Source organism: Pseudomonas sp. TWI923, assembly GCF_039673365.1.
Taxonomy (GTDB): domain Bacteria; phylum Pseudomonadota; class Gammaproteobacteria; order Pseudomonadales; family Pseudomonadaceae; genus Aquipseudomonas; species Aquipseudomonas sichuanensis.
On sequence record NZ_JBDJLM010000039.1, the window covers coordinates 1 to 49,853 of the forward strand.

The 49,853-nt window shown below is 62.2% G+C and carries 40 protein-coding genes; 7 read left to right on the forward strand and 33 right to left on the reverse strand.

Annotation, left to right across the window (positions count from 1 at the left end):
• Window positions 1-87: 87 nt before the first annotated feature.
• The 5 genes from ABE459_RS15775 to ABE459_RS15795 form a co-directional block, all read right to left on the reverse strand.
• Complete coding sequence (locus ABE459_RS15775; RefSeq protein ID WP_323830277.1) at window positions 88-2,676, reverse strand: TonB-dependent receptor; 2,589 nt, start codon at window positions 2,674-2,676, stop codon at window positions 88-90.
• A gap of 126 nt (window positions 2,677-2,802) precedes the next feature.
• Window positions 2,803-3,765, reverse strand: coding sequence for a FecR domain-containing protein (locus ABE459_RS15780; RefSeq protein WP_323830276.1), 963 nt, complete (start codon window positions 3,763-3,765; stop codon window positions 2,803-2,805).
• Window positions 3,766-3,856: 91 nt separating this feature from the next.
• Complete coding sequence (locus tag ABE459_RS15785) at window positions 3,857-4,369, reverse strand: sigma-70 family RNA polymerase sigma factor (protein WP_110993252.1); 513 nt, start codon at window positions 4,367-4,369, stop codon at window positions 3,857-3,859.
• A gap of 155 nt (window positions 4,370-4,524) precedes the next feature.
• Entirely contained in the window at window positions 4,525-6,462 is a 1,938-nt protein-coding gene (locus ABE459_RS15790) for a methyl-accepting chemotaxis protein (RefSeq protein ID WP_323830880.1), read from the reverse strand.
• 117 nt (window positions 6,463-6,579) lie between these two features.
• Window positions 6,580-7,977: a PLP-dependent aminotransferase family protein gene (locus ABE459_RS15795; RefSeq protein WP_323830879.1), complete on the reverse strand. Its 1,398-nt coding sequence runs from the start codon at window positions 7,975-7,977 to the stop codon at window positions 6,580-6,582.
• Between the two features lie 122 nt (window positions 7,978-8,099).
• On the opposite strand from ABE459_RS15795, the gene ABE459_RS15800 reads away from it, so the two are divergent.
• Window positions 8,100-9,302 (forward strand): MFS transporter, encoded by a 1,203-nt coding sequence (locus ABE459_RS15800; RefSeq protein WP_323830878.1) that lies wholly within the window; start codon window positions 8,100-8,102, stop codon window positions 9,300-9,302.
• Window positions 9,303-9,330: 28 nt separating this feature from the next.
• On the opposite strand, the gene ABE459_RS15805 is transcribed toward ABE459_RS15800, so the two are convergent.
• Window positions 9,331-10,092, reverse strand: a complete 762-nt coding sequence (locus tag ABE459_RS15805) for an SDR family oxidoreductase (RefSeq protein ID WP_258645518.1) — start codon at window positions 10,090-10,092, stop codon at window positions 9,331-9,333.
• 178 nt (window positions 10,093-10,270) lie between these two features.
• Between ABE459_RS15805 and ABE459_RS15810 the strand changes: the two genes are divergently transcribed.
• Window positions 10,271-11,272 carry an NADP-dependent oxidoreductase gene (locus ABE459_RS15810; protein ID WP_125857835.1) on the forward strand — a complete coding sequence of 334 codons (1,002 nt, stop codon included), beginning with the start codon at window positions 10,271-10,273 and terminating at the stop codon, window positions 11,270-11,272.
• 37 nt (window positions 11,273-11,309) lie between these two features.
• On the opposite strand, the gene pyrF is transcribed toward ABE459_RS15810, so the two are convergent.
• Window positions 11,310-12,011, reverse strand: coding sequence for an orotidine-5'-phosphate decarboxylase (pyrF, locus tag ABE459_RS15815; RefSeq protein ID WP_110992544.1), 702 nt, complete (start codon window positions 12,009-12,011; stop codon window positions 11,310-11,312).
• A 183-nt stretch (window positions 12,012-12,194) separates the two neighbouring features.
• Here pyrF and ABE459_RS15820 point away from each other — a divergent pair, with 183 nt between their 5' ends.
• Window positions 12,195-12,362, forward strand: a complete 168-nt coding sequence (locus tag ABE459_RS15820) for a DUF2897 family protein (protein ID WP_110992543.1) — start codon at window positions 12,195-12,197, stop codon at window positions 12,360-12,362.
• Window positions 12,363-12,417: 55 nt separating this feature from the next.
• Here ABE459_RS15820 and ABE459_RS15825 read toward each other — a convergent pair whose 3' ends face one another.
• From ABE459_RS15825 to mtnA, 26 genes are all read right to left on the reverse strand, one after another.
• Complete coding sequence (locus ABE459_RS15825) at window positions 12,418-12,744, reverse strand: ComEA family DNA-binding protein (protein WP_323830877.1); 327 nt, start codon at window positions 12,742-12,744, stop codon at window positions 12,418-12,420.
• Between the two features lie 165 nt (window positions 12,745-12,909).
• A complete protein-coding gene (locus ABE459_RS15830) occupies window positions 12,910-14,907 on the reverse strand; it encodes a nucleoside-diphosphate sugar epimerase/dehydratase (protein ID WP_323830876.1) in 1,998 nt (665 codons plus the stop codon).
• Between the two features lie 131 nt (window positions 14,908-15,038).
• Window positions 15,039-16,214, reverse strand: a complete 1,176-nt coding sequence (locus ABE459_RS15835) for a DegT/DnrJ/EryC1/StrS aminotransferase family protein (RefSeq protein WP_323830875.1) — start codon at window positions 16,212-16,214, stop codon at window positions 15,039-15,041.
• 166 nt (window positions 16,215-16,380) lie between these two features.
• Window positions 16,381-17,016 carry an acetyltransferase gene (locus ABE459_RS15840; protein WP_323830874.1) on the reverse strand — a complete coding sequence of 212 codons (636 nt, stop codon included), beginning with the start codon at window positions 17,014-17,016 and terminating at the stop codon, window positions 16,381-16,383.
• Complete coding sequence (locus ABE459_RS15845; RefSeq protein WP_110992539.1) at window positions 17,013-17,606, reverse strand: sugar transferase; 594 nt, start codon at window positions 17,604-17,606, stop codon at window positions 17,013-17,015. Before ABE459_RS15845 ends, ABE459_RS15840 begins: the two co-directional genes overlap by 4 nt.
• Window positions 17,603-18,832 (reverse strand): glycosyltransferase family 4 protein, encoded by a 1,230-nt coding sequence (locus ABE459_RS15850; RefSeq protein ID WP_323830873.1) that lies wholly within the window; start codon window positions 18,830-18,832, stop codon window positions 17,603-17,605. The genes ABE459_RS15845 and ABE459_RS15850 overlap by 4 nt, the downstream gene beginning before the upstream one ends.
• A 16-nt stretch (window positions 18,833-18,848) precedes the next feature.
• Window positions 18,849-20,618 (reverse strand): hypothetical protein, encoded by a 1,770-nt coding sequence (locus ABE459_RS15855; protein ID WP_323830872.1) that lies wholly within the window; start codon window positions 20,616-20,618, stop codon window positions 18,849-18,851.
• Between the two features lie 240 nt (window positions 20,619-20,858).
• Complete coding sequence (locus ABE459_RS15860) at window positions 20,859-21,995, reverse strand: glycosyltransferase (protein ID WP_323830871.1); 1,137 nt, start codon at window positions 21,993-21,995, stop codon at window positions 20,859-20,861.
• Between the two features lie 53 nt (window positions 21,996-22,048).
• Entirely contained in the window at window positions 22,049-23,296 is a 1,248-nt protein-coding gene (locus tag ABE459_RS15865) for a hypothetical protein (RefSeq protein ID WP_323830870.1), read from the reverse strand.
• Window positions 23,297-25,324 (reverse strand): hypothetical protein, encoded by a 2,028-nt coding sequence (locus tag ABE459_RS15870; protein WP_157966809.1) that lies wholly within the window; start codon window positions 25,322-25,324, stop codon window positions 23,297-23,299.
• Window positions 25,308-26,462 carry a hypothetical protein gene (locus tag ABE459_RS15875; protein ID WP_323830869.1) on the reverse strand — a complete coding sequence of 385 codons (1,155 nt, stop codon included), beginning with the start codon at window positions 26,460-26,462 and terminating at the stop codon, window positions 25,308-25,310. The genes ABE459_RS15870 and ABE459_RS15875 overlap by 17 nt, the downstream gene beginning before the upstream one ends.
• Before the next feature lie 73 nt (window positions 26,463-26,535).
• On the reverse strand, window positions 26,536-27,834 hold the full coding sequence (locus ABE459_RS15880) for an oligosaccharide flippase family protein (protein ID WP_346648064.1): 1,299 nt from the start codon (window positions 27,832-27,834) through the stop codon (window positions 26,536-26,538).
• A gap of 2 nt (window positions 27,835-27,836) precedes the next feature.
• Window positions 27,837-28,916: a DegT/DnrJ/EryC1/StrS family aminotransferase gene (locus ABE459_RS15885; protein WP_323830868.1), complete on the reverse strand. Its 1,080-nt coding sequence runs from the start codon at window positions 28,914-28,916 to the stop codon at window positions 27,837-27,839.
• A complete protein-coding gene (gene wbpD / locus ABE459_RS15890; RefSeq protein ID WP_323830867.1) occupies window positions 28,909-29,496 on the reverse strand; it encodes a UDP-2-acetamido-3-amino-2,3-dideoxy-D-glucuronate N-acetyltransferase in 588 nt (195 codons plus the stop codon). The genes ABE459_RS15885 and wbpD overlap by 8 nt, the downstream gene beginning before the upstream one ends.
• A gap of 2 nt (window positions 29,497-29,498) precedes the next feature.
• Entirely contained in the window at window positions 29,499-30,449 is a 951-nt protein-coding gene (locus tag ABE459_RS15895) for a Gfo/Idh/MocA family oxidoreductase (protein WP_323830866.1), read from the reverse strand.
• 68 nt (window positions 30,450-30,517) lie between these two features.
• Window positions 30,518-31,831, reverse strand: coding sequence for a UDP-N-acetyl-D-glucosamine 6-dehydrogenase (gene wbpA, locus ABE459_RS15900; RefSeq protein WP_323830865.1), 1,314 nt, complete (start codon window positions 31,829-31,831; stop codon window positions 30,518-30,520).
• Window positions 31,832-32,270: 439 nt separating this feature from the next.
• On the reverse strand, window positions 32,271-33,701 hold the full coding sequence (locus ABE459_RS15905) for an MBL fold metallo-hydrolase (RefSeq protein WP_323830864.1): 1,431 nt from the start codon (window positions 33,699-33,701) through the stop codon (window positions 32,271-32,273).
• Between the two features lie 101 nt (window positions 33,702-33,802).
• Window positions 33,803-34,066 (reverse strand): lipopolysaccharide assembly protein LapA domain-containing protein, encoded by a 264-nt coding sequence (locus ABE459_RS15910; RefSeq protein ID WP_258705933.1) that lies wholly within the window; start codon window positions 34,064-34,066, stop codon window positions 33,803-33,805.
• A 17-nt stretch (window positions 34,067-34,083) separates the two neighbouring features.
• Window positions 34,084-34,380: an integration host factor subunit beta gene (gene ihfB, locus ABE459_RS15915; RefSeq protein ID WP_110992525.1), complete on the reverse strand. Its 297-nt coding sequence runs from the start codon at window positions 34,378-34,380 to the stop codon at window positions 34,084-34,086.
• Window positions 34,381-34,602: 222 nt separating this feature from the next.
• Window positions 34,603-36,279 (reverse strand): 30S ribosomal protein S1, encoded by a 1,677-nt coding sequence (gene rpsA, locus ABE459_RS15920; RefSeq protein WP_110992524.1) that lies wholly within the window; start codon window positions 36,277-36,279, stop codon window positions 34,603-34,605.
• A 123-nt stretch (window positions 36,280-36,402) separates the two neighbouring features.
• Window positions 36,403-37,089: a (d)CMP kinase gene (cmk, locus tag ABE459_RS15925; RefSeq protein WP_323830863.1), complete on the reverse strand. Its 687-nt coding sequence runs from the start codon at window positions 37,087-37,089 to the stop codon at window positions 36,403-36,405.
• On the reverse strand, window positions 37,086-39,326 hold the full coding sequence (locus ABE459_RS15930; RefSeq protein WP_258645465.1) for a bifunctional prephenate dehydrogenase/3-phosphoshikimate 1-carboxyvinyltransferase: 2,241 nt from the start codon (window positions 39,324-39,326) through the stop codon (window positions 37,086-37,088). Before ABE459_RS15930 ends, cmk begins: the two co-directional genes overlap by 4 nt.
• A 162-nt stretch (window positions 39,327-39,488) precedes the next feature.
• On the reverse strand, window positions 39,489-40,583 hold the full coding sequence (gene pheA / locus ABE459_RS15935) for a prephenate dehydratase (protein WP_125463104.1): 1,095 nt from the start codon (window positions 40,581-40,583) through the stop codon (window positions 39,489-39,491).
• Window positions 40,583-41,668: a 3-phosphoserine/phosphohydroxythreonine transaminase gene (gene serC / locus ABE459_RS15940; RefSeq protein WP_125463103.1), complete on the reverse strand. Its 1,086-nt coding sequence runs from the start codon at window positions 41,666-41,668 to the stop codon at window positions 40,583-40,585. Before serC ends, pheA begins: the two co-directional genes overlap by 1 nt.
• A gap of 231 nt (window positions 41,669-41,899) precedes the next feature.
• Window positions 41,900-44,671 carry a DNA gyrase subunit A gene (gene gyrA, locus ABE459_RS15945; RefSeq protein ID WP_125463102.1) on the reverse strand — a complete coding sequence of 924 codons (2,772 nt, stop codon included), beginning with the start codon at window positions 44,669-44,671 and terminating at the stop codon, window positions 41,900-41,902.
• A 270-nt stretch (window positions 44,672-44,941) separates the two neighbouring features.
• Window positions 44,942-46,018, reverse strand: coding sequence for an S-methyl-5-thioribose-1-phosphate isomerase (mtnA, locus tag ABE459_RS15950; protein WP_323830862.1), 1,077 nt, complete (start codon window positions 46,016-46,018; stop codon window positions 44,942-44,944).
• A gap of 111 nt (window positions 46,019-46,129) precedes the next feature.
• On the opposite strand from mtnA, the gene ABE459_RS15955 reads away from it, so the two are divergent.
• From ABE459_RS15955 to ABE459_RS15970, 4 genes are all read left to right on the forward strand, one after another.
• Window positions 46,130-47,455, forward strand: coding sequence for a TRZ/ATZ family hydrolase (locus tag ABE459_RS15955; RefSeq protein WP_323830861.1), 1,326 nt, complete (start codon window positions 46,130-46,132; stop codon window positions 47,453-47,455).
• Between the two features lie 64 nt (window positions 47,456-47,519).
• On the forward strand, window positions 47,520-48,218 hold the full coding sequence (ubiG, locus tag ABE459_RS15960; RefSeq protein WP_110992516.1) for a bifunctional 2-polyprenyl-6-hydroxyphenol methylase/3-demethylubiquinol 3-O-methyltransferase UbiG: 699 nt from the start codon (window positions 47,520-47,522) through the stop codon (window positions 48,216-48,218).
• Window positions 48,219-48,220: 2 nt separating this feature from the next.
• A complete protein-coding gene (gene mupP, locus ABE459_RS15965; protein ID WP_125463099.1) occupies window positions 48,221-48,892 on the forward strand; it encodes an N-acetylmuramic acid 6-phosphate phosphatase MupP in 672 nt (223 codons plus the stop codon).
• A gap of 125 nt (window positions 48,893-49,017) precedes the next feature.
• The gene (locus ABE459_RS15970; protein WP_323830860.1) at window positions 49,018-49,758 is read left to right on the forward strand and encodes a YciK family oxidoreductase; all 741 of its coding nucleotides are present in this window, start codon (window positions 49,018-49,020) and stop codon (window positions 49,756-49,758) included.
• Window positions 49,759-49,853: the final 95 nt, after the last annotated feature.

Below are 49,853 nucleotides of genomic sequence, written 5' to 3' on the forward strand. Positions count from 1 at the left end.
GCTCCCACAGACAAAGCGCCAAGCCCGAGGCGGGCGCTCACCTGTGGGAGCCGGCTTGCCGGCGATAGGGGCTGCACTGATTTCAGATCAGATATCCCACACCACATTGATGGCGAAGTTGCGCCCCGGCATGGTCAGGCGGTCGAGGTTGGCCGGCTGGGTCACGCTGGCTTCGCCGATCGAGTCGTAGCCGCGCACGTCATCCCACTGCCAGTACTTCTTGTCGGTGAGGTTGTACAGGCCGGCGTTGACGGTGACGTCCTCGCTCACCTTGTAGAAGCCGGTCAGGTCCAGCACGCCGTAGCCGGGGCTGCGGAACTGCTTGCTGGTGCCGTCGGGGGCGAAGAAGGTGGTGTCGTCGACGCGATCCTTCTGCTTGACCAGGGTCCAGCTGAGCAAGCCGCCGTAGCTCTGTTGCTCGTAGCCCAGGCCGAGCACGGCGGTGAGCGGGTTGACGCTGTTCAGCGGCTGGCCGTTGTCGTCGTTGCGGCCACGGGCATAGGCCACCGAGCCTTGGGTGTACAGGCCTTGCGCGGCACCGAAGTGGTCGAGGTTCAGGCGGCCCTTGAACTCGGCGCCGCGGATGGTGGCGTGCTTGATGTTGTTGGCCTGGAACTTGGCGCCCAGGTTGGACGACAGGATGGCGTCTTCGTTGATGAAGTCGCGGTACTTGTTATAGAACACCGCCACGTCGAAGTTGCCGGCGTCGAAGTTGCCGCGCAGGCCGGTCTCGTAGCTCTTGCTCTTTTCCGGCTCCAGGTCAGGGTTGGGCTGCACGCTGTAACCCAGGCCCGGGTTGTCAAAGCGGCCGTACATCGCCTTGGCGGTCGGCGTGCGGAAGCCCTCGGCGTACTGGCCGTACCAGGTGTAGTTGTCGTTGAAGGCGTAGGTGACCCCCAGCTTGGGCGAAACGCGGTGCCACTTCTTGGCCGAGTCGTCGGCATTGGCGGCACCGGTCACGCTGGTGCTCTGCACGCCGCGCAGGAATTCGTCGGTGAACTTGGGCTCCATGCGGGTGTAGTCGTAGCGGGCACCCGGCAGGAAGGTCCAGTTGTTCCAGCGGATCTCGTCCTGGGCGAACAGACTGTAAGTGTTCACGGTCGGGTCGGGGAAGTCGCTGACCGGTACCTGGCCATCACGGGCGCTGTTCTGGCCGATGGCTGTGCAGGAACCACCGACGTTCAGGCAGGTGCCGACGCCCTGGCGGATGCCGCTGATCTTCTCGTGCTTGAGGGTGGTGCCATAGGTCAGCAGGTGCTCGGTGGCGCCAATGCTGAAGGCTTTGTCCAACTGGGCGTCAAGGACCCACTGGCGGTCCTTGTAGGTGGTCTGGCGGTCTCGGAACACCTGGCGGCCGGCGGCGAAGTACAGCTCATCGGTGCGCTGGTCGGTCTTGGCGATCTGGTAGTTGAGGCTCCACTTGAGGTGGTCGGCGACCAGGCTGTCGAGGCCGAATTCATGATTGATGCCGAAGCGTTCGCGGGTGACGGTGTCGTTGCCCTGGCGCATGCGGTACGAGTTCGAGGCGCCGAAACCGGGAATGAACGGCCCGCCCACGGAGCTCAGGATGTTCTGGTCGCGGTCGTCCTTGTAGTGCTCGTAGGTCAGGCCCAGGCGGGCGTCGTCGGCGTAGTTCCAGCCCAGTTTGGCCAGCACGTTGGTGGTGCGCACGTCCTCGGGGTTGGATTCGGTGCGGGCCAGGCCGCTGCCGCCGTGCTCGCCGTAGGACTCGGTCTCGTGGCCGTTGCGCTGGCTCAGGTGCAGCAGGCCGTCGAAGTCGGCGTGGCGGCCTGCGACGGTGGCGGACGTCAGCCAGCTCTCGTCGGCGGAGCTGTAGCCGGTCTTCAGGCGCGCGCCGACATCCTTGCCGGGCTTGATGATGTCTTCAGGGTCGAGGGTGAAGTAGCTGACCGCGCCGCCGATGGCGTTGCTGCCGTACAACACCGAGGCCGGGCCGCGCAGGATCTCGACGCGCTTGACGATTTCCGGGTCGACGTAGTTGCGCTGGGTCTGGGCGTAGGGGCCGTAGAAGAAGCTGTCGGGGATCGACACGCCGTCTACCTGGGTGAGGATGCGCTCACCGTCGATGCCGCGGATGTTGTAGCCGTTCAGGCCGCTGCGCTGGCCAACGCCGCCGACCGACACGCCTGGCTCGTAGCGCACCAGGTCCTTGATGTCGTTGACGTTCTGCCGGTCCAGCTGCTCGCGGGTCTGCACGCTGACGGTGCTGGGCACCTGGCTGACTTCCTGGGCGCTACGGGTGGCGCTGACGGTCATCTGTTGCAGGGCGATGGCGCTGCCCGCCTGGCGCTCGAGCACCACGTTGGCGTTGTCGATCTTGCGATAGGCAAGGCCAGTGCCGTGCAGCAGGCGCTGCAGCGCCGCTTCCGGGGCCAGCGAGCCCTGCACCCCTGGCGAGGCCACGCCTTCGGCCAGCTCGGCGTTGAAGCCGACCTGCCAGCCGGTGACCTGGCTGAACGCATTGATCGCCGAAACCAACGGCTGCTGGGCAATGGCGAAGCGGTAGTCGCCCATGCGCGGGCTGCTCGCCTGGGAAGGCTCCACGGCCAGGGCCGGCAGGCTGCCGGCGCCACTGGCGAGCAGGGCGAGGGTCAGCAAGGACAGCTGCCCGTGGCGGCGGGAAGGGGTGAACGGGCGGGTTGGACCTGTGGACATCGAAAGCGCTCCCTGTCGCGCGAGGGGTTATAGGCGTGGACTGTTGTCGTTATCGAACGAGAATCAGTTGCATTGGCTATAACGAGACGTGCTGCCTACAGGGGTCGCGTAAAAAAACTTGTTGGCTTAGTTGAGAATCACCACGGCGGGGTATTCATGCAGCTGCGCCGAGGTGATGTGGGCGAGGGCGCGCAGGGTTTGCAGGGGCTGGTCGAGGCGGTAGTTGCCGGTGACTGCAACCTGCTCCAGCTGCGCATTGCGGCTGATGATCCAGCCTGGGTAGTAGCGCTGCACTTCGGCGATGACCTGGCCCAGCGGGCAGTTCTCGAACACCAGGCGGCCTTCGACCCAGGCCAGTTCTTTGTTCAGGTCGACGCGCTGGCGCTGACCGAAGCCCTGGGGGCCGACACTGATGCTGTCGCCAGCGCTCAGGCGGATGCGCTGGTCGCGAGCGCCCTGCAGATCGACGTCGCCGCGCTGCACGCGCACCTGCGCTTCGCCGTCCAGGTAGCGCACGGCGAAGTCGGTGTCGCGCACGTTGGCGCGCAGCGGCCCGGCCTGCACCTCCAGCGGCGGCTGGCTGCCGCCGGCGACCTGGAAGTAGGCTTCGCCCTGCAGCAAGCGGGCAACCTGGCGCCCGTCGCGCACATCGCTGGCGAAGGCCGAGTTGGTGTTGAGCAGAATCTTGGCGCCGTCGTCCAGTTGCAGGCGCTGGCGCTCGCCGACCACGGTGAGGTGGTCGGCCTGCAGGCGCACAGGCAGGTTGCCGAAGGTGAACAGCCCGACCAGCAGCACGGCGGCGGTGGCCAGCGGCTTCCAGTGGCTGCGCAGGCGCCCGCTGATGGAGCGGCGCTGGCGTTGCTGCATTTGCTCGGCGGCCTGGCGCAGTGGCGCACCGTTCCACAGCGCTTCGGCCTCGACGTAGGCTTCGGCGTTTTCCGGCTCGGCGCCCAGCCAGTGCTCGAAGGCCTGGGTGTCTTGGTCAGTGGCGCACTGCAGGCGGATCAGCCAGTCCATCGCCTCCTCGCGGGCACGGGCGCGGGCATCAGGCTCGGCAGGTGTCGGGCGAGGGGTGGGCTGATCGGTCACGAAGGATCCTTGCGGGGGCTTTTTTGCGCATGATCGGTGCAGGCCCGGCACATGGCAAGGGCTTTACGCAGGTGCGCGGCGAGTGGTCGCGTCACTGGTGCCGAGCGGCGACGCCCATGCAGATGGCCATGATCAGTTTCAGTTCCTTCTGCACGGTACTGGCCGAGACGTTCAGTTGCTCGGCGATTTCCAGGTAGCTGGCGCCATGCAGGCGGCTCTGGATGAAAATGCGCTGCTGGCGTTCGGTCAGCTGGCCGAGGCTCGTGCTCAGGTGCTTGAGCAGTTGCTCGGCGTGGGCGGCATCCTCGCTGCTGCCGGCGGGCGCGGCGACGTTGTGCAGCACTTGCTCGGGCACGTCGTCGACCAGGGTGCGTGCCTGCACCCGGCGGGCGCGCAGGTGGTCCAGGGCGAGGTTGCGCGCGGTCTGGAACACGAAGGGTTCAAGGTGCTCGATCGGCCGCTCGCCCAGGGCACGGGTGACCCGCAGGTAGGTTTCCTGCAGCAGGTCCTCGGCGGTGCTGGGGTTGCCGACCATGCGTTGCAAGGTGCGCAGCAGGCTGAGGCGCTGGGTGAGGAAGACTGAATTGAACCGGGATTGACTCACGGGGGGACCTGGCCACTGTGGGGCGAATGATAATGCTTATCATCCATGTGGCAGGTCAAGCGCTGAAATGTCACGAACAGGTAAAGATTGCGCTTTGCGCGTGGGGCGGTGGGCGTGGGAGCGGGCTTGCCCCGCGATGGGTTCACCACAGGCAATCACAGGCGGAAATGCCCCACCATCCCCTTCAGGTCATCCCCCAGCCGCGCCAGCTCGACGCTTGAGCGGGCATTGTCCTCCATCGCCAGGGCCGCCTGATCGGCGCTGCCACGGATCTGCGTGACACTGCGGCTGATCTCCTCGGCCACCGAGCTTTGCTGCTCGGCGGCCGCGGCGATCTGCTGGTTCATCTGCTGGATCAACGACACCGCCGCGGCAATGCTGCCCAGCGCACTTTCGGTCTGCAGCGCATCGGCCACCGCCAGGCGCACCAGCTCGGTACTGCCACGGATCTGCGTCACCGACTGCTGGGCATTGCCACGCAGGCTGGCCACCAGGCGCTCGATCTCTTCAGTGGACTGACGGGTACGCCGCGCCAGGGCGCGCACTTCATCGGCCACCACGGCGAAACCACGCCCCTGCTCACCGGCGCGAGCGGCCTCGATGGCGGCATTGAGCGCCAGCAGGTTGGTCTGCTCGGCGACACTCTTGATGACCTCCAGCACGTCGCCGATGGTATGGATCTCGGCACTCAGGCTGTCGATCCCGCAGCTGGCGGTCTCGGCGGCGGCGGCGAGCTGCTCGATGCGCTGCATGCTCTGGCGCACCACCTGCTGGCCGGACTCGACCTTGTCGTCGGCGGCCTGGGCCGCTTCGGCCGCCTGCTCGGCATTGCGCGCCACATCATGCACGGTGGCGGTCATCTGCTGCATGGCGGTGGCCACCTGCTCGGTCTCGTCCTTCTGGCTGCCGACTTCACGGTTGGTCTGCTCGGTCACGGCAGACAACGCCTGGGCGCTGCCGGCCAACTGCTCGATGCCCTGTTGCAGGCCGCTGACCACACCGGACAAGCCCTCGGCCATCTGCTGCATGGCCTGCAACAACTGCCCGACCTCGTCCCCCCTCGGCGTCTCGGCCTCGATGGCCAACTCACCGGCGGCGATGCGCCGGGCACGGATGATCACCCGCTTGAGCGGCGCGACCACCGCACGGGTGATCAGCCAGGCCGCCAGCACCCCGACCAGCAGCGCCAGCGCGGTGGCGGCCGCGATGGCCACGGCATTGCGCGCAAGCTCGGCCTGCATCGCCTGTTCCTGTGCGTTGTAGGCCTGGTCGACCCGCGCCGTGACCTGTTCCGCGCGGGCCTGCAACTGGGCCTTGATGCCTTGTTCCTGAGCCAGCAGGTCGGTGTATTCATTGAGTTTGTCGGAGAAGCTGGCGATATGCCCGGCCACCTCGCCCAGCACGCTCTGGTAACCGGCATCGCTCACCGTGCCCTTGAGCTGCTCGACCAGGCTGGCCGCCTCAACCGTCTGGGCAATGCGCCCCTGGCCCACCTCGCCGCCCTTGCGGCTTTGTTCCAGGCGCACCCGGGCTTCGTCCATGGCCTGCAGCATCAGCCGTGACACCTGCGCCACCTGGCCGGCCTGTTCGAGAAACTCGCCGCCCTGCTGGCCTTGAGATTGCTTGAGGGTGTAGGTGCCGTCATCGGCCAGGCCGGCCTGCAGCACATCGAGGTTGTTGGCCACGCTGGACACCGACCAGCTGGCCATGTCCAGCGCCAGCTCCTTGCCCTGTACCGCCTGGACGAACTGGTCGAACGCCTGGCCGTAGGCGCCGAGTTCGCCTTCGGTCGAGGCCAGCCCCGGCAGGCCACGGGCGCGCTCGACCAGGCCTTGCAGGCCAGCGCGCAGCGTATCGGCCTCGGTGATATCGGAGCGCAGGGCGAACGCCTGCTCGTGCTGGCGCAGGCGCAGCAGGTCGGTATTGAACTGGGCCATCTGGCGCAAGCCATCGAAGCGCTGGCCTACGCTGAACAGCGCGTATACGCCGATGGCCGCCACCAGCAGCGTCAGCAGCAGCACCAAGGCAAAGCCCAGGCCGAGCTTGCGGGCCATGCCCAGATTGGCCAGAACACCGTGCTTGGTCACCGCCATCACCGATTCCCCTCTAGCTTATCGGGCTTTTCCGAAAGGCAAGAGTGACAATCGCAGCGGCCACCTCACAAGAGCCTGGCGTCAGAATGGTGTCATTTAGCTATGAGCGTGTCGCTTTCAGGCCGCTGGAGGTCGCCCCGCGTGTCGGAGGAACGCCTGGGCGCGGACGTCCTGTCCGTAGGCGACATTGATGCGCAACCAGTCACAAGCCCGTCCCTGGGGGTCGAAGGCGCTGCCGGGCGTGAGCAGCACGGCATGCTCCAGCGCAAGGCGCTCCAGCCCGGCAAAGTCGCGCCCGGGCGAGCGGGCCCAGACGAACATGCCGCCGCAGGGTTCGCACAACACCTCCCAGCCCCACGCCTCCAGCTGCCCGAGGAGCTTGGCCATGTGCTGCCCCAGGCGCACGCGCAGGCGCTGGATGCTCTTGCGGTAGCTGCCATTGGCAAGCATCTGGCCGATCACCTGTTCGGCAAAGCGGCAGGTGCCGATGCCGCTGACCATCTTCAACTCGGCCAGGCGGGCGATCAGCGCAGGTTCCGCAACCAGGTAGCCCACCCGCAGCGAACTGCTGAGGGTTTTCGAGAAGCTGCCCAGGTAGATCACCCGCTGCTCGCTGTCGAGGGTGGCCAGGCGGGTGGCCGGGCCTTCCTGGAAGTCGGCATAGAGGTCGTCCTCGATGATCCGCAGGTCATGCTCGCGGGCCAGCTCCAGCAGGCGATAGGCGACCTTGGGGGTCAGGCTGGTGCCGGTGGGGTTCTGGTACAGGCTGTTGGTGAACAGGCAGCGTGGCCGGTGCTCGACCAGCAGCCGCTCGAGTTCGACAACGTCTGGCCCCGTTGGCGTGCGCGGCACTTCGAGCATCCGCACGCCTTGCTGGCGCAGCAGGTTGAACAGGTTGTAGTAGCCGGGGCGCTCCACCAGCACGGTGTCGCCCGGCACCAGCAGGGTGCGCACCAGCAGGTCGAGGGCATGGCTGATGCCCTGGGTGGTGAGGATGCGCTCGGGCTCGGCGTTGATGTCGAGCCGCGCCAGGCCCTTGTGCAGCTGCAGGCGCAGGCTGGCCAGGCCCAGCGGCGGGCAGTAGTCGAACAGCGCCTCGGGCTCGCCCCGGCTGACCTGGCGCACGGCCTGCGCCAGTTCCGCCTCGGCGCGCCAGGCCACCGGCAGCCAGCCGCAGCCGAGCTTGAGCAGCGCCTCATGGCCTTCGCCGAACAAGCGCCAGCTGCCATCGATGGCCTCACCCCAGGCGCTGCCGGCATCCACCTGCTGCCCCGGCTTGCGTTCGGCAACGAAAAACCCGGCACCGTGCCGCGCCACCAGCCAGCCGCTCGCCACCAGGCGGTCGTAGGCCTCGATCACGCAGGACGCGCTCACCGCCTGGGCCTTGGCCAGGGTGCGGATCGACGGCAGGCGGGCGCCGGGGCGCAGGCGTTGCTGTTCGATCCAGGCTTGCAACTGTTCGGTCAGTTGCTGGACCAGGGGCGTTGGCTGCAGGCGATCCAGATTCAGGTGCATGGCAAGTGTTCGCTGATTTCGGTCGAACAGTTAATCACAAATGCCTGGGGAGTGTGCCTTGTTGGGCAACCTCATAGCCTCGATGCTGCCGACATACACTCTACCCTTTGACGGATGACCCCATGCCCACCCGCCATGCCCCGGCCCTGCTGGCCTTCGCGCTGTGCCTGATCACCCTCGCGGTCAACCTGCAGGCACCGCTGTACATCACCTACGCCGAACTCGCCGGGCGTGGCGCCGCGGCCACCGCCGTGGCCTTCTCCGGCTATGTGCTCGGCGTGCTGCCGGTGCTGCTGGCCCTTGGCGGGCTGGCCGACCGGGTCGGGCGACGCCCGCTGATCATCGCCGCCCTGGCCCTGTCGATGCTCGCCACGTTGATCATGCTGCTGTTCCCAAGCCTGGAGGCACTGGGTGCCGCGCGCATGCTCCTGGGGCTGGGTACCGGGCTGGCATCGGCCACGGCCACCGCGTACATGGGCGAACTGATGGCGGGCAGCGACAGCGGCCGCGCCGCCAGTTGGGTCACGGCCAGCACCTCACTGGGCTTCGGCCTGGGCGCGGCGCTGACCAGCCTGTGCCTGCTGCGCGGGCCCACCCTGGCACCGGCAAGCTTTCATCTGCAACTGTTGCTCGCGGGGATCGCCGTGCTGTTGCTGTGGCGCCTGCCCGACCCACGTCCGGCGCAACAAAGCGCCATGCTGCGGCTGCCCTGCTACCCCGCCGGTAGCCTGGCCTATGGGATGGCGATCCTGCTCGCCTGGGCCTGTGTCGGCCTGGTGATCGCCCTGCTGCCGGGGATCCTGCGCCAACACGGCCTGAGTGCCTGGTCGGGGTTCTCGACCTTTTGCGTGATCAGTTGCGGGCTGCTGTTCCAGCCCATGGCCCGCCGCCTGCCAAGCGCCCAGGCCACGCTGCTCGGGTTGCTGATACTGCCTTGCAGCTATGGGTTGCTGGCCTGGGGCGCCGACAGCGGTCAACTGGCTGGCGTGCTGCTGGGCGCGATTGCCGCCAGCAGTGCCTGCTACGGCTTTATCTACTTGGGTGGCTTGGCCGCGGTGAACCAGCTCGCTGGCAGCGAGAAGACCCGGGCCAGTGCCGGGTTCTTCTTGCTGGCGTATCTGGGGTTCAGCCTGCCGGTGATCTTTACCGGCTTGCTCAGCGACAGGTTGGGGTCGCGCCTGGCGCTGAGCGTATTCGGCACGGTGTTGCTGCTGGGGTGTGCGGGGGTGGCGTGGCGGTTGTGGATAACCTTGCCGGCCCGTTCGCGGGTAAACCCGCTCCCACAGGAATCGCGCAGCTGTTTGAATGGCGAGCAAGATAATTGATCCCGCCCGCCCAGCGCTGACCGGACAATCAGATCGCCAGTGCACCGCCATCGACGGTCAGGCTGTGCCCGGTGGTGAACGCGGCGCCATCGCTGCACAGGTACAGCACCGCGCTGGCGATCTCCTCGACCTTGCCGATGCGCCCAACGGGATGCATCGCCGCGGCGAACTCAGCCTTGCGCGGGTCGGCCTCGTAGGCGCGGCGGAACATATCGGTGTCGATCACCGCCGGGCACACCGCGTTCACCCGGATGCCCTTCTTCGCATACTCGATCGCCGCCGACTTGGTCAGGCCGATCACCGCGTGCTTGGACGCGGCATAGATGCTCATCTTCGGCGCCGCCGACAGGCCCGCCACCGAGGCGGTATTGACGATCGCGCCACCGCCTTGGGCCAGCAGCAGCGGCAACTGGTACTTCATGCACAGCCACACGCCCTTGACGTTGACGCCCATGATGGCGTCGAACTCGGCCTCGCTGCCCTCGGCCAGGCGGCCCTTCTCGATCTCGATACCGGCATTGTTGAAGGCGTAATCCAGCCGGCCGTAGGCCTGCACGGTCTGCTCGTGCAACTGGCGCACATCGCTGTCGCGGGTCACGTCGCAGGCGACGAACAGGGCCTCGCCACCCGCCTCGCGGATCAGCGCCACGGTGGCTTCGCCGCCGGCCGCGTCCAGGTCGGCCACCACCACTTTCAGCCCTTGGGCAGCGAACGCCTGGGCTGTCGCCCGGCCGATACCCGCCGCACCACCGGTGACCAGGGCTACCTGGCCGGAGAACGTCATGCTCATCACTGGCTCCTGCATGGAGAAATTGAGTCGAGGCTGAGTCTAGTCAGCCCTCCTGCCGGCTGGGCAGCATCATCAGGGGCACGGTTGGACTACTATCGTTTGCGGTGATTTTGCGTGACGCAGTACATAATCACAGCCGATCATCAGCCACCTCTTACCCTGTTCAGGAGAATCCGCCATGCCCCAGACCAACCGCCGTTTCCTGCTGGCAAAGCGTCCGGTCGGCGCCGTGCGCCGCGACGACTTTACCTTCGAGCAGGTGCCAGCAGACCAACCCGGCGCGGGCCAGATCCAGGTGAAGAACCTGTACTTGTCCCTCGACCCGGCCATGCGTGGCTGGATGAATGAAGGCAAGTCGTATATCCCGCCAGTAGGCCTGGGCCAGGTGATGCGTGCCCTGGGCGTGGGCGAAGTGGTTGCCTCGCAGCACCCGGACTACAAGCCCGGTGACCACGTCAGCGGCGCCCTGGGCGTGCAGGACTATTTCACCGGCGAACCCCAGGGCCTGCACAAGATCGACCCACGGCTGGCCCCCCTGCCCCGCTATCTCTCCGCTTTGGGCATGACCGGCATGACCGCCTACTTCGCACTGCTCGACGTAGGCCAGCCCAAGGACGGCGACACTGTGGTGATCTCCGGTGCGGCAGGCGCGGTGGGCAGCATTGCCGGGCAGATCGCCAAGCTCAAAGGCTGCCGCGTGGTCGGCATCGCCGGCGGCGCGCAGAAATGCCAGTACCTGCTCGACGAACTGGGCTTCGACGGCGTCATCGACTACAAGGCCGAGGACGTGCTGGCGGGCCTGAAGCGTGAATGCCCGAAGGGCGTGGACGTCTACTTCGACAACGTCGGCGGCGATATTCTCGACGCGGTGCTGTCGCGCCTGAACTTCAAGGCGCGGGTGGTGATCTGCGGCGCCATCAGCCAGTACAACAACAAGGAAGCGGTCAAAGGTCCGGCCAACTACCTGGCACTGCTGGTCAACCGTGCGCGCATGGAAGGCTTCGTGGTGATGGACTACGTCAAGGAGTACGGCAAGGCCGCACAGGAGATGGCCGGCTGGCTGGCCAGCGGCAAGGTGAAGAGCAAGGAGGATGTGGTCGAGGGGCTGGAAACCTTCCCCGAGACGCTGCTCAAGCTGTTCAGCGGGGAGAACTTCGGCAAGCTGGTGTTGAAGGTCTGAAACCCCGGGGCTGCAAGGCAGCCCCGGCAGGCTCGAATCAGCCGCGGATTTCAGCGACCACAGCAGCCAGCGCCTGCGCCGGATCTGCCGCCTGGCTGATCGGGCGACCGATCACCAGGTAGTCGGAACCTGCATCCAGCGCCTGGCGCGGGGTCAGGATCCGGCGCTGGTCGTCCTGGGCACTGCCCGCCGGGCGGATACCCGGGGTGACCAGCTGCAGCGACGGGTGCGCTGCCTTCAGCGCCGGAGCCTCCAGCGCGGAACACACCAGGCCGTCCATCCCGGCCTTCTCGGCCAGTGCCGCCAGGCGCAATACCTGCTCCTGCGGTTCGATATCCAGGCCAATGCCCGCCAGGTCCTCACGCTCCATGCTGGTCAGCACGGTCACGCCGATCAGCAGGGGCTGTGGGCCGCTGCGCTTGGCCAGCTCTTCACGGCAGGCCGACATCATGCGCAGGCCACCGGAGCAGTGCACGTTGACCATCCACACGCCCATTTCGGCTGCAGCCTTGACCGCCATCGCCGTGGTGTTGGGGATGTCGTGGAACTTGAGGTCGAGGAACACTTCGAAACCCTTGCTGCAGAGGGTCTCGACAATCCCCGAAGCGCTGCTGGTGAACAGTTCCTTGCCGACCTTTACCCGGCACAGCGCCGGATCGAGCTGGTCAGCCAGCTTCAGGGCGGCGTCACGGGTAGGGAAATCCAGGGCGACGATCAGGGGCGTCTGGCAGGCGGACATGGGCGCGGTCTCTTGGCAAGTCGTAAACGGCGCGCATTGTAAACGAAGTGGCATGGCCTTTGGAGGCCGCGGGTCATGAGAATTGGCCTGGCAGTGGGCCACTCCTATAATTGAACCATCGCACGCTGCCATGGTTCGAATGCCATGCTGGTGCTGTCATCTTCAGTTTGCAGGAGAACACCGATGCCTTGGTATGCCTGGTTGATACTCATCGTCGCCCTTGGCTCGATCGTTGGCGGGCTGATGATGCTGCGGGATACGGCGAAAAAACTGCCGTTGACCGAGGAACAGTTGAAGAAAGTTCACGAGCGCAATGCCGAGGCGGATGCCAAGGATGCGCAAGACCGCTGAAGCACTGCCGTCATCAAGAGCCGACCAGCCGGGTGCCGATCGGCTCCAGCCAACTTTACTCGACCATCAGCTTGTCACGATTGCGCTCCAGCAGCGCTTTGCCTATGCCCTTTATCTCGAGCAGTTCGTCCACGGAGGTGAACGGCCCGTTGGCCTCACGGTAGGCGACGATGGCCTGTGCCTTGGCCTGACCGATGCCGTTCAGCGCTTTTTGCAGAGTTTGCGCATCGGCCGTGTTCAGATCTACCCGCTTGTTCGCCTGCTCGGCCGGCATCACTGCCGGCACCGGCTCGGCAGGCATGCTGTTGGGGGCAGCGCTGAGTGAAAAGGACAGGCAAGTGAAAAGCGGGAGCAGCAGATACGACAGGACAGTGTTACGCATGGGAAGTCACTCCTTGAGGCTGATTGAAAGGCAACGTTTCCTTGGTTGCCCTGCTACGGTAGATCGCCGTACCGCCCACGGCAAACCGCTCAAGGTGCGAGTATTTTTCGAGATAATTCAAAGCCTTGAAGCAAAGAAAAGCCCGGCATCAGGCCGGGCTTTTTCTTAAGGTTCCAAGCGACGCTGCTGGTAGATCCAGTCGACGATCTCGCCGTCGGGTGCATAACCGCTCACGGTTTCCCGCAGCAGTTGGCGCACTTGGGCATAGTCATCGACGTTCACTGCATCCAGCAGTTGGTCAAGACGCGCCTTGAGCACCTCCCAGGCCAGATGATCTTCATTGGCGCTCATGATCATCGGGTGCTCGGTGGCTTCCACGTTGTCACCGATCAGCAGCTCTTCGTAGAGCTTTTCACCCGGCCGCAACCCAGTGAACTCGATGGCAATGTCGCCGGTGGGGTTGCGCTCGTTGCGCACGCTCAGCCCGGACAGGTGCACCATCTTCTCGGCCAGTTCGGCAATCCTCACCGGCTCGCCCATGTCCAGCACGAACACGTCGCCGCCCTGCCCCATCGATCCTGCCTGAATCACCAACTGCGCAGCCTCGGGTATGGTCATGAAGTAGCGGGTGATCTTAGGGTGCGTCACCGTCAGCGGGCCTCCAGCCTTGATCTGCTGGCGGAACAGCGGAATGACCGAGCCGGATGAGCCCAGCACATTGCCGAAGCGCACCATGGTGAAGCGCGTGGCATTGATACGCGGGATCTTGTGCCCGTCGCCCCAGAGTACTGCCGAGCTCTCACGGCTCAAACCCTGCAAGATCATCTCGGCCAGGCGCTTGCTGCTGCCCATCACATTGGTCGGGCGCACAGCCTTGTCGGTAGAGATGAGCACGAAGTTGGAAACACCCGCCTGCAACGCCGACTGCGCCGCATGCAAGGTACCTATCACATTGTTCAGCACGCCTTCGGCAATGTTGTGTTCGACCATCGGCACATGCTTGTAGGCCGCCGCGTGATAAACGGTCTCAACATGCCAAGTCTGCATGATGTGCAACAGCTTGCTCTGGTCACGCACAGAGCCGAGGATCGGCAGCAGGCGCACGCGCAACGACTCGCGCCGGCAACGTTGTTCCAGCTCGGCAAGGATGCTGTAGAGGTTGAACTCACTATGTTCGAACAGCAGCAACGTCGTGGGGCCCAGCTCCAGGATTTGTCGACACAGCTCCGAACCGATCGAGCCGCCCGCCCCCGTCACCATGACCACCTTGCCGGTGATGCAGCGCTGCAGCAGCCCTTCCTGAGGCGGTACGGCATCACGCCCCAGCAGGTCGGCAATATCGACTTCCTGAATGTCATCGACCTTGACCCGACCACTGGCCAAGTCCATCAGCCCCGGCACACTGCGCACGTGCAGGGGGAAATCTTCCAGGTAAGTGAGGATCTCCCGGCGCCGCGCGCGGCTCGCCGAAGGGATGGCCATAAGCACTTCCTGGGCGCCGGTCACTTCGATCATGCGCTGGATGTTGCGAGACTTGTACACATGCAGGCCGGAGATCACGCGCTCGGCGATGTCCGGGTCGTCATCGATGAAGGCCACCGGGCGCATCGTGCGGCCCATGCGCAACGCCGCGACGAGCTGATTGCCCGCGGCACCGGCACCGTAGACGGCCACGCGCGGCAGGCCATCATCACGATTGGCGAAGGGCACGTGCTGCACCGTGCTGAACCAGTCGGCGAGGAAGTACTGGCGCATCAACAGGCGCAGGCCACCCAGCATGATCAGGCTCAACCACCAGTAGTTGAACACGATCGAACGCGGCACCAGCGTGGCGTGGTTGCTGTACCAGTAGACCACCAGCGCCAACGCCAGCGCAGAAAGACCGACAGCCTTGAAGATGACCATCAGCGCATCGTTGCCGAAGTAACGCAGCACCGCCCGGTACATGCCGAAGCGGATGAAGATCGGTATGGCGATCAACGGCGCGGCCACGAACAGCCAGGTATGGTCGGCCATCGCACCGCTGGCTTCTTCGAAGCCCAGGCGCACGATGAACGACATCCACAGCGCAAGCCACACCAGCAGCAGGTCTACCGCAACCTGCAAGGCACGTTTGTACCGACGTGGCAGACCCAGCAGGCCTGCTCTCAAGTTATCCATCATCAGAGTTGGTCCCGCCTCCGCTTCCCGCGGATGTGAGGTCAGTAATACGGTCTTGCCCCGCTATCGGCCCAGGCCGACAGCGGGGTGTCGTGCCGCCACCCGTGCTGCACGGGCGGCGTGCAGTGAAGCACTTACCGACTGGCTTGTTGCACAACGTCCTGCAGGGTACTGCAGGTCTTATTCATCTCGTCTTCGGTCAATGTCGGATGAACCAGGAACATCAGGCTGGTTTCACCGAGTTCCCTGGCAACCGGCAAGCCCGGCTCCGGGCGCCAACCCGTACCGTCGAAGGCTTTTTCCAGGTAGACCTCGGAGCAGGAGCCGGAAAACGCCGGAACGCCTCGCGCCACGATCTCGCCCAGGATGCGATCGCGGTCCCAGCCTTCCTTCAGTGCCGACGGTTCGACGAACACATAGCACTTGTAGGCGGCATGGAGGATACCCTCCGGCATTGCCGGCACACGCAGCGCAGGCAAGCGGGCGGCCACGTCCCAGAGCTGCTGGGCATTGGCCAGGCGCCGGGCGTGCCAGTCGGCCATGCGCCGCAACTGGATACGGCCGATCACCGCCTGCACTTCGAGCATCCGCCAGTTGGTCCCGAAACCCTCATGCAACCAGCGGAAGCCCGGGGCATGCTGACGCTCGTAAACCGCTTCCCAACTTTTGCCGTGGTCCTTGAACGACCACATCCGCGACCACAGTTCGCGGTCATTGGTGGTGACCATGCCGCCTTCGCCACCGGTGGTCATGATCTTGTCCTGGCAGAACGACCAGGCGCCCACATGACCAATCGAACCCACCGGCCGGCCTTTGTAGCGGGCACCATGGGCCTGGGCGCAGTCCTCGATCACCTTGAGGTCATGCTTGGCAGCCAGCGCCATGATCGGGTCCATGTCGCAGGGCCAGCCCGCCAGGTGCACACAAATCACTGCCTTGGTTCGCGGCGTCAGCACCGCCTCGATGGTCGCTGCGGTAATGTTCTGCGAGTCCCGGTCCACTTCGGCGAACACCGGGACCGCACCGGCATTGACGATCGAGGAGACCGAGGCCAGGAAGGTGCGCGGGGTCACTACCACTTCATCTCCGGCACCGATGTCCAGCGCCTTGAGCGCTACATCCAGTGCAACCGTACCGTTAGCGAGGGCAACGGCATGATCGGTGCCGGCCCATGCGGCAAATTCCTTTTCGAACTCGCGGCATTCCTGCCCGGTCCAGTAGTTGACCTTGTTGGAGAGGATGACCGCGCGCACGGCGTCGGCTTCTTCTTCGCTAAAGGAAGGCCATGGGGAGAAAGGAGTATTCAACACAATAGAGGCTCTTCAGTATTTGGTCGAAATGGAGGGGCAGCATGCCAATGCCACCGGATCGAATCTTGTTGTCTTCAGCCAGGCTGAAAAGGCAGAAGGCCCATGATACGTCGACAAGCAGCAGTCTTTGACCTACAGGCAGCAAGGCAAGAACGGCGAGCTAAGGCTAAGTGGCCTTCTTTTGGGGAACTGCCTGCGCAGGCACACCAACGACGGTCAACCGGTCCTGGATATCAGCCACCACTGCCGCACCCGCGCCGACAGTCACCTGGGATCCGATCCGGACAAGTTGGCGAACACTAGCACCGATGCCCACCCAGCTCAAATTCCCGACCTTGACGCCACCGGCCAGGCGAGCCCCCGGGCTGATGTGCACCGCCGCACCCAACTCACAGTCATGGTCAACACTGCAGCCGGTATTGAGAATGGCACCCAGCCCTATTCGGGCATCGGCGTTGACGACGGCACCGGCGAACACCACCGAACCGCGCTCGATCAGGGCATGGCGACTGACCGTGGCGGCCGGGTGCACCAGGCTGCACAGGCGGGCGCCGGCGTCTTCGAGCTCGCGCAGCTTGTTGTAACGAACAGGGTTATTGCCAATGGCCACCGCCACACCGTCGTACTCATGCAGGCGTTCGCGCAGCGCCGCTGTGTCACCGACCACCTGCCAGGCACCATTGGCCTTGAGCCCGGGCCAGGCATCATCGAAGAAGTCGATGGTCTTCCAACCACAGCATTCGGCCGTATCGGCCACGACCTTGCCATGACCACTGGCGCCGAGGATCGCCAGCTTGCTCACGATCGGTTCCCGGTAAACTTGGACATGGTGGCTTCGCCCGCAGCGCTGATGCCGTCGCGCACCACCACCTTCTTCAAGGTAAGGAAGATGATCTTGAAATCGAGCCAGATCGAGCGGTTGTCCACGTACCAGACATCCAGCTTGAACTTGTCCTCCCAGCTCAGGGCGTTACGGCCATTGACCTGGGCCCAGCCGCTGACCCCAGGGCGAACCTCGTGGCGACGGTACTGCTCGGGGCTGTAAAGCGGCAGGTACTCCATCAGCAACGGGCGTGGCCCGACCAGGCTCATGTCGCCCTTGAGCACATTCCACAGTTCAGGCAGTTCGTCCAGGCTGCTGGCGCGCAAAAAGCTACCGAAGGCAGTCATGCGCTGCGAGTCCGGCAAGGGATTGCCATCGGCATCGAAGGCATCGCGCATGGTGCGGAACTTCACCATCTTGAAGGGCTTGCCCCCAAGACCAGGGCGCACCTGGGAAAAGATCACCGGTGAGCCGAGCTTGCGCCGAATGCACCACGCGACAATCACGATCACCGGTGACAGTACGATCAAGCCAAACAACGACAATACGAAATCAACCAGCCGCTTCACTTGGCGTCACCTTGAAACAGTATCTGCAGATAGTCGTTGGCCAACTTGGTATAGCTACGGTTCTGCAGCAGCCATTCGCGCCCTCGCGCGCCCATCGCCGAACGCTCCTGCTCGCTCTTGGCCTTCATTTCGAGCACGGCGCCGACCACCGCATCGACGTTGTTGGCAGGCACGAACACGCCGCAGCCCGACTCGTCGATCATCGACGGATAGCCGTTGTACGACGCCACCACCGGCTTGGCCGCCAGCATGTAGTCGATGACCTTGTTCAACGACTGGCCGTAATCCCACACCTTGGAATCGTGGACCGAGAAGTACAGCAGGTCCCCCTTGGCCAGCACCGACTGCACCATGTTGCGCGGCACCTTGGGCGCGAAGACCAGGTTGGGCAGGTTGCCATACTGCTGCTGGTAGCTTTGCTTCAACGCACCGTCGCCAACGATGACGAACTCGACGTCGGCATGCTCGCGCATGGCTTGCGCCGCGGCGAAGAACACGTCCAAGGCATTGGTGATGCCGATGGTGCCGGCATGCACGACCTTGAACTTGCCACTTGAGAGGTAGCTCTCGGCATACTCCGGCGGCAGTTCGGCGACATCGCTCAGGTGTTCCTGGCTCACGCCCATCGGCACACAGAATACCGGCCGATCGCGACCAAGCTCATTGCGCACATGGGCGGCGAGATTGGGCATGGTACCGACGATGGCATCGGACTTTCGGTAAGCGAGCCGCTCCAGCCACGACAACCCCCTGACAAACAGGTTGCCGTTGCTGAAACCACCCTCTTCGACGATGGTCAGTGGCCAGATATCGCGCACCTCGAATACCAGGCGGCACTTGTACTTGAGCTTGAGCAGCAGGCCGTTGACGATGGTCAGCAACGACAGGCTGGAAATGATCACCACATCAGGGCGTTCCAGCTCGCGCTTGTTCAGCCAGAACAGGTTCCACTCGAAGTGGAACCAGCTGAGGATCCTGCGCGCGGACTTGGCCACCGAATACTTCATGGTTTTCAGCCAGACAAGCTTGACCCCGTCGGTAACCTCTACCGTAACCCGGTCGTGCAGCACCGGAAGGTCCACCAAGTTGTTGGAATCCGAGCTGACGACGACGACCTGATAACCGGCCCGCCTCATCTCATCCACCAGGAACCAGCCCCGTCCTCCGGGGCTGGTGGCGGTCTTGGGTGAAAAGTACTTGGTGACGTACCAGATCGTCTTGTTCATCGCGTCGGCCAGCCCGTCAGTCTTTGTACAGACGCGGGATGGCGTTGACGATCTTGATCACTTCGGTGAAGTCCATGCCCAGCGCGTCGAGGTACCAACGGATGTTCTGGTAACGCGGACGGTTCTCTTCACGTACCAGTTCCAGCGCGCGCTCACGGGTGATCTCGCCTTCACGCACCTGGTTGCTGCGGAAGGTATCGTGCTCGGAGAAGCCTGCAACGAGGTAATAGATGTAGTTGTACAGGCCCGCGGTACCGTCACCGATCCGCCAGGTGGTGCTGGTGTCGACTGCCACTTCCCAACCGTAATCGTTGATCAGCGTGTCATCGATGGCCTTCTCGTCCCAGCGCCAGTAATCGAAGATGTGGTAGTAGTCTTTCTTCTCGGTGAAGCTGCGGTAGTACTCGCCCGACAAGGTGTCCCACAGCGAGCTGTTGAAATAGCCTGGGCTTTTCAACATGGCCTTGAAGCGCAGGCTCTGGTACTCCATCTGCTTGCGCCAGCCGTGCATGTACACACGCTTCTCTTCGAATGCCGGTGGCACGCCGAGGAAGCCGGCCTTGAAGTGGGTGACCTCCAGCGGGTTGACGCCCCACAGGTTCAGGCTCACGCCGGTCTGCTGCTTGACCGTCTCGATATGGCGGAAGAAGTGCTTGTCGCCCGCAGTCAGGATGCTGATCATCCCCAGGTGCGGCGCCTTCAGCCAGGCCTTGAGGTTGACGGCGATGTTCCTGCGCTTCTGGGCGATGTCATCGGCGACGATGATGTTTTCCACACCCAGCTCGGCGCTCATGCGGCTGATGTTGCGCCGACCGAGGTCGGTCACCATGCCCCAGTCGTAGGTGTAGGTGACCGGGTTCATCTTCAGTTCTTTGACGATCAGGTGCAGCCCGTAGCAGCTGTCACGCCCACCGGAGAACGGCACGATGCAGTCGGTGACGCCGGCACGGCGGTAGCCTTCCACCAGGTTGAACAGCTCTTCCTTGGGCTTGGGCACATTGCGCGGGCTGTAGTTGTGGCAATAGTTGCACACGCCGTCTGCGTCGAAGTCGATGAACGGCATGGTTTCCGGAAGAATGCAGCGGGTGCAGCGACGCAGGTTCGGCTGCGGGTAGAGCAGCTGCTTTTCTTCGGAGGTGATGAACTGGAACGGCGGAATCAGGTTGTGAACGCGCTGGTTGTTGTCGGCAACGCTGATGTCGGTGGCCGCCGGCAGGTCCAGAATGATCGCTTCCTGCCTGACTTGCTTGATATCGGTGCAACCGATCTGGCTGAGCGGGAACATCTCCGAGGAGAAGCTGACGCCATCCTTGGCGGTGCCGACGTACAGGCTGCCATTGTTGGAGAACAGCAATGCCTTGCCCAAGCGCGGAATGACGATGGCGCAGGCAATCACGCCGACGCACAGGCCGAGTACCTTTTGCGCCAGGCCGTCGAGGTTGTCGCCCGACTCTTCCAGGTGCTGCTCGGTGATGGCCGCGATCACTTCGCTGTCGATTTCGAGGGCACGGGCCGGCTTGAGGTGACTCCAGACCTCGGCATCGTTGACGATGATCCCGTTGTGGATCACGCAGACGCCGCCGCGCACGACCGGCTGGTTGTCGGAAAGCCCGTTGGTGATCAGGCGGCTGTGGCCAAAGACGAACGCCGAATCGAAAGGTTTGACCTCCGAGATCAGCTTCTTGATGTCGTAGTCCGCGCGTTTGACCTGGTAGCCCGAACGATCCGCATAGATCAGGCCACTGGAGTCACGTCCACGCTGCCTGGCATGCAGGGCCAGCGTCATCAAGCTTTCTTTGTTAACTTTTTCCCTGGCGATGAAGCCAAAAATTCCACACATATCACAGCCCGTATCAATTGGTTATCCCGCTGCCGACACAGCGGGTTGTAGTCTGGGCGTAACAGCCAGCCCGATAATAGGGCCACTGCATACCGCCAATTCCTTTGCCTCACGGCGCCAGCCCTTCCCCAAACCGGCACAGATCCGCCAGGGCATCGCTCGCAAATTGCGTGCCCAACAGGAATCTCAGTGTTTAGTCGCCGACAGGCCTTGCTGGTAAAGCGCCACCAACTTCTGCTCCTGCGCCTGCCAACTCAACGGCGTCAGGTTGGCGAACTGGAACGTCGAAGGCGAGCGTTCCAACCTCAGAATGGCGTCACGGATGTCATCGGCGTGCAGTTTACAGCATTCGCCCACGCCGTACTGCGTCAGCAGAGCGCGAATATCAGGAAAATCGGACGCAAGCACCGGCACACCGGCGAAGCAATACTCGAACAGTTTGTTCGGCAAGCAGTAGTAGTCGCTGAGCGAAACATCCTGCACCAGGCACAGCCCGAAGTCTGCGGACTGGGCGATGGGCACCACCTGCGAATGCGGCACGGCGTCGTGTACATGGATGTTTGGATGCTCTGCGGCCAGGCGCTTGAGGTCCTGGCTCAACTCGCCATAGCCAAGAAACACCACGTGCGAGGAAACCTGCGGGTCCTTGAAGGCCTCGGTGAGCAGGTCGATACCCCGGCCGTGGCCAAGGATACCGACATAGATGAACACCTTGCTCTCGGCTGGGATGGCGAACTTTTTGCGCAGATAATCCTCATCCTGATGCTGCCCTTCATGGAACAGTGGGGAGTTGAGGATGACCGTGGACGGCTTCGGCCCGATGTTCTCCTGATACCACCGCTCGATCGACGGGCTGACCACGATAAGCGCATCGACGAAGCGCCACAGGAGCTTTTCCACCCGCAGCGTCAACGCACCCTGAAGCCGGGTCAGGCCGTTGCGGTCGGACTCCAGCTCATGGGCGTCGTAGACCAGCTTCGCGCCGGTCAGCCACTTGACGATGCAACCCAGTGGCAGCACCAGGGTGTCGTGGCAGTGGATGACATCCGGGCGCTCGCGAACGGCGTGCGGCAGCATCCTGCCGACCAGTTCGAACAGGGTCACGACATGCCGCAAGGTGCGGGGCAGGAAGGTCAGCTTACGCGAGCGCAGGTTAAGTGCCGTGATATTGGCTTTGAATGAAACCGCAGTCTTCTGCGCGCCTTCATCCAGCACGACACCGATGCCGCTGGCGGTATAGCCAGCCGCTACCAACGCGCCCATTTCCTTGAGGATTCGAGAATCGAATTCGATGTCCGTATGCGTCAAATGCAGAGTTTTCATGCGTTATCAGGTATCAACGTTCTAGCTTATGGGTCTGTTTTAGGATCGGCACATCACGGGGTGCCAGCGACACGCCTGGGCACGCAGCTTAACGCCGCGAACATGCAGGCCAGGCATATCGGCAAGGAGAAAACGGTATCGCCGGAGATCAGTGAGTAAGGCAGCGCAATCAAGAACAATGCGATTGGCACTGTCTGCCGCTGGCGTAAAACAAGCCAGAATGGCCAAATATAAAATGCAAGGGCGACGAGCGCGAAAACAACGCCCCCGATGACCCACTCTGAGATCACCGGCATATGTGGATAGTGGAACATGTCACAAGGCGAAAACGTACACGAGAATACCTGATGGTAGCCCCAGCCTTGTGGCAGCCAACTCACCATGGAGAGGCCGAGGCTCCAGAACTTGATGCGCGAACCGGTGCCCCCTGTACCATCCCCCATGGTGCTCAACATCACCCCAGGTGTCGAGCGATTTATCGACACCCCATTCAGGCTGACCGCGTCGCCGATGGACAATACCGTGTAGGGCAAGTCCCCATGCTGGAATCTTGCAAACGAGACAGGGTCTGACACGGCATAGATAAGCAGGGCAGAAAAAATGGCGACAATCACTGATTTGACGACCGCCGAGCGCCCTTGAACCATTACCCAAATAATCGGCAAGAACACCATGAGCACAATGAATCGGCGAGAGCTCGATAGTGCGCCTGCCGCAATCAGGAAGGGTAAAGCCCACCACAAACGCATCTTGATGCAACCCAGGGCCGCCGCCAACCAAAACAACCCCAGGTTATTGTAATTGATGCATAGCGCTGAACCGGCCGGGTAGGAGGCACAGCTCTCAAGCATGAAACCAAGCAGATAGCCTCGGTCGAGCAAGGCCGCTTTCACCAAGCCGATCAACGCGCTCACCAACGCCAGAGGAATCAGTGCCGAGAAAAACCCAGAGAGCGTGTCTTCATCAGCCAGCACGTAGATAAATAGCAGAAATGAGGCGATTAGCAGGTCCTTGACAACCTGGCCAGCAAACATCGTGTGGCTGAATACCAGGGCAACTGCGTGAAGCATCAGCAGCAACACCATTGGCAAAATCGCCAGCGGGGGTTTCTTGACCTTTTCACCGCGAATGAGCGACAGCACGATCAACAAAAACAGTGGCACCGTCAAAAGGGCGGCCCATCGCCAGGAAAAAAACTCGGCGTAAAAGGGGGCAGCCATCGCGACCCCACCCAGAAAGCCTTTCCCTAGGAGCATGTTCCGCTGAGAGAACGCACTGAATTTGTTGATCGCACTGGTCATTTAGCGATTTACCTGTTTGGCATGACTGGACGCGCCCATCACCAAGGCCCAGGGGCTATTGGATATTTCCCAAGGTGCTGTAGCTCTGTAGTAACGCTGCAAAACCGGAATCTGAATTTGCGGTGCTTTTCCTACCGCCAGTAACGAGCGAGCGGCAAATGGGAAAACGTCGCCAAACTTGACGGTTTCCACGGCACTGTTCACTAGCTTTTCTTTATTCAACCCTGGAATAAAGTCGATGGCCGACATGACCGACATGAAGTCGATTGAACGGAAAGAGATCCATGCCAGACCGTGGTCCCCAGGATAGGACGGTGTATGGCACGAGCGATTGTCAGCCTCGGTCCAGCCGTCATAAGCGTGGCCGTACCAATAATTCCATTTGTCCACCGGTGGAAAGCCTCCGTCCACCCCCAGTCGCTCCATGAAGAACGTAATGATGTCCCGTTGATCACGCAGCTCTGGAGAATCGACAGGCTGACCCTTGACCCGCGCCGAGTTGAACAATCCATATGCCCACTCGTTCTGGTGGTTAAAGGGGACTGGCAAACCATCAAAGTAGAAGGCACTGCACTTCGGCCAGCGCAGGTGCGCGGTACCCGGCTTCATCCACTGCGGTTCCTCGCCCTCATGCGCCAACTGATCGATATGCCCTTCGAGGTTGGAAACCATGTGACGCAGTTTTTCGGCGTTACGCAGCCGTGGTGCATTCGGCAGCTCTTCCGCGTAGCGGTCGAATAGCAGCAGCAGGCGACTGGTCTGCACGGCAAAAAGCGCAGCAGATCGATCATGAGTAAAGCCCTTGGTCTTGAACCCATCCGGCCTGTCAAGCAAGTCATCCAGCGCAGTCACTTCGATCACGACCCGACGCAGAAGATCACCGGCTACGTCGCCGAAGATGGCCTTGGCCTGCTCATGAGTATCGGTGAGCAACAGCAGGTCCATTAGGCCATTCAGGTAATAAATCTGCGACCACGGTATGCGCCCTTCAGTATTGTCCACACCAAATTCAAGCACGCCGCTTTGTTGACCATTGCGCAAATCCTGCAGGAACACCTGGGCAATTTCGCTCGCCGTGTTGGCGCGGCTGACAGCCACCTTCCCTTCTGCCTGACGATACTCCAACCGCCAAGGAACACCTGCCGACATGTCAACCGGATCAAGCACCTGAGTGTTCAACATACCTGATAGGTAAGGGCTACTCATCCCGATGCGGGCACGACACAGCACTGCCGGCCCCGTCGGGGTGAACAGTGCTTCAATGACCGTTTCGCAGTCATTCAAACGCTGGCCTTCAACTTTGCCGTCACGGATCTTTGCGTACAAAGCACCGGCGATCAGGTCAAACCCGTGCTGCGCATCACCTGAGAAAAATACCGGTGGTTCCATCTCATAGGTTGATCCGGCCGGTGGATAGAAGCTTGGCAACTCAACCCGCAATCCGTCAGGTTCACCCGCCCGCGCAACGTCCATCAAATAGTTCTTGCGCTGTTTGTTGTCGTACACCACCCAATACAATTTGCCTGCCCCTGAGGCGGACGCACGAAATATTGGATAGTCCACGCCATCCAGCACGATCTCCTGCTGCCCGAGCAGCCGGCCATCGCGCGCATAGGTCAAGCTGAACAGGTGGCCGTTAAAGATCTTCCTGAACGCAACGTGATAGTTACCGTCGATCATTTTGACATCGACTGGCACCCCCTGAAATGGAAAGGCTATCTCCACACCTGGGCCAATAAGCTTTGAATGGTACGTTGCGTCGATATACAGATCACCGACCCGATTTTCCCCACCCAATGATGTAAATGGGAAAATGCCGTAACCGTCGACCGCGGCGGGTTTCAAGCGAACAGCACTGCGCTGATGGTAGTTGCCAACCTGCCAGGGCGAAACATCGCTCAGCGCCAACTCGGGGCGAACAGCTGCAGCGTGCTGTTTTTTTGCCTTGATATGATGCCCAATCATCACCACCGACACAGTGGCGATGAGAGCCAACGATACCGCAAGGACCTTATTGCGCATTTTCACTGAACCCACACGCCTTCAACGCTCGGTACAGGTAGGACTCATACTCAGCCACCTGCCTGTTCCCTGCGGTCCCACGTGGATACTTCAGGTATCCGCCCTCAGGTCCTTCGTAGCGCTCAACCTCACCCAGGAAGTAATTGCCCGCGGCAGGGTCCTTGAATCGGCACATCAACTGCGAGGCGATACTCAAATCGTACAAGCGTGCTGCCGTGGTGATTTCTGGGCGGAATGCCGGCCACCCGCGGACTTTCCCATCCTTGCCAAAGAAGTCCATCAGGTGCTGGAAAACTTTCTGGCGATCGAAACTCGCTGACAGCCGCCCCTGGCTATCCATGTAGGTCAAGATACCTTCGATGATGTACCCCGCATGCGGGAGGTCATTCGGGTTGTCTTCCTGAATGGAATAGTTCCAATACCATGAACCGCTTCCCTCGGCGATCTTCTTGTTTCGAACCAGCGCCAACATGGTGGCGTCAGCAGCCGACTGCAGTGCTTCTTTCAGTTCACCATTCGGGGTGATTTCTGCAAAGCGCTGCATCTGTCCAGCCAAGTAAACGGCAGAATTGAAGGTATCGTATTTTCGGTCATTAACCAGTAGGGAGTACGGCAACAGCCCTGCCGGTGTACGCATTTCCACTGGCAGGTAAGGCTTCAGCGCCTGCTCGACCAAGGCCAAAATCTCTGCCTTCTTTTTGTCGTCTACGTACTGCGCCCAGCCAAGCAAGGCGTCTACGGCAATCGCAGTCGAGATGGCGTATTCGGTATTTTCCGGGTTGACGGAGCCGTCTCCGTAGGCATCCCAGGCAATTGGAACCCCCCATCCCATAATGCCATCGGCATTGGCGTCCGCATTCTCGATGAGCCAGTTGCCCGCTTTGACACCGAGCGCGTTCACCTCCTTGAGATGCCCCGCCCTCGCCTCTTCGATAGCCCCCAACAGAATCAGTGCATAACTTTTTGGCACATCGGCGGGCTCGTCCGAGGGGTAATCCGCCAGGCCACGGCCGGGATGATCATGATCGATACTGAGCATCACTTTGCGCAGGATCTGATCCCCATCCACGGGCCTGGCCTCTGGCGCAGTGTCGTTACAACCTACCAGGCCCAAGAACAGAAAGAAGAAGGTACGTTTGATCATAGATAGTTGACTTCTTTAACTTAATCCATCAGGGCGAACGGTGCTGACAGAAGTCAGGTCAGTCGCCTTCGTATTAGCGCCGTGCGATAGCCCCGCCTCGGGCCGCACGGTACTGAAAATAAGAATGAATCAGATACAGGCAGGAAAAAGCGGACACATGGGCAATGATTGCTACCTGGTAATCCACGCCCAAGTGATCGCAGAGATAAAAAACCAAGCCTGCCACACATAACCGCGCGAACTGCCAGATTGAATCCAAGTGCAACCAACCCGGCAGTAATACGGTGCTGCTCAATGGCGAAGACAGCGTCTGGAAAAACACCAGAACAGACAGCAGCGATGCAATTTCACCCGCTGCGCGCCAGGCATCACCAAATACAAATGCGAACAACCAGGGGCCGAACAGCAGCACCGGCAGCATGGGTAGGAAGGCAAACAGCACCAGCCGCTTGAAGGAGCCAAGGAAGATGTCCAGGCACTCACCCTTGCTGGCATAGTGACCCGCCGCTCGCTGGCGATAAACATCCCCAATAGCGTTGGCAACCAGGCTCAATGGGGCCGCCATGACCCGTTGCGCTAACGAATAGAAACCAGCAACGCCTGCACCGAAAAATACGGTGAGCAACAGCAACGGCATCTCGGTAGCCCCTACACTCATTGCCTGGCCTGGCACCATGAATTTGGGGTACCCAATATGCCTGCGCGCAACACACTTCATGCGCTTTATGCTGATTCGCCGAAACAGGTTGCGCTCATCACGCGGCAGCGATTTGGCGAGGTAAAGGGTCGATAACAACTGCCCGAGCAGTTGCCCCAGGATCAAACCCAAAAGCCCAATCCTGGACACCCCCGCCGCCAATTGCATGGCACTGCTGGCGCCGCTCTGCACAACCCGGCTGATCGCCATGCTCTTATAGCGCGAACGACGATTGGCCCAGAAGTTCAGGGCGTAATAGCAACCGAGAATCAAGGTGGCAAAGGGAACCAGATAGAGCCAAGACTGAACTTCGGGGTGCCCGAGCAACTTGACGATAGGCCCATCCCAGGCCAGAACCACACCCAGCAGGATCAGGCTAACCGCCATACTCGAAACAATGGTCACCGCGACAAGATTGATGGCCTCGCTATCATGCCTGGGAACGACAATGGCCAGCTCGTACTTGCCCGTGACAAGTACCGCCAGAATTGCGCAAATCGAGCCATACAAGGCGAACACGCCGAATTCCTGCGGCGTGAAAAGCCGCGTCAGAATCGGCGACAACGCAATCGGCAACAATTGCGCGAGGCCGGTCCCTGTCATCAGCGTCATCACGCTTTTGGCGAAATTGCTTTGGGGCAGAAACCGGCTGAACATCCCGCGAAGGGCACGCATGATCATCGTGCCAGGGTTGCCACGATTTTTTCCTGATCAGCGATAGCCATGTAGGGATGCATGGGCAAACTCATGACGCGCTGGGCAACCGCATCACCGACAGGCAACTGCGCTTGAGCATCCGCCACGGCCGGCTGCTTGTTCAACGGAATCGGGTAATGCACGGCCGTCGGGACCCCGGCTGCCTTCAAGGTTTCCTGAACGGCATCGCGCGCTTCCACCTGCACCGTGTATTGCGCCCAGGCACTGCTGTTGTGCTGCTCGACGTACGGTGCGCTCAGGCCGGCGGCCTCAAGCAACTGGTGGTACTGCTGCGCCACTTGCTCACGCTGCTCGAGCTCACGCTCGAAAATTTCGAGCTTGGGCAACAGAATGGCGGCCTGCAGCGTGTCCAGGCGACTGTTCACCCCAACGCGAATGTGGTGATACCGGCGATCCTGGCCGTGGCGGGCAATCTGCCGCATCACTTTCGCCAGTTCGTCATCACTGGTGAAGATTGCGCCACCATCGCCATAGCAGCCCAAGGGCTTGCTTGGGAAGAAACTGGTGCAGGAAATGGAAGTCAGGTTGCAGGAGCGTTTGCCCTTGTAACGTGCGCCAAAGCTCTGCGCCGCATCTTCGATAACCGCGATCCCATGCTTGGCGGCGATTGCATTGATGGCATCGAAATCAGCGCACTGACCATACAGCGAAACCGGGATGATCGCTTTGGTGCGCGGGGTGATCGCAGCCTCGAGCAACTGCGGATCGAGGTTGTAGGTGCGCGGATCGACGTCCACGTACACCGGCTTGGCGCCCAGCAGCGCAACGGTTTCGGCCGTGGCTATGTAGGTGAAGCCCGGCGTGATGACCTCGTCGCCAGGCCCGATGCCCAAGGCCATTTGTGCAATCTGCAAGGCATCGGTGCCATTGGCAACACTGATGCAGTACTTCGCCCCAACGAATGCAGCGAGCTTTTCTTCCAGCTCGGCCACTTCAGGGCCGAGGATGTACTGACCATGCTCCAGCACACGGGCGATGCCTGCATCGATCTTGTCGCGAAGCAGCGCTTGCTGGGTTTTCAGGTCGATGAACTCAATCATTGCACGCTTCCTTGCTCAAGATGCCGGCTTGCAGAACGTAGCGGGCGCCCGTGTGAATACACAGCGCGCTGCCCTCACCCACCAGGGGCAATTCCAGCTGCTCGCCGAATTCGCTCATCCAGCCGATCTGGCGAGCAGGTACGCCGACCATCAGAGCGTAGGCCGGCACATTCTTGTTGATCACCGCGCCAGCTCCCACGAAGGCGAACTCGCCGATGGTGACACCACAGACGATGGTGCAATTCGCACCCAGGGTGGCGCCCTTCTTCACCCGCGTATCGCGGTACTGATCCTTGCGCTCGACCAGCGAACGAGGATTGTAGACATTGGTGAAGACCATGCTTGGGCCGCAGAACACGCCCGCTTCCAAAGTGACGTTATCGTAGACCGACACGTTGTTCTGGACCTTGCAGTTGTCACCGATCACGACCTTGTTGCCGACGAACACGTTCTGCCCGAGCGAAACGCCCGCACCGATGCGGGCGCCGCCACAGACGTGAACGAAGTGCCAGATACGCGAACCGTCGCCGACCTGCGCACCGTCATCGACGATGGCACTAGGGTGCTGGAAATAACTCATGATCAACCCAACAGTCGTGCGAGGAACGGGTGGCCTTCGTCATTCTGGGCAGTGACTGGCATCAGGCTGCGAATGGTCTCGACCGTTTCGACGCAGTGACGGGCATCTTCGATGCCATAGCCCTTGCCATCGAGAATGGCCTGGTAGCTCACAGTATGCAGGTCGGTGAAGCCCTCGGAGAACTCGATTTCCGCGCCATCGCAGGTGATGGAACGGTAAGTCGGCTTCTTGCCCTTGACCGAGTCTGGCAGGTCGTTGGCATCAATGGAGAGGAACCAGCGCACGCGCGCGTTCTCGTATTCCAGATAGCCAGCTGCCTTGGACTCATTGACGAAGTGCACGACGTTGCGCTGCAGCTTGCCGAAGATGAAATGCAGCATGTCGTAGAAGTGCACACCAATGTTGGTGGCCACCCCAAACGACTTGCGAGGGTCACCTTTCCAGCTTTCCATGTACCACTTGCCGCGGCTGGTGATATAGGTGAGCTCGACGTCATGCTTGTGCGCTTGCGGGTTACCCTGGACCTTTTGTTTGAGGTCGATGATGGCGCTGTGATGGCGCAGCTGCAGGATATTCCACAAGCGACTGCCGGTTTCACGCTCGGTCAGGGCCAGCTCATCGAGCATTGCGGCGCTGGGCACCAGGGGTTTTTCGCAGATCACATCGCAACCCAGGCGCAGGCCAGCGTTGATGTGTGGGTGGTGCAGGTAGTTGGGCGAGCAGACCGAGACATAGTCCAGTGCCTGCGCCGGATCGCGCTTCAAGCCCCAGGCGTGGTCGTAGAAGCGTTCGAACTCGGTGAAGAATTCGCTCTGTGGCGAAAGGCTGTCGATGATGCCGACCGAATCGTTGATGTCGTAGGCACTGATCAGTTCGTTACCGGTATCTTTGATGGCGCGCATGTGGCGCGGGGCGATATAGCCGGCAGCGCCAATAAGGGCAAAACGTTTCATGGCAGATCTCGAGAAGACGGTTGATGCAGAGCGGCGCCACCGAACAGTCGTCGGTGACGCCAATCAGATTAGGCCTTGATGATATTGGCCGCCGGGGTGCGGTACTTGCCACGGCTGTCGATGAGCAGGCGGGACTTGGACTCGATCAGGGCATAGTCGAACTTGTCGTGATCGGTTGCCAGCACCACCGCATCGAACGATGCCAGGTTCTCGGCCGTCAGCGGCTCGCTGGAAAGGTCGAAGTGGTGCTCGCGCATTTCCGGGAAAGTCGGTACATGCGGGTCGCTGTAGGCCACCACGGCGCCGCGCTCTTCCAGCAGCTCCATGATTTCGACCGAGGGCGACTCGCGCATATCGTCGACGTTCTTCTTGTAGGCGATGCCCAGTACCAGCACGCGGCTGCCCTTGAGCGCCTTGCCCTGGTCGTTGAGGCCGCTCACCAGCTTGCCGACCACGTATTCCGGCATGGCCTGGTTGATTTCACCCGACAGCTCGATGAAGCGGGTGTGCAGGCCATATTCACGGGCCTTCCAGGTCAGGTAGAACGGGTCGATCGGGATGCAGTGGCCACCCAGGCCCGGGCCTGGATAGTAGGCAGTGAAGCCGAACGGTTTGGTGGCGGCGGCATCGACCACCTCGAAGATATCGATACCCATGCGGTCGGCGACGATCTTCATTTCATTGACCAGGCCAATGTTTACGGCGCGGTGAATGTTCTCCAGCAGCTTGGTGAGCTCAGCCGCTTTGGTCGAGCTGACCTGCACGACCTGGTCGATAGCCTGCTCGTACAGGGCAACGCCCACGCTCAGGCAGTTCGGGGTGTGCCCGCCGATGACCTTGGGAATGGTGCGGGTCTCGAAGTTGGGGTTGCCCGGGTCTTCGCGCTCAGGTGAGTAGACCAGGAAGATGTCTTCGCCCACTTTCAGGCCGCCTTCTTGTACCCGCGGCAGCAACTCTTCTTCGGTCGTCCCTGGGTAGGTCGTGCTCTCCAGGGATACCACTTGCCCGGCACGCAGGTAGGGCTTGATCGCATTGGTGGTGTCGATCACGAAGCTCATGTCCGGCTCGCGATATTTGTTCAGCGGGGTCGGTACACAGAGGATCAGCGCATCGCACTCACTGACGCGGCGAAAATCGGCAGTTGCCTCAAAACCGGTGTTGCGTGCCTGGGCAACACTGCTTTGAGAAATATGTTCAATATAACTTTGGCCAGCATTGAGCATATCAACTTTAACGGTATCGATATCGATACCCAACACACGAAAACCGATGGCGTTATAACGCAACATCAAAGGAAGGCCAACATACCCCAGACCCACAATACCGATGATGGCTTCCTTGCTTTTGAATCTGTTAATACTGGTTTGGGTCTGATCAAACATGCATGGCTCCGATAATACAGCTTGTACTTTTGCTGCTCAGGCCCAGGCATCAGCCCGGACACAGTTCCTGTTAACCCGCGGATAATAAAGGATCGAAGCCCGGTAGCATAGCCCTGGCCACCCCTACCCGAGGAATGGACCGACCAGCAGCAGAGCCCTGGAGGCAAGCGGCACCGCCACTCTGCGGAGCCAGCAAGCATCAAAAACGAATGAGATTCAGTAACAACAGCACTCTCGACGCGGACACCTAGTTTTCAAACCACCCGCACCCCACAAATGAAAACACCAACAGAATTAAGTAGCCCCCTAAGTATAAAGCTCGACATGAAGGCAACTCCAACCCAACACTCACTCCCTTCGCAAGATCAACAGCCATTACATCAGCGCTAGCCAGCGCAAGGCCCCGCAACACTTCCGGCAACCGGAACCCAAGTCTGCGCTATTCAGCAATAGTGATATCCAGCTCATGACCCAACTGCTGGTACTTTCGTCTCATAACCTGCGCAAGTGTCTGCTTTGCAGCCCTTTCACCGTGCACCAGCACCACCCTACGACAGGGCTCTTTCTGCCCCATGGCAAAGCGCACCAACCCTGCCTGGTCTGCATGCCCCGAGTAACCGCCCAGCGTCACCACCTTGGCCCGAATCTCGTACATCTGCCCATCCAGATCGATCTGGACAAATCCTCCTGCTCCCTCGCTTGCCTGAATCACCGCACCCGGCGTGCCCTTGGCCTGATACCCCACGAACATCACCTCATGTCGCGGATCAGCCAACATGGCCTTGAGATAACCGACAATTCGCCCACCTGAACACATGCCATTGCCCGCGATCACGATGGCCGGGCGACCGGTACTCTTGAGGTAGTTGACGACCTGCTGATGCCGGGCATGGGTATCGACCGTAATGAGCTGGCGAAACCCCAGCGGATCACGCCCCTGAACCAAGCGCTCCCTGGCCTCGGAGCGCCAGAACTGATGCAGCTCCCTGTACACACGAGTAACCCGCTGCGCTTGCGGAGAGTCGAGAATCACAGGCAGATGGGCCCAGTCAGGGAAGTCACCAGCGACCTCGTCGGCCGGCTTGTTCAACAGATTCTTGTGATGGAGCAGATCCTCCAGCTCATAGAGCAACTCCTGAGTCCTGCCAAGACTGAAAGCAGGGATCAGGATCGTGCCCTGATCAATCAAGGCACGGTCAATAGCCGCCTCCAACTGCTGACGCCGCCCACTGCGATCCGGATGCAGGCGATCGCCATAGGTGCTTTCCAACACCAGCACATCAGCGCGCTCGGGTGGCAGCAACGGGCGCAACAATGGATTGCCGCAGGTTCCTAGATCACCCGAGAAGACCACTCGAGTACTGCTGCCATCCAGTTCCACCTCGCACTCGATATACGCCGAGCCAAGCAGATGCCCTGCCCGCTGAAGCCGGATACTGCAACGCAGCGCCGGACGCTCGACGAGCACATGCCAGTACTCGAACGGCACCGGGACAATATGCTGCTCCAGGAATGCCACGTACCGAGCCACCTGCTTGGGCTCATTGCTGACCCCAAGCCTGTACGCGTCCTCCAGGACGATCGGCAACAACCTGGCCGATGGCTCACTACAAAAGATGGGGCCACGAAAGCCTGCCGCAAAAAGGGCAGGTATGCGCCCAACGTGATCAAGATGGACATGGGTGACGATCAAGGCCTGGATGCCGGAGACGAAGCCGAGCGTGGCGCTAGGTACCCCAGGCGCGACCTCCAACCCTTGCTCCAGCCCGCAATCAATCAGCAGGCTGGTGACAGGATCGAGATGGAGCTGATGACAGGAGCCGGTTACCCCGCGGGTACCGCCATGATGGGAAATCGAGGGAAAGTGCATTCTGCTGAGTCCTTCGGCAGGCTGGGAAGAGGTGATCCATTAACCCATCCCTTCAACCCGCGACAAAGAACGCGAATGCGCCGAAGTCAGTGAGAAAAGTCTCAGCTCCCGGAAAGCATTTCCCGGCGTACTGCTGCGCGGATCTTGCGCTTACCTTGCATCAGGCCGTAGGCCCCGAGCAGCGGCCCCACCGCCAGCCCGACCACCAGCGCAGCCAGCACCAGCACGGCAACCGGCATCTGCGGCGCGGACCAACCGAACAATACCAGGGCAACCGACTGCTGGTTCTCCAGCACGAAGAACACCACCACCGCCGCCAGCAGCAGCACGAACAGCACCACCAAGGCGCGCTTGAGGTTACGCATCAGAGTGTTCCTTGCATTCAGATAGGTTCGTGCTCGTCTTCATTGACGCGATCCCGCAGCTCTTTGCCCGGTTTGAAGTGCGGCACGAATTTGCCTTCGAGGCTGACCGACTGGCCGGTCTTGGGGTTGCGGCCTACCCGCGGAGCGCGGTAGTGCAAAGAGAAGCTGCCGAAGCCGCGAATCTCGATGCGATCCCCGGTCGCCAGGCACTGCGACATCTGTTCAAGCATGGTCTTGATGGCCAACTCGACGTCCTTGGACGAGAGCAGCCCCTGATGGGTGACAATACGTTCGATCAGCTCCGACTTCGTCATATTTTTCCCTTCGTTATCAAGCAGCTAGATCATTGCTTAATCAGTTTGTAGCACGCTCCGGCAGATTTGAACAGGGTAGTTCTTGACTAAAAGAAAAAATTCAAGATAAGGCTGCAAGCCGCCTGAACCGCGATTACCGATAAGGCAGGGCGGGAGCAGCTGAACTGCAGGCACAAAAAAGGGCGACCGAAGTCGCCCTTTTTCTTACCGATCAAACAGAACTCAGTTCTGCTTGGCCATTGCTTCGCGCAGCAGCGCAGCCATGGTGGTATCGGCAGCCGCTTCCGGAGCGTTTTTCAGGCTCTGGATGGCTTCGCGCTCTTCAGCATCGTCCTTCGACTTGATGGACAGGCTGATGACGCGGGACTTGCGGTCGACGCTGATGATCTTGGCTTCGATCTCTTCGCCTTCCTTCAGCACGTTACGGGCGTCTTCAACGCGGTCACGGCTGATTTCGGAAGCCTTCAGAGTAGCTTCGATGTCGTCGGCCAGGGTCACGATAGCGCCCTTGGCGTCAACTTCCTTGACGATACCTTTGACGATAGCGCCCTTGTCGTTGATCGAAACGAAGTTGGAGAACGGATCGTCTTCCAGCTGCTTGATGCCCAGGGAGATGCGCTCGCGCTCTGGGTCAACCGACAGGATGACGGTTTCCAGCTCGTCGCCCTTCTTGAAGCGACGCACGGCTTCTTCGCCAGCTTCGTTCCAGGAGATGTCGGACAGGTGAACCAGACCGTCGATGCCGCCGTCCAGGCCGATGAAGATACCGAAGTCGGTGATCGACTTGATGGTACCGGTGATCTTGTCACCCTTGTTGAACTGGCCGGAGAAGTCTTCCCATGGGTTGGACTTGCACTGCTTGATGCCCAGGGAGATACGACGACGCTCTTCGTCGATGTCCAGAACCATGACTTCCACTTCGTCGCCAACCTGAACGACTTTCGACGGGTGGATGTTCTTGTTGGTCCAGTCCATTTCGGAAACGTGTACCAGACCTTCAACGCCTTCTTCCAGCTCAGCGAAGCAGCCGTAGTCGGTCAGGTTGGTAACGCGAGCAGTGACGCGAGTGCTCTCTGGGTAACGGGCTTTGATAGCAACCCATGGGTCTTCACCCAGTTGCTTCAGACCCAGCGAAACGCGGTTGCGCTCGCGATCGTACTTCAGGACCTTGACGTCGATCTCGTCGCCAACGTTGACGATCTCGGACGGGTGCTTGATACGCTTCCAGGCCATGTCGGTGATGTGCAGCAGACCATCGACGCCGCCCAGGTCAACGAACGCACCGTAGTCGGTGAGGTTCTTGACGATACCTTTGACCTGCTGGCCTTCCTGCAGCGATTCCAGCAGAGCTTCGCGCTCGGCGCTGTTTTCGGCTTCCAGGACGCTGCGACGGGAAACGACAACGTTGTTGCGCTTCTGGTCCAGCTTGATGACCTTGAATTCCAGCTCTTTGCCTTCGAGGTGGGTGGTGTCGCGCACTGGGCGGACATCAACCAGGGAGCCCGGCAGGAACGCACGGATGCCGTTAACGTCGACAGTGAAGCCGCCTTTAACCTTACCGTTGATAACGCCCTTGACCACTTCTTCAGCAGCGAAAGCAGCTTCCAGAACAATCCAGCACTCGGCGCGCTTGGCTTTTTCACGGGACAGCTTGGTTTCGCCGAAGCCGTCTTCGACCGCGTCCAGCGCAACGTGAACTTCGTCACCGACCTTGATGGTCAGTTCGCCAGCTTCGTTGTAGAACTGCTCGAGCGGGATGACACCCTCGGACTTCAGGCCAGCGTGTACGGTAACCCAGTCGCCGTCGATGTCGACAACGATACCGGTGATGATGGCACCCGGCTGAAGATTGAGGGTTTTCAGGCTTTCTTCAAAGAGTTCTGCAAAGCTTTCGCTCATTTTAATTCCTGTAGATTCGGGCGAAAAAGACGCCCATAGCCACATTCCAGACAATGTGGGTTTCGTTAAGTTAAGAAGTGCTGACAGGACGTTGACTGGTGCCCCTGCCCGCTCTCCTCTCCATCAGACCAAGTCGCGCAGGGCGAGCTCGCTTCTGATGCGTTGCAGCACCTGCTCGATGGACAACTCCGTGGAATCCAGCTGGATCGCATCGGCCGCCGGCTTGAGCGGGGCCACTGCGCGCTGGGTGTCGCGCTCATCACGCGCACGGATCTCATCTAGCAGACTCGACAGACTAACATCTTCGCCCTTGCCCTTCAACTGCTGGTAACGGCGACGGGCACGCTCCTCGGCACTGGCGGTGAGGAACACCTTCAACGGCGCGTCCGGGAACACCACCGTACCCATGTCACGGCCATCGGCGATCAGCCCGGGCGCCTCGCGGAAAGCCCGCTGGCGCTGCAGCAGCGCCTCACGCACTGCCGGCAGCGAGGCGACCATCGAGGCGCCAGCACCAACCGTTTCGGTGCGGATGACGTTGCTGACATCCTCACCCTCGAGAATGATCTGCTGCAGCTTGCCAGGCTCGGCGGCGATGAACTGCACGTCCAGATGGGCCGCCAGGGCCTTGAGCAGCTCTTCGTTGGTCAGGTCGACGCCGTGGTTGCTGGCATTGAATGCCAGCAGGCGATACAACGCGCCGGAGTCGAGCAGACGCCAGCCCAGCTCACGGGCCAGCAGCCCTGCGACCGTACCCTTGCCCGAGCCGCTTGGCCCGTCGATGGTGATGACCGGCGCTAGCGAATTCACGACTTGCCCTCTTCTGCGACGCGAATACCGACTTCCTTGCACAGCGCCAGGAAGTTGGGGAACGACGTGGCGACGTTGGCGCAGTCATGGATGACGATCGGCGCAGTGGCGCGCAGCGATGCGACGCTGAAAGCCATGGCGATACGGTGATCACCGTGACCGTGCACCTCACCGCCGCCGATCTGGCCGCCATCGATGATGATGCCGTCAGGGGTAGGCTCGCACTTCACGCCCAGCGTGATCAGGCCGTCGGCCATCACCTGGATGCGATCCGATTCCTTGACCCGCAGCTCTTCGGCACCGCGCAGTACGGTACGCCCTTCGGCGCAGGCGGCAGCGACGAACAGCACCGGGAACTCGTCGATGGCCAGCGGCACCAGCTCTTCAGGGATGTCGATGCCCTTTAGCTTGGCGCCACGCACACGCAGGTCGGCCACCGGCTCGCCGCCGACTTCACGCTGGTTCTCCAGGGTGATGTCGCCGCCCATCAGGCGCAGGATGTCGATCACGCCGGTACGGGTCGGGTTGATGCCGACATGCTCCAGGACCAGCTCGGAACCTTCGGCGATCGAAGCAGCCACCAGGAAGAACGCCGCGGAAGAGATGTCCGCTGGCACTTCGATACGGGTCGCGGTGAGCTTGCCGCCGGACTGCAGCGAGGCGACCGGGCCATTCGATGCAACCGAGTAGCCGAAGCCACGCAGCATGCGCTCGGTGTGGTCACGGGTCGGAGCCGGCTCGGTGACGGTGGTGGTGCCTTCGGCGTACAGGCCCGCCAGCAGCAGGCAGGACTTAACCTGGGCACTAGCCATCGGCAGCGTGTAGGTCAGGGCTTTGAGCTTGGCGCCGCCACGGATGGTCAGCGGCGGACGCCCTTCCGGACCGGTTTCGACCACTGCGCCCATTTCGCGCAGCGGGTTGGCCACGCGGTTCATCGGACGCTTGGACAGCGAGGCGTCGCCAGTCATGGTCACGTCGAACGGCTGGCCGGCCAGCAGGCCCGAGAGCAGGCGCATCGAAGTGCCGGAGTTACCGACATAGAGCGGGCCAGGCGGCGGCTTCAGGCCATGCAGCCCGACACCGTGAATGGTCACGCGGCCATGTTGCGGGCCCTCGATGACCACACCCATGTCACGGAACGCCTGCAGGGTGGCAAGCGCATCTTCACCTTCGAGGAAGCCTTCGACTTCGGTGGTGCCTTCGGCCAGGGAGCCGAGCATGATCGAACGGTGGGAAATCGATTTGTCGCCCGGTACGCGAATCCGTCCGGATACGCGGCCACCAGGTTGGGCCAGGAAAATCAGGTCGTTGGCGTTCATAGCGTCCACATAGGCCCGGCGGGCAAGGATTTTACTGAAATGCTCGCGGGCAACCCGGGCGCGGGTGAACACACCCAGCAGTTGGTGCCCGTCTCCAGCATCGACCGCGTCGCGCAAGGCGTCGAGGTCGCTGCGAAATGTATCGAGAGTACGCAGGACCGCTTCCCGGTTGGCGAGGAAGATGTCATGCCACATGATCGGGTCGCTGCCGGCGATTCTCGTGAAATCGCGGAAGCCCCCCGCAGCGTACCGGAAGATGTCCAGGTTTTCATTGCGCTTGGCCAGCGAGTCGACCAGGCCGAATGCCAGCAGGTGCGGCAGGTGACTGGTGGCAGCCAGCACTTCGTCGTGGCGTTCCACCGGCATGTGCTCGACATCGGCATCCAGCGCGCGCCACAGCCGATCGACCAGGGCCAAGGCAGCGGGGTCGGTTTCAGCCAATGGCGTGAGAATGACCTTGTGCCGGCGGAACAGCGCGGCATTGGAAGCCTCCACCCCGCTCTGCTCGGAACCGGCGATCGGGTGGCCCGGGACAAAGCGCGACAGGCCTGCGGCGAAGGCCTCACGGGCGGCGCGCACCACATTGCCCTTGGCGCTGCCGACATCGGTAATGACCGCATTGCCAAGGTCGAGCTGCGCCAGGCGCGCCAGAACCTTCTCCATGGCCAGGATCGGCACGGCCAGCTGGATCACGTCGGCACCGACACAGGCCGCAGCCAGGTCGGCCTCACAGCGATCGACCACACCCAGCACTACCGCCTGCTTGCGCGATTCGGCATCCAGATCGACACCGACCACTTCGCGACACAGGCCGCTCTCGCGCAGGCCTTTGGCGAAAGAGCCACCGATCAGGCCGAGGCCGACGACAACCAGGCGGTTGATCAGTGGAACGGGATTATTTGTTACAGCATTAACCACGAGCGCGAACCCTGTTCAAAAACATGCCAGTCAGTGAGACCGCAGGGGGCTGCTGCGCAACCCATCGCTGGCAAGCCAGCTCCCACAGGGCCGGCGACACACCGATCTTTGTGGGAGCCGGTTTGCCGGCGATGGGCCGCAAAGCGGCCCCAGCAAAATCGATCAAAGCACCGCTTTCGGATAAGAGCCCAACACCTTCAGCGCCACAGCCTCCTGGCTGATCTGCTCGAGCACCGCCTTGATCAGCGGATCGCGGTGATGGCCGACGAAGTCGATGAAGAACACGTAGGTCCACTTGCCACTGCGCGACGGACGGGTCTCGATGCGCGTCAGATCGATGCCGTTCTCATGGAAGGGCACCAGCAGCTCGTGCAGCGCGCCCGGCTTGTTGCTCATGGACACGATGATCGACGTCTTGTCGTCGCCGGTCGGCGGCACTTCCTGGTTACCGATCATCAGGAAGCGCGTGGAGTTGTCCGGGCGGTCCTCGATCTTCTCGGCCAGGCGGGTCAGGCCATACAGGTTCGCCGCCATATCGCCGGCGATCGCCGCCGAGTTCCACTCACCCTTGACCCGCTTGGCTGCCTCGGCGTTGCTCGAAACCGCCACGCGCTCGACATTCGGGTAATGCGCATCCAGCCACTTGCGGCACTGGGCCAGCGACTGGGCGTGGGAGTAGATACGAGTGATGCTGTCGGTCTTGGTGTTCTCGCCCACCAGCAGGTGATGGTGGATGCGCAGCTCGACCTCACCGCAGATCACCATGTCGTGCTCGAGGAAGCTGTCCAGGGTATGGCTGACCGCACCTTCGGTGGAGTTCTCCACCGGCACCACGCCGAAATTGACGGCACCAGCCGCCACTTCGCGGAACACCTCGTCGATGGCCGCCATCGGGCGGCTGACCACGGCATGGCCGAAGTGCTTCATGGCCGCGGCCTGGGTGAAGGTCCCCTCGGGGCCGAGGTAGGCGATCTTCAACGGCTCTTCAAGCGCCAGGCACGACGACATGATCTCGCGGAACAACCGCGCCATCTCTTCGTTGCCCAGCGGGCCCTTGTTGCGCTCCATCACGCGCTTGAGCACGGCAGCTTCGCGCTCAGGGCGATAGAACACCGGCTTCTCGCCTTCGGCCAGCGAGGCGGTCTTGACCCGCGCCACTTCTTCGGCGCAGCGCGCGCGGTCGCTGATCAGCTCGAGGATCTTCTCGTCGAGGCTGTCGATGCGTACGCGCAGGGCCTTGAGTTCCTGTTCGGACATCAGCCGTGCTCCTTCTCGAATTCAGCCATGTAACCCACCAGCGCCTCGACCGCTTCCAGGCCCAGGGCGTTGTAGATTGAGGCGCGCATGCCGCCAACCGAGCGGTGGCCTTTGAGGTTCAGCAGGCCACGGGCGTCGGCGCCGGCCAGGAAAGCCTTGTCCAGACGCTCGTCGGCCAGGCGGAACGGCACGTTCATCCACGAACGGGCATTGACGCTGATCGGGTTGGTGTAGAACTCGCTGGAGTCGATGAAGCCGTAGAGACGGTCCTTCTTCGCCCGGTTGCGCTGCTCCATGGCCTCGACGCCGCCCTGCTCCTTGAGCCACTCAAACACCAGGCCCGAGAGGTACCAGGAATAGGTGGCCGGGGTGTTGTACATCGAGCCGTTATCAGCCGAAACCTTGTAGTCGAGCATGGTCGGGCAGCTGCTGCGGGCACGCCCCAACAGGTCTTCACGCACGATCACCACCACCAGGCCACTCGGGCCGATGTTCTTTTGCGCGCCGGCATAGATCAGGCCGAACTGCGACACGTCGATCGGGCGCGAGAGGATGTCGGAGGACATGTCGACCACCAGCGGCACGTCACCGGCCTCGGGCACCCAGTCGAACTGCAGGCCACCGATAGTCTCGTTGGAGGCGTAGTGCAGGTAGGCGGCGTTCTTGCTCAGCTGCCACTCGTTCTGGCCTGGGATGGCCAGGTAGTCGTAGGGCTTGGCGCTGGCGGCGACATTGACGTTGCCGAAGCGACGTGCTTCTTCGATGGCCTTTTTCGACCAGATACCGGTCTCGACATAGTCCGCAGTGCCGTTTTCCGGCAGCAGGTTCAGCGGGATCTCGGCGAACTGCTGGCTGGCGCCACCCTGCAGGAACAGCACCTTGTAGTTGGAGGGGACGGACAGCAGGTCACGCAGGTCCTGCTCGGCCTTCTCGGCGATGGCCACGTAGTCGTCGCTGCGATGGCTCATTTCCATCACCGACAGACCCTTGCCGCGCCAGTCCAGCATTTCTGCCTGGGCACGCTGCAGGACGGCATCAGGAAGCGCGGCGGGGCCTGCGCAGAAGTTAAAGGCTCGTTTGCTCACATCCACTCTCGCTCTGCCAAATAGTACAAATCTGCAATCTTCGATACTGCACAGCCCCCTGTGGGAGCGGGCTCACCCGCGAACCCCGGCATGGCCGGGGCTTGCATCGCATCTGCGCCTTCGCGGGTAAACCCGCTGCCACAGGGTATTGCACCGCCCTTCAGGACGCTGCCGACGCTAATCAGTCAAACGGGGCGACCTTGGTCGCCCCGTTCGGGTTGTTGCACTTGCTTACTCTTGCTGCGCCTCTTCAGCGCCGGCACTGTCCTCGTCAGCGGCATCCACCGCGTCGAGCGGTACGCCCTCCTCGCCCGTCTCGATCACATCATCGAGTTCGTCCTCGGATGGCTCCTGGATTCGCTCCAGGCCCACCAACGTCTCGTCGGCAGCCAGCTTGATCAGCGTCACACCCTGGGTGTTACGGCTCAGGCTGGACACCTCGCCAACCCGCGTGCGCACCAGCGTGCCCTGGTCGGAGATCAACATGATCTCTTCGCCTTCCTGTACCTGGATAGCGCCGACCAGCAGGCCGTTGCGCCCCTTGGTACCCATGGCGATCACGCCCTGGCCACCACGACCGCGACGCGGGAACTTGGACAGCGGGGTACGCTTGCCGAAGCCACGCTCGGAGGCGGTGAGGATCTGCGCGCCGGACTCTGGGATCAGCATCGAGATGATCTGCTGCCCTTTGCCCAGTTTCATGCCACGCACGCCACGGGCGGTACGGCCCATTTCACGCACGACGCTCTCGGCGAAACGGATCACCTTGCCGGCGTCGGAGAACATCATGACTTCCTTGGCGCCGTCGGTGATGGCCGCGGCGATCAGGGTGTCACCCTCTTTGAGCTTCAGGGCGATCAGGCCATTGGAGCGCGGACGGGCGAACTGCACCAGCGGGGTCTTCTTGACGGTACCGGAGGCGGTGGCCATGAAGATGTAAGCGCCTGTCGCTTCGGCAACCCACTCTGGCGTGTCACCGTCTTCCTCGTCGACCTCCTCGACCTCCACCAGCTCGCCTTCGATCACGCTGTCGTCGCTGTCCTCCAGCTCTTCCTCAGGATCTGCGTGCTGCTGCAGCGCCTCCAGGTCGATCTGCAGCATGGCGGTGATGCGCTCACCTTCTTCCAGCGGCAGCAGGTTGACCAGCGGGCGACCGCGAGCGGCACGGGAAGCCTCTGGGATTTCGTAGGTTTTCTTCCAGTACACCTTGCCCTTGCTGGAGAACAGCAACAGGGTGGCGTGGCTGTTGGCGACCAGCAGGTGTTCGACGTAGTCCTCATCCTTGACGCCGGTAGCCGACTTGCCCTTGCCACCACGGCGCTGGGCCTGGTAGGCGGACAGCGGCTGGGTCTTGGCATAACCACCGTGGGAGATGGTCACCACGCGCTCCTCTTCCGGGATCATGTCGCCGTAGTTGAGGTCGTGGCTGGCATTGAGGATCTCGGTGCGACGGGCATCGCCGTACTCGGCGCGAATCGCTTCGAGCTCTTCGCGGATCACTTCCATCAGGCGCTCGGCGCTGCTGAGGATGCGGATCAGCTCGCCGATCTGCTCGAGAATCTCCTGGTACTCGGCCAGCAGCTTCTCGTGCTCCAGGCCAGTCAGGCGGTGCAGGCGCAGGTCGAGAATGGCCTGGGCCTGCTCCGGCGACAGGTAGTACTTGCCTTCGCGCAGGCCGTATTGCTCCGGCAGGTCTTCCGGGCGGCACGACTCGGCGCCGGCGCGCTCGACCATAACCTGCACGGCGCTGGATTCCCAGGCCATGGCCACCAGTGCTTCCTTGGCCTCGGAAGGCGTCGGCGAAGCCTTGATCAGGGCGATGACCGGGTCGATGTTGGACAGTGCGACAGCCTGGCCTTCAAGGATGTGGCCACGCTCGCGGGCCTTGCGCAGCTCGAACACGGTACGCCGGGTCACCACTTCGCGGCGGTGACGGACGAAGGCTTCGAGCAGGTCCTTGAGGTTGAGCAGGCGCGGGCGACCGTCGATCAGGGCAACGATGTTGATGCCGAACACGCTCTGCAGCTGGGTCTGCTGGTAGAGGTTGTTGAGCACCACTTCCGGCACCTCGCCGCGACGCAGCTCGATGACGATGCGCATGCCGTCCTTGTCGGACTCGTCGCGCAGCTCGGTGATGCCTTCGATCTTCTTCTCTTTCACCAGCTCGGCGATCTTTTCGATCAGACGCGCCTTGTTCAGCTGGTAAGGCAGCTCGGTGATGACGATCTGCTGGCGACCACCGACCTTGTCGATGTCTTCGATCTCGGAGCGGGCGCGCATATAAATGCGGCCACGGCCGGTGCGATAGGCCTCGATGATGCCCTGGCGACCGTTGATCTGGCCGGCCGTCGGGAAGTCCGGGCCCGGGATGAACTGCATCAGCTCATCGACCGTGATATCGGAGTTGTCGATCAGCGCCAGGCAGCCATCGATCACTTCGCCCAGGTTGTGCGGCGGAATGTTGGTGGCCATGCCCACGGCGATACCGCTGGAGCCGTTGACCAGCAGGTTGGGGATACGGGTCGGCATGACCGCCGGGATCTGCTCGGTGCCGTCGTAGTTGGGCACCCAGTCGACGGTCTCTTTGTGCAGGTCGGCCAGCAGCTCGTGGGCCAGCTTGGACATGCGCACTTCGGTGTATCGCATGGCCGCGGCGTTGTCGCCGTCCACCGAACCGAAGTTGCCCTGGCCATCGACCAGCAGGTAACGCAGCGAGAACGGCTGCGCCATACGCACGATGGTGTCGTACACGGCAGTGTCGCCGTGGGGGTGGTACTTACCGATCACGTCACCGACCACACGGGCGGATTTCTTGTACGGCTTGTTCCAGTCGTTGCCCAGTTCGCTCATCGCATACAGAACGCGACGATGCACGGGCTTCAAGCCGTCACGCGCATCGGGCAGCGCTCGCCCGACAATCACGCTCATCGCGTAGTCGAGGTAAGACTGTCTCAGTTCGTCTTCGATATTGACCGGGAGGATTTCTTTGGCCAGTTCGCCCATGAGAAGCCTGATTCCTTTTTCTGGTGAAACTTCGCCTGATCCCTCGAAGGACGAACGAAGCTCGCCGCCGCAGCGCATAGGGGTGCGACGACATACGACAAATCAATGAGTTGTACCATGGATCTGCGCAATGAAGACCGCTTCAACGAGCGGCCTTGGAAACTGCCGGATGTTACCACAAAGGCTGGGCGCATGGGAGATATGGCAGGATGCCGCCGTGCCCCGCAACAGCCCCATCCGTTTGGAGAGGGCGAAGCTGCTGAAAACCCCTCAATGCAGGCGTTTGCGGCACATCAACTGGGCGATTTTCGCGGTATCCGGGCGCTCGACGACGCCCCTTTCGGTAACGATCACATCGATCAGGTCGGCCGGGGTGACATCCACCACCGGGTTGTAGGCCTCGACATCGGCCGTCACCTGGATGCCTTCCACCTCCAGCAGCTCCTCTTCACCGCGCACTTCCAGCGGGATGTCTTCGCCCGTGGCCAGGTTCAGGTCGATGCTGGTGCTCGGCGCCACCACCATGAAGCGCAAGCCATGGTGCATCGCCGTGACTGCCATCTGATAGGTGCCGATCTTCGCCGCCACGTCGCCATTGGCGGCGATACAGTCGGCACCGACCACCACCCAGGTAATGCCCTTGACCTTCATCAGGTGCCCGGCGGCAGAATCGGCGACCACAGTCACCGGCAGGCCATCGGCAGCCAACTCCCAGGCCGTCAGGCGCGAGCCCTGCAACCACGGGCGCGATTCACAGGCGTAGACCCGCTCGACCATGCCTTCCAGCGCCGCACCCCGGATCACCCCAAGCGCGGTACCGAAACCACCGCTGGCCAGCGCCCCGGCATTGCCATGGGTCAGCAGCACCTGCTCGCTGCCCTGGTGCTTGCGGATCTGCTCGACACCGAACTGGGCCATGGTCAGGTTGGCCTCCCGATCGCTTTCATGGATGGCGACCGCCTCGGCCTCCAACGCCGCCAGCACGTCCTCATCGGGTCGAAGGCGCTGCAGGCGCTCGCGCATTCGGTTGAGCGCCCAGAACAGGTTGGCCGGCGTGGGGCGCGCCTCGCCCAGCATCATGAAGTCTTCTTCCAGGGCCTCTTCCCAGCCGTCGCCTTCCGCCAGCCGCTGACGCAACGCCAGCACCAGCCCGTAGGCGGCGCAGATGCCGATTGCCGAAGCGCCGCGCACGGCCATGTCGCCGATCGCCTCGACCACCGCCGCAACGTCGGTACAGGCCAGCCAGTGCTGCTCGAGCGGCAGCAGGCGCTGGTCGAGCAGGTGCAACGCGCCGTCGCGCCACTGGATGCCCGTCACCGTCTCCGCCGCCAAAAGTTGCTCGCGCATCGCCTCTCCCCGTCGCCCTGGCATCAAAAGCCGGCGATTATAGCGACCCTCAGCCCCGGACGCTCGGGTATACTGCGCGTTTCGCCGAACCGACCCAGGTATATGCCGCGCATGCCCACCGCCACTCCCCCTCTCGACCTGCTGCTCGTACCGCAATGGCTGGTGCCCGTGGAGCCGGCGGGGGTGGTGCTGACGGGGCACGCGCTGGGCATTCGCGACGGCCTGATCGCCTGGCTCGGCCCGCGCGAGCGGGGCCCCCAGGCAAACGAGGTGCGCGAGCTGCCCGACTGCCTGCTCAGCCCCGGGCTGGTCAATGCCCACGGCCATGCCGCCATGAGCCTGTTCCGCGGGCTGGCCGACGACCTGCCGTTGATGACCTGGCTCCAGGAGCACATCTGGCCGGCGGAGGGGCGCTGGGTCGACGAAGCATTCGTGCGCGACGGCACCGACCTGGCCATCGCCGAGCAGCTCAAGGGCGGCATCACCTGCTTCGCCGACATGTATTTCTTCCCCCGCGAAGCCTGTGACCGCGTGCACCGCAGTGGCATCCGCGCACAGATCGCCGTGCCCCTGCTGGACTTCCCGATCCCTGGCGCACGCACCCCGGAAGAAGGCCTGCAGCTGGCCATCGAGCTGTTCGGCGACCTGCGCCACCACCCGCGCATCAGCATCGCCCTCGGCCCGCACGCGCCCTACACGGTCAGTGACCAGAACCTGGAAAAGATCCGCATCATCGCCGACCAGCTCGACGCGCCGCTGCACATGCACATCCACGAGACCGCCAGTGAAGTCGAGCAGGCGCTCAACGACACCGGCGAGCGCCCGCTGGCGCGCCTTGCTCGCCTGGGCCTGCTCGGCCCCAACCTGCAGGCGGTGCACATGACCCAGGTCAGCGACGAAGACTTGGCGCTGCTGGTAGAAAGCAACACCAGCGTGGTCCACTGCCCGGAATCCAACCTCAAGCTGGCCAGCGGTTTCTGCCCGGTGGAGCGCCTGTGGCAGGCCGGTGTGAACGTTGCCGTCGGCACCGATGGCGCAGCCAGCAACAACGACCTCGACCTGCTCGGCGAAACCCGCACCGCCGCCCTGCTGGCCAAGGCCGTCGCCGGCAGCGCCACCGCCCTGGATGCCCACCGGGCACTGCGCATGGCCACGCTCAATGGCGCCCGGGCGCTGGGCCTTGAGGACGTGACCGGCTCACTGGAGCCGGGCAAGGCCGCCGACCTGGCCGTGTTCGACCTGTCCGGCCTGGCCCAGCAACCCGTGCACGACCCGGTTTCGCAACTGATCTACGCCACCGGCCGCGACTGCGTCAAGGACGTCTGGGTCGCCGGCCACCCCCTGGTGCAGGACCGCCGCCTGACGCGGATGGACGAGCAGGCCCTGGCCGCCACGGCCCGCACCTGGGGAGCCCGTATTAGCGGGCGCAACGAATGACTGGCCGGCAGCCACGGCTGCCGCCCCGTGACACTCTTTATCGAAGTTTCAGAGGACTGTTCAGATGAGCAACGTCGACCACGCCGAAATCGCCAAGTTCGAAGCCCTGGCCCACCGCTGGTGGGACCGCGAAAGCGAGTTCAAGCCCCTGCACGACATCAACCCGTTGCGCGTCAACTGGATCGACGAACGAGTCAGCCTGGCTGGCAAGAAAGTGCTCGACGTCGGCTGCGGCGGCGGCATCCTCAGTGAAGCGATGGCCCAGCGCGGCGCCACCGTCACCGGCATCGACATGGGCGAGGCACCGCTGGCGGTGGCCCAGTTGCACCAGCTGGAGTCCGGCGTCGAAGTCGAATACCGGCAGATCACCGCCGAGGCCCTGGCCGAGGAAATGCCCCAGCAGTTCGACGTGGTCACCTGCCTTGAAATGCTCGAGCACGTGCCGGACCCATCCTCGGTGATCCGCGCCTGCTACCGCATGGTCAAGCCCGGCGGCCAGGTGTTCTTCTCGACCATCAACCGCAACCCAAAGGCCTACCTGCTGGCCATCGTCGGCGCCGAGTACATCCTCAAGATGCTGCCGCGCGGCACCCATGACTTCAAGAAGTTCATCCGCCCCTCCGAACTGGGCGCCTGGAGCCGCGCTGCCGGCCTGGAAGTGAAGGACATCATCGGCCTCACCTACAACCCGCTGACCAAGCACTACAAGCTGAACAACGACGTCGACGTCAACTACATGATCCAGACCCTGCGCGAGGAATGAGCATGCGCCTGCGAGCAGTACTCTTCGACATGGATGGCACCCTGCTGGACACCGCGCCGGACTTCATCGCCATCTGCCAGGCGATGCTTGCCGATCGCGGCCTGCCGGCCATCGACGACGCGCGCATCCGCGACGAGATTTCCGGCGGCGCCCGCGCCATGGTTGCCGCGACCTTCGCCATGGACCCGGACGCCGACGGCTTCGAGGCCCTGCGCCAGGAGTTCCTCGAGCGCTACCAGCGCGACTGCGCGGTGCACAGCAAGCTGTTCGACGGCATGGCCGAGCTTTTGGCCGACATCGAGCGCGGCAACCTGCTGTGGGGCGTGGTCACCAACAAGCCGGTGCGTTTCGCCGAGCCGATCATGCAGCGCCTGGGCCTGGCCGAGCGCTCGGCGCTGCTGATCTGCCCCGAGCACGTGAAGCGCAGCAAGCCCGACCCGGAGCCGATGATCCTCGCCTGCAAGACGCTGAACCTGGACCCGGCCAGCGTGCTGTTCGTCGGTGACGACCTGCGCGATATCGAGTCTGGCCGCGATGCCGGCACCCGCACCGCCGCCGTGCGCTATGGCTATATTCATCCACAGGACAACCCCAACAACTGGGGCGCCGACGTGGTGGTGGACCACCCGCTGGAGCTGCGCAAGGTGATCGACAGCGCACTGTGCGGCTGCTGATTTCCGCTTGACGGCGCCTGTCTGTGGGAGCGGGTTTACCCGCGAAGAATCCACCGCAGTGCAAGACGGGTAAACCCGCTCCCACAGGGACTGTGTCGCATCACCGAACCCGAAGGACAAATCACATGTTCGACTACACCGCCCGCCCCGACCTGCTCAAAGGCCGGATCATCCTGGTCACCGGCGCCGGTCGCGGCATCGGCGCCGCCGCCGCCAAGGCCTATGCCGCCCTAGGCGCCACGGTCCTGCTGCTGGGCAAGACCGAAGCCAACCTCAACGAGGTCTACGACCAGATCGAAGCCGCCGGTCATCCGCAGCCAGCAGTCATCCCGTTCAACCTGGAAACCGCCCTGCCGCACCAGTACGACGAACTGGCGGTGATGATCGAGAAGCAGTTCGGCCGCCTCGACGGCCTGCTCAACAACGCCTCGATCATCGGCCCGCGCACGCCGATGGAGCAGCTGTCGGGCGACAACTTCATGCGTGTGATGCACATCAACGTCAACGCCACCTTCATGCTCACCAGCACCCTGCTGCCGCTGCTCAAGCTGTCGGACGACGCCTCGGTGGTGTTCACCTCCAGCAGCGTCGGGCGCAAGGGCCGGGCCTACTGGGGCGCCTATGGCGTGTCGAAGTTCGCCACCGAAGGGCTGATGCAGACCCTCGCCGACGAGCTGGAAGGTGTGGCGCCGGTACGCGCCAACAGCATCAACCCGGGCGCCACGCGCACGGCAATGCGGGCACAGGCCTACCCGAGCGAGAATCCGCAGAACAATCCGCTGCCCGAAGAGATCATGCCGGTGTATCTGTACCTGATGGGGCCGGATAGCAAGGAAGTGAACGGCCAGGCGCTGAACGCACAGTAAGGAAATCGCGGGGCCATCCCCCACCCCCCAACCGGGGGGCCGGGGAAGCACCCCCTGCGTAGAAACCTCCCCCACCACCCGGGGCACCCGCCCAA

Bases quoted from the DNA above. Each gene is read 5' to 3' on its own strand.
- ABE459_RS15895 (WP_323830866.1), bottom strand. From the start codon at position 30,449: ATGAAACGTTTTGCCCTTATTGGCGCTGCCGGCTATATCGCCCCGCGC.
- pyrF (WP_110992544.1), bottom strand. From the start codon at position 12,011: ATGTCCGCCTGCCAGACGCCCCTGATCGTCGCCCTGGATTTCCCTACC.
- mupP (WP_125463099.1), top strand. From the start codon at position 48,221: ATGCGCCTGCGAGCAGTACTCTTCGACATGGATGGCACCCTGCTGGAC.
- ABE459_RS15880 (WP_346648064.1), bottom strand. From the start codon at position 27,834: ATGCGTGCCCTTCGCGGGATGTTCAGCCGGTTTCTGCCCCAAAGCAAT.
- ABE459_RS15825 (WP_323830877.1), bottom strand. From the start codon at position 12,744: ATGCGTAACACTGTCCTGTCGTATCTGCTGCTCCCGCTTTTCACTTGC.
- ABE459_RS15955 (WP_323830861.1), top strand. From the start codon at position 46,130: ATGCCCACCGCCACTCCCCCTCTCGACCTGCTGCTCGTACCGCAATGG.
- ABE459_RS15795 (WP_323830879.1), bottom strand. From the start codon at position 7,977: ATGCACCTGAATCTGGATCGCCTGCAGCCAACGCCCCTGGTCCAGCAA.
- ABE459_RS15790 (WP_323830880.1), bottom strand. From the start codon at position 6,462: ATGGCGGTGACCAAGCACGGTGTTCTGGCCAATCTGGGCATGGCCCGC.
- ABE459_RS15805 (WP_258645518.1), bottom strand. From the start codon at position 10,092: ATGAGCATGACGTTCTCCGGCCAGGTAGCCCTGGTCACCGGTGGTGCG.
- wbpD (WP_323830867.1), bottom strand. From the start codon at position 29,496: ATGAGTTATTTCCAGCACCCTAGTGCCATCGTCGATGACGGTGCGCAG.
- ABE459_RS15810 (WP_125857835.1), top strand. From the start codon at position 10,271: ATGCCCCAGACCAACCGCCGTTTCCTGCTGGCAAAGCGTCCGGTCGGC.
- ubiG (WP_110992516.1), top strand. From the start codon at position 47,520: ATGAGCAACGTCGACCACGCCGAAATCGCCAAGTTCGAAGCCCTGGCC.
- ABE459_RS15820 (WP_110992543.1), top strand. From the start codon at position 12,195: ATGCCTTGGTATGCCTGGTTGATACTCATCGTCGCCCTTGGCTCGATC.
- ABE459_RS15860 (WP_323830871.1), bottom strand. From the start codon at position 21,995: ATGAAAACTCTGCATTTGACGCATACGGACATCGAATTCGATTCTCGA.
- ABE459_RS15855 (WP_323830872.1), bottom strand. From the start codon at position 20,618: ATGACGCTGGCCCTGCATGCCAGGCAGCGTGGACGTGACTCCAGTGGC.
- ABE459_RS15885 (WP_323830868.1), bottom strand. From the start codon at position 28,916: ATGATTGAGTTCATCGACCTGAAAACCCAGCAAGCGCTGCTTCGCGAC.
- pheA (WP_125463104.1), bottom strand. From the start codon at position 40,583: ATGTCCGAACAGGAACTCAAGGCCCTGCGCGTACGCATCGACAGCCTC.
- wbpA (WP_323830865.1), bottom strand. From the start codon at position 31,831: ATGTTTGATCAGACCCAAACCAGTATTAACAGATTCAAAAGCAAGGAA.
- gyrA (WP_125463102.1), bottom strand. From the start codon at position 44,671: ATGGGCGAACTGGCCAAAGAAATCCTCCCGGTCAATATCGAAGACGAA.
- mtnA (WP_323830862.1), bottom strand. From the start codon at position 46,018: ATGCGCGAGCAACTTTTGGCGGCGGAGACGGTGACGGGCATCCAGTGG.
- ABE459_RS15905 (WP_323830864.1), bottom strand. From the start codon at position 33,701: ATGCACTTTCCCTCGATTTCCCATCATGGCGGTACCCGCGGGGTAACC.
- ABE459_RS15830 (WP_323830876.1), bottom strand. From the start codon at position 14,907: ATGATGGATAACTTGAGAGCAGGCCTGCTGGGTCTGCCACGTCGGTAC.
- ABE459_RS15800 (WP_323830878.1), top strand. From the start codon at position 8,100: ATGCCCACCCGCCATGCCCCGGCCCTGCTGGCCTTCGCGCTGTGCCTG.
- ABE459_RS15875 (WP_323830869.1), bottom strand. From the start codon at position 26,462: ATGATCAAACGTACCTTCTTCTTTCTGTTCTTGGGCCTGGTAGGTTGT.
- ABE459_RS15865 (WP_323830870.1), bottom strand. From the start codon at position 23,296: ATGACCAGTGCGATCAACAAATTCAGTGCGTTCTCTCAGCGGAACATG.
- ABE459_RS15775 (WP_323830277.1), bottom strand. From the start codon at position 2,676: ATGTCCACAGGTCCAACCCGCCCGTTCACCCCTTCCCGCCGCCACGGG.
- ihfB (WP_110992525.1), bottom strand. From the start codon at position 34,380: ATGACGAAGTCGGAGCTGATCGAACGTATTGTCACCCATCAGGGGCTG.
- ABE459_RS15850 (WP_323830873.1), bottom strand. From the start codon at position 18,832: ATGAACAAGACGATCTGGTACGTCACCAAGTACTTTTCACCCAAGACC.
- ABE459_RS15970 (WP_323830860.1), top strand. From the start codon at position 49,018: ATGTTCGACTACACCGCCCGCCCCGACCTGCTCAAAGGCCGGATCATC.
- ABE459_RS15910 (WP_258705933.1), bottom strand. From the start codon at position 34,066: ATGCGTAACCTCAAGCGCGCCTTGGTGGTGCTGTTCGTGCTGCTGCTG.
- rpsA (WP_110992524.1), bottom strand. From the start codon at position 36,279: ATGAGCGAAAGCTTTGCAGAACTCTTTGAAGAAAGCCTGAAAACCCTC.